Origin of the sequence: Amycolatopsis sp. NPDC051373 (genome assembly GCF_040689465.1) — a bacterium.
Lineage (GTDB): Bacteria > Actinomycetota > Actinomycetes > Mycobacteriales > Pseudonocardiaceae > Amycolatopsis.
On record NZ_JBFBAE010000015.1, the window covers coordinates 55180 to 110467 of the forward strand.

Genomic DNA, 55288 nt, shown 5'->3' on the forward strand with positions numbered 1-55288 from the left:
CTCGACTACCTGCGTCGCGGCGACACACCGAGGCGCGGCCCGGCCACGCCGGCGTTCGCGGTGGGCGACGAGGTCGTGGTGCGCAACCCGCCGGCCACGGAGCACACGCGGCTGCCCGGGTACCTGCGCGGGCACCGCGGCCGGGTGGAGCGCGTGTTCGAGGGCAACTACTCGTACTTCGTCTCGACCGGCGGCGACGGGCTCGGGGAGCCGATGTCGGTGTACATCGTGCGGTTCGAGCCCGAGGAGTTGTGGGGCGAGGAAACCGAACGCGCGGCCGGCCCGCTGTACGCCGAGCTGTACGAGACCTACTTGTCCGCCGGATCGACGAGGGACGGAAACCGATGAGCGAGCTGTTCGCCTACCCCGACGACCGCGAGGAGGCGAGCGCCGCGCAAGTCAAGGCGCTCGAGGCGCTCCTGATCGAGAAGGGCGTGATCACCGGGTCCACTGTGGACAAGGTGCTCGGCTACTTCGAGTCGGAGATGACGCCGCTCAACGGCAAGAAGATCGTGGCCCGCGCGTGGGTCGACCCGGAGTTCGCGCGGCTGCTGGCCACGGACACCCCGAAGGCGATCGCGCAGCTGGATCTGCCCGAGGGCATGGCCGGCGCCGAGGGCGAGCACATCGCGGCCGTGGTCAACGAGCCCGGCGTGCACAACCTGGTGATCTGCTCGCTGTGCTCGTGCTTCCCGTGGCCGGTGCTGGGGCTGCCGCCGTACTGGTACAAGGACCCGGTGTTCCGTTCCCGCGCGGCGCGCGAGCCGCGGGTGGTGCTGGCCGAGCTGGGTGTGGAGCTCGACGACGACACCGAGGTGCGCGTGTGGGATTCGAGCGGGCACTCGCGGTGGTTCGTGGTGCCCGCGCGCCCCTCGGGCACGGAGGGCTGGAGCGAGGAACAGCTCGCCGAGCTCGTGACGACGGAGTCGATGATCGGCGTGGCCCTCGCGGGCCCGGCGGCGTGAGGAGGCGGGCGTGGCGATCGACATCAGCACGCTGAACTACGACGAGACCGGGCACGTGAAGTTCCACTCGTCCTGCTCCACGGACCTCGAGCAGCCCGTGTTCGACGCGGAGTGGCAGCGGCGCGCGTTCGGCCTGGCGGTGGCGTTGTCGGAGTTCGGCCACTACGCGTGGGAGGACTTCCAGCGCGAGCTGATCGCGGCCATCGGCTCGTGGCAGTCCGCACCCGATGACGAAAAGGGCCGCTGGGAGTACTACCAGCACTGGGTGACGGCGCTCGACACCGTCGTCCGGCGCCACGGCCTGCTCGAAGAGGGGTACGTCAACCCCGAGGACCGCGACTGAGGGTGAGCGCGTTCACCTAGACTTCCTCCTCACCGGGCGAGCGGCTCGCCGGGGCGACGCGGAGGAGGCGGCAGGGTTGGTCAGCCGGGCCGAGAAGAACGAATCGAACCCCGACCTGGGCGTCCTCGCCGGGCGGCTGCTGTTCGCCGTGCAGCACGAGCTCTTCACGTCGCTCGCCGCCCAGGGCTTCTCCGACCTCCACCCGCGCCACGGCGCCGTGCTCGCCTACCTGGACACCGAGGGTGTCCGGGCAACCGAGCTTTCGCGTCTTTCGGGGCAGCACAAACAGGTGATCGGGACGATGATCGACGAGCTGGAGGCCCTTGGGTACGTCGAGCGCCGCCCGGACCCCGCCGACCGCCGCGCGAAGTTGGTCTGCCCGACGGAGCGCGGGCTGGCCGAGATGCGCGCGGCGGGCCGGATCATGACGGCTTTGCAAGAGCGGCATGCGCGCCGGTTGGGGCGTGAGGTCTATACGCAGTTCAAGGCGGTGCTGCTCGATGTGGTGGAGCATCAGCGAAAACGCACGGTGTGACGCGGTCAGAGCGCCAGCGGAAGTCGTAGGTGTATTCGCCCACATTTTCGTTGGCTTCTCTGAAGGCGTCGGTCATCAACCGGGTGAGGAGCTGCTCGGGTTTTCGTGGGGGTGCGTTTCCCGGCACCGCGCGATGCGGGCCTCGGGGTCGGGGAAGCGTCGTCGGGCACCTTTGCGGAGGCTCGCTTCGGTGGTGTCGAACGCGAAGGGAATCGAGTAGAGGTTGGCTTCTTCGGCGGTTGGTGCCGGCGAGGAGGCCGACGTCGCCGCGGATGCCGTCGGCGGGTTGGCGCGTCAGGAATCGCCGTCGAGGACGGGTTTGAAGGGGCTGCTGCTGAGCGAGGGGTCGAGGAAGTCGTGCTCCGGCTCGAGGTGCTCGGTCAGATCGAGGATGCGCTCGTCACTGAGGTCCGCCGGCGCGGCGGCCGTGGCGGGCCGGCCGAGGGCTTCCCTGAAGGCTCGCGTCGTGACCGCGGCGCGTTCGGGCGGGTAGCAGCACAGGGCGTGACCGCTCTGGCTGATGCCGCGACGGCACAGGTCCGTCAGCGTGGTCATCAGCGCCAGCACGAGCATGGCGCCGGCGGACTGCCCGCCGACGGTGACGTTCCCCGAATCCCCGCCGAAGTTCGCGATGTTCTCGTTGATCCACCCGAGAGCGGCCAGCACGTCGAGCAGCCCGCGATTGGCGGGCGCGTCGGGCAGATCGAGCCAGCCGATCGCGCCGAGCCGGTAGTTCACGGTCACCAGCACGATCCCGTCGCGGGGAAAGGCCGCACCGGCGTACACGGGCGCGTGGCCGGTCCCGGTGGCGAAGCCCCCGCCGTGCAGGAAAACGAGCACGGGCAGGTTCCTCGTACCGTGATCCGGCGTGGAGACGGTGAGGTTGAGGTAGTCGCCTCGTGCCGTGGTCTTCCCGAGAACCGGCGACAGATCAGCCCGCCCGAACGGCCGCATCCGCTGCGGCGCGGTGGCCCTCGCCGCACCCCTGACGCCGTCCCACCTGGGCAGCGGCCCCGGCGCGGCAAACCGCCGCGCCCCGACCGGCGTCGGCGCGTACGGAATCCCGGCGAACGTGACCCCGTGCGCGCCCCGGCGGCCGAGCACCTTGCCCGAACTGGTGCGCACGCTGGTCACCGGATCCACCGGGTGGCCTCAGCGCAGCGCGTCCTGCAGGGCCGCCAAGCCCACCGGTCCCACCGCGAGCGCGTCGTGGTGCCATTGCCGTAGCGAGAAGTCCGGGCGGGAACCCGCCTCCGAGCGCGCCGCGAGCCAAGAGCGTTCCCCCAGCTTGTACGCGATCGCCTGGCCCGGCCAGCCGAGGTAACGCACCACCTCGGGGTGGACGCGGTGCTCGGACGCCAGCCCGCGTTCGTGGAGCACGCGGCAGGCCGTGTCGAAGTCCCAGCGCGAACCGTCGGGCAGCGGCAGATCCAGGTGCGCGCCGATGTCGATGACGACGCGGGCGGCGCGCATGGCGGAGCCCGCGAGCATGCCGAGGCGGGTGCCGGGCTGGGTGTACCAGCCGAGTTCGTCGGCGAGGCGCTCGGCGTAGAGGGCCCAGCCCTCGGCGTGACCGCTGACGGAGTGCACGCGCGCGAAGCGGCTGACGCGGTCGGCGGCGAGCTTCGCGGTGCCGATCTGCAGGTGGTGGCCCGGCACGCCCTCGTGGAACACCGTGGTCAGCTCCGACCACACGGCGAAGCGCGAACGTCCGCCGAGCGGCCACCACGTGCGGCCCGGGCGGGAGCCGTCTTCGCTGGGGCCGGTGTAGTACGGCGCGCCCGACGCCGAACCGTGAGCGAGGGTCACGTCGATCGCGCGCAGCGGTTCCGGGATGTCGAAGTGGGCGGCGGCACCGGCCATCGCGCGGTCGTGGGCGGCGCGCAGCCAGTCCACATAGGCCGGTTCACCGTCCACAAAGTACTGCTCGTCGAGCAGGGCCAAGGCCTGGGCGACCGAAGCGCCCGGACGCACCTGGGCCGCCTCTGCCGCCAGTTCCTGCTCGATGCGCTCCAGCTCGGCCCAGCCCCACTCGTACGCCTCGGCCAGGTCGATGTCGGCGCCCAGGCTCAGGCGCGCGCCGGCCGCGTAGCGTTCGGCGCCGACGCCCTCGACCGAGGTCGCGCGCGGTGCGTAGTCCTCGCGCAGGAAGCGGGCCAGCTCGGCGTAGCCGCGGTGGGCGGCGTCGGCGGCGGAGCGCAGGTCGGTGCCGAGCGGGCCGTCGCCGTACGCCTCGACCAGGGATTCGTGCACGCCGGCGAACCGGTCGGCCTGCGACGCCGTCTCCAGTGCTTGCCGGCGCGCGGCGACGAGGCCGCGGTCGAGCCCCGCACGCAGGGATGTCTGCCAGGCCGCCAGCATCGTCTCCACGCCGGCGAGGCGCACGCCGATCACGTGCCAGTCGTCGTCTCCGGTGCGCGGGAGCATGTCCACGGTGTCGCGCAAGGAAGTCAGCACGCCGAACTGTGCCTTCACCGTCCGCAGCGGCTCGCCGAGGTCGTGCCACGCGAGCTGAGCCTCGAGCCGTTCCTTCAGGTGCGCGCCCGCGATGCGGTCCTCGCCCGACTCGGGCGTGAGCGTGGCCAGGGTCGCGAGCGTGCGGCGAGCTTGGTCGGCGCGAGCTTCGAAACCGTCGGGCGAGAAGTCGGTGAGCGTAGCGGGGTCGGGGGTGGTGATCCCGCGCATCGTCGCGGCCACGGGGTCCAGGGCGGCTTCTGCGGTCACGTGCTCGTCGGAGAGCTGGAAGATCGGCGTCACGCGGCTCACGCTATACCCGCTCCGCGAAGCCGGCGTGCACTTCGGGAAGTCACACTGCTTGGCGAGAACACCGGTGACCACTAGGATCCCGCCATGCGCTCCGTGGTGATCCTCGCCTTGGAAAGGGTCGTGCCGTTCGACCTGGCCACGCCCATCGAGGTGTTCACTCGCACGCGCCTGCCCGACGGCCGGGCCGCCTACCAGGTGCGCGTGTGCGGTCCGGCCGAGGAAATCGACGCCGGTGCCTTCACGATCCGGCCGCGGCACGGCCTCGAAGCGCTCGCCGAAGCGGACACGATCATCGTCCCCGGCCGCGACGAGCTCGAAGAGGTGCCTGCCGACGTCGTCGATGCCCTGCGTGCAGCCGCGGCGAAGGGCACGCGCATCGCGTCCATCTGCTCCGGCGCGTTCATCCTCGCCGCCACCGGCTTGCTCGACGGGCAGCGCGCCACCACGCACTGGGTCGCCGCGCCGCAGCTCGCCGCCCGCTATCCGGCGATCGAGGTCGACGCGGACGTGCTCTACGTCGACAACGGCACCATCCTCACCTCGGCCGGCGCCGCCGCGGGCCTCGACCTCTGCCTGCACCTCATCCGCCGCGACCACGGCTCCGCGGTCGCCGCCGACGCCGCCCGCCTGTCCGTGATGCCGCTCGAACGCGAGGGCGGCCAGGCGCAGTTCATCGTCCACGACCAGCCGCCCACCCCACGCGGCTCGGTGCTCGAACCGGTGCTGCGCTGGCTCGACGAGAACTGCGCGAAAGACCTCACGCTCGACGACATCGCCGCCCACGCCGGCATGAGCAGCCGCACGCTCAACCGCCGCTTCCGCGAACAGACCGGCACCAGCCCGCTGCAGTGGCTGCTGCGCGCCCGCATCCGCCAGGCGCAGCACCTGCTGGAAGCCACCGACCACGGCGTCGACCGCATTGCCGGTCAGGTCGGCTTCGGCTCGCCGACGTCGTTCCGCGACCGCTTCAAACGCATCGTGGGCACCAGCCCGCAGGCCTACCGCGGCAGTTTCCAGCGGCGCTGAGCGCCGCCCTTGAACACGGGAAACCGGCCGGACGCGACGGCAACCGCCGCGCCCGGCCGGGGGATCAGTGCAGCAGCCCGGTCAGCTCGGAGAGGTCACCGAGGGCCGCCAGGCCGTAGGTCAGCTCCGTGATCCGGTCGGCCGACTCCGCGGAGACCACGCGCGTGGCGTTCAGGCGGAACTTCGTGGCCAGCTCCTCGGCGGACAGCGGGTTGTCCGGCCCGCCGCGGTTGACGTCCACCCGCTCTTCCACCTCGGTCCCGTCGGTGAGACGCGCGCGCAACACCGCGGGGAACTGGTGCGGGAAGATCTCGTCGCACCGTGAGTCCGGCACGCACGTCACCTTCGCCGCCAATGCGAGCCGCTCGGGGTCCGCCGCCGCGGAGTCGGTGAAGTCCTCGTGGAACACGCCCAGCCCGCCGCCGCCGAGGAAGCCCGCCGCGACCGTGTACGGGCCCGAGAACGCCGCGTGGTAACCCGACTTCGGGTGGATCTTGTCCTCGCGGGGCTCGCCGATGGTGCGCAGCACGGCCGTCGGCGCGCCGAGTTCGAGACTGGCAATCGAGGCCGGATCCACGCCGCGAGCCCGCAGGCGGCGCGCGGCGTCGATGCCCGCGTGCGTGAAGTGGTTGCAGGGATACGGTTTGAAGAAGATCCCCGGCAGCTCCCAGTCGGTGCCGAGCCCGTTGACGATCTCGTCGACGTGGGCCTGGTCCCCGCAGAACGCCTGCAGGAAGCCGAACCGGCCCTCCAACACCGTCGGCGGACCCGTGATTCCGTGGCGCGCCATGCCGGCCGCGGTCACCGCCGCGTGCGCGGCCCAGCCGCAGTGCACGCGCTTCACCGTGCCGCCGGTGCGGTTGGCCTCGAGCAGGCCGGAGCCCATGCTGGCCGCGATGCCGATGGCGTCGGCGATCCCGGCTTCGTCCACATCGGACAGCATCGCCGCGGCCGCCGCCGCGCCGAGGGCGCCGCAGATCGCCGTGGCGTGCAGGCCGTGCTCGAAGAACACGGAGTTGCCGAGCTCCTCGTCGTACCCCGCCATGCCGAGCCGTACCGTGATCTCGACGCCCACACCGATCGCGTCGAGCAGCTGCGCGCCCGTGGCACCGCGGGATTCCGCGACGGCGAGCGCTGCCGGCACGACCGAAGCCGACGGGTGCAGCACCGAAGGCAGGTGCGTGTCGTCGAAGTCGAGCGAGTGCGCGAGGGTGCCGTTGAGCAGGGCCGCGCTCGGGTCGGGCAGCTTCTCGCCGAGCCCGATGGCCGTGGCCCGGCCGGACCCACCCCACTCCCGCACCAGCGCGCCGACCGCCTGAGCCGGCCGCTCGCCCGTAGCCGCCAGGCTGTTGCCCAGCACATCGAGCACCCGCCGGGCGGCGTCGTCCCGCAGCTCCGACGGCAACCCCTTGGCGCGCACCGAAGCCGCGAACTCCGCGACGTGCTGCACGACGGTTTTCGTGATGGTCTGGGTCATGCCGTCACCGCCGCGAGCGGGCGCACGGGGGAGCCGGTGCCGCCGACGATCCGCAGCGGCGCCAGCACGAACACGAACTCCGACAGGCCTTCCTCGGCCACCGCTTCGAGGTTCAGGTGCTCCATGATGAAGATCCCGGACTGCACCAGGAGAATCCGGTGCACCGGCAGCACCGCGTGCCCGGCGCCGGCCGGGATCTGCTCGTACGCCGTGGTGTCCGAGCCAGTCGCGGCGATCTGGCGCTCGGCCAGCCACTGGGCGGCTGACGTCGCGGCGCCCGGAACGCCGGTCTCCTTGCCCATGTATGCGGTCGCGTCGCCGAAGTTGCGGGCCCACCCGGTGCGGATCAGCGCGACGTCACCGGGACCGGGCTCGGTGCCCGCGCGCTTCGCGGCGGCTTGGAGGTCCTCGGCGGTGACGCCGTAACCCGGCTCCAGCGTGGGAACGCCGTGCACCGCGGCGACGTCGAGCAGGACCGCGCGGCGCAGCAGGCCGGGCAGGTTCTCGGCGCCGTGCGTGCGGAACACCCCGCCCTGCTGAGCTTCGGCCGCGTCGACGCCGCCGTGCAGCTCACCGTCGTGGCTGACGTGCGAGAGCGCGTCGATGTGGGTGCCGACGTGACCGCCGGTCACGATGATCTCGTTGGCGGCCGATCCGCCGTCCGGGCGGCGCATGTCGCCGTGGCGGCGGATCAGGGTCATCCGGAACCCGGGATGGTTCGGCGAGCAGGGCATGCCGGTGAAGAACGGCTGACCGAGCTCGATCAGCCGGACCCCGCCGGAAACCGCCGCCAGCAACGGATCCTGGGTACGTGTCATGAGTGCGTGCCTTCCTCACTGTGCCGTTCGTTACCAATCCGACCACAGTCACGGCCGAATGCCTTACTTAGCAACGGTTACGTCGTTCTCCGGGGTCGGCCTGCTTTTGGCCGGATCAGTAACATGCTTTTCTCCCGACTCCGCATTCGTGGCCAGCGTGAGCACCCACTGGGCGCGGGCCACGATCGCGGCGTCGACGAACTGTCCGTGGTGGTCGATCCAGGCGGCTTCGCCCGACTCGGCGAGCCGGCCGACGAGCTCACGAGCCCACGCCGTTTCCGCCGGATCGGGAGCGCACACCTCGTGCACCACGGGAATCTGGGACGGGTGGATCACCGACCGGCCGAAGAATCCGGCGCGGCGCCCCGCTTCGGTGCTCGTGCGCAACCCGTCGAGGTCGCGCACGGCGGTCCACACGCTCTGCACCGGGCTCGGCAGCCCGGCCGCGCGCGCGGCCACGACAACCCTCGACCTCGGCCACACCAGCGCGTCTCCACCGGCCACGCGCAGGTCGGCGGCGAGATCCGCTTCACCGAGGGAAATTCCGGCGACGAGCGGGTGCGCGGTGGCTAGCGCGAGCGCGTTTTCCACGCCCAGCGCCGATTCGAGGATCGGGTACAACGCCACCCCGAGCGTGTCGGCGACGCGGCGCAGCTCGTCCGGGTCCTCGGCCTTGGGCACGCGCACCCCGGCCGGTTTGACGTCCGAAGCCGCCAGCGCGGCCAGGTCCGCCTCGCCCGCGGAAGACGCGGGAGCGTTGATCCGCACGAAAACCCGGGCGCCTTCGGCCAGCGTCTTCACCACAGTGCGGCGTGCCTCGTCCTTGGCGGCCACCGCGACGGCGTCCTCTAGGTCCACGACGACGGCGTCGGCCGGGCCCGCGAGGGCCTTGGCGATCCGGTCGGGCCGGTCGCCGGGCACGTAGAGCCAGCTACGCACCACTGTCACTTGATCACGCCTTTTTCGCGCAAGGAAGCCAGCTCCGGCTCGCCGAAGCCGTAGCGGCCGAGGATCTCGGCGGTGTGCGCGCTGAGCGGCGCGCCCGCCGAGGTGATCCCGCCGGGCGTCTCCGACAGCCGGAACAGCACGTTCTGCATCTTCACCGGGCCGAGCTCGACGTCGTCGACGGTCGTGATGCTGCCGAGCGCCGCGAACTGCGGGTCGGTCATCACGTCGGCGGCGGTGTAGATCGGCGCGACGGCGGCCTGCGCCTCTTCGAACGCCTTCACCACGTCGTCGCGGTCGCGCTCGGAGATCCACGACCCCACGGCGTCGTCGAGCTCGTCGGCGTGCTTCGCGCGTTCCGCACCGCTGGCGAACCACGGCTCGTCGATGAGCTCCGGGCGCCCGACCAGGCGCATCACGCGTTCGGCGATCGACTGGGCGCTCGTGGAGATGGCGACCCAGCTGCCGTCGCGGGTGCGGTAGGTGTTGCGCGGCGCGTTGTTCGTGGAGCGGTTGCCGGTGCGCGGCTGCAGCGTGCCGAGCTGGTCGTAGGCGATGATCTGCGGCCCGAGCAGCGTCAGGATCGGCTCGATGATCGCCAGGTCCACGACCTGGCCGCGCCCGGTCTGCTCGCGTGCCCGCAGCGCCGTCATCACGGCGAACGCGGTGGTCAGCGCGGCGATGCCGTCGGCGAGGCCGAACGGCGGCAGCGTGGGCGGGCCGTCGGGCTCGCCGGTGATGGCGGCGAACCCGCTCATCGCCTCGGCGAGCGTGCCGAAGCCGGGGCGCTTCGCGTACGGTCCGATCTGCCCGAAACCGGTCACGCGCGTGAGAACCAGGCCGGGGTTGATCTCGCGCAGCTCGTCGTAGCCGAGGCCCCAGCGCTCCAGCGTCCCCGGGCGGAAGTTCTCCACGACCACGTCGGCGTCGGCCACGAGCTTGCGGAATATCTCCTGGCCCTCGGGGGAGCCGAGGTAGAGCGTGATGGCCTTCTTGCCGCGGCCGAGCATCTTCCACCACAGGCCGACCCCGTCGCGCTGCGCGCCGTGGCTGCGGACCGGGTCGCCGTTCGGGTGCTCGATCTTGATCACCTCGGCGCCGTAGTCGCCCAGCAGCGTCGCGGCCAGCGGACCGGCGAACAGGGTCGCGGTGTCGAGTACCCGGATCCCGGACAAAGCGCCCGTCATGGGGCCTACCTGCCTTTCTCGTCCGGCGACCCGAGGCTCGTGCTCATCGTTTCGCCGGGAGGAACAACTGTGAACGCGATGTTTCCTGCCCTTGTCTCGGGCTGGTCACCAAATTCGCACTGATCACGGCGTTCCGTCAAGTTATGCGCAGATATTGACCTGACGTGGAGGCCGGTGTCACGATATCCGGCAACAATCCCGGCGTTTCTTCCAGCGGAACGCCGATGCTGCCATCGGGAAGAGGCTTCCATTGGGAAGAGGTGACATGTCCGCGCGAAAGCTCACCGCCGTGCTCAGCGCGTGCGCCCTGTTCGCGGCGGCCGGGTGCGGAGGTTCGGCCCCGGCCGGGGCCGGTGGCGCGGCCGCGGGCCGGGACGAGGGCCCGGTGAAGATCGGGGCGTTGCACCCGGTCAGCGGATCCAACGCCGTTGACGGGCTCCAGATGCGCCGAGGCGCGCAGATGGCGGTCGACGCGATCAATGCGGCCGGCGGCATCAAGTCGCTCGGCGGCCGCAAGGTCGAACTGATCACGGGAGACACGCAGGGCAAGGCCGACATCGGCCAGAGCGAGGCCCAGCGGCTGATCTCCGCCGGCGCCGTGAGCCTCATCGGCACCTACCAGAGCGCGGTGAGCACCAACGTCGCCGTGGTCGCGGAACGCAACCGGGTCCCGTTCGTGATGGACGTGACCGCCTCGGACGCGATCTTCAGCCACGGCTACCGGTACTCGTTCCGCGTGCAGCCCGGCAGCAAGGCGATCGCCACCGCTGCCGCCCAATACCTCAAGGAGGTTTCGGAGCAGGCCGGGAAACCGGTCCACAAGGTGGCGTTCCTGCACGAGCAGAGCGATTTCGGCAGCGGCGCGGCCGACGCGTTCAACGCCGCGGCGAAGCAACTCGGTCTGGCCATCGGCCCGAACATCAGCTACGACGCCACCACCGTCAGCGACCTCACGGCGCAGATCACGCAGGTCAAAGCATCGGGCGCAGACGTGCTGGCCATCGCGGGCTACTACCGCGACAGCCTGCTCGCGGCGAAGGCCATCGACTCGGTGAAGCCGGCGCTCAACGCTGTGTGGGGCGTGTCCGACGGCGCCTTCGACCAGCCGAAGTTCGTGACCGACGCCGGCAAGCTCGGCGCGCTCTACTTCAGCGCCAACTACCACTACGACGCCACCAACGCGAAGACCGTCGCGTTGCGCGAGCAGTACCAGCGCCAGTTCGGAGACCCGATGCGCACCGGCGCCGTGCTGTCCTACGACGCGATCGACGTGATCGCGCAAGCGGTCGAGAAGGCCGCGAGCACCGATCCCGAGAAGGTCCGCGACGCGATCGCCGCGTCGACCGTCGCTCCCCTGACCGTGGGCCACGGGCCGATCTCCTTCGCCGCCAACGGCGACAACCGCAATGCGTTCCCCGTCCTCATGCAGGTTCGCGACGGTCAGGTCAAGCAGGTTTTCCCCCCGGACAAAGCCGAATCCCGGCCCGACTACACGGTGAACTGGCGGCCATGAGCGAACTCTCCCCCGGGGCGACACTCGCCCCCGAATTCTCCCCTCCGGACGACACCAAAGCCCGGCAGCGCAAGGCATTCCTGAGCCGTGCCGGCGTGGTCGCCGTCGTGCTCGTGGTCGCGATCGTCGTCGCGCTCCTGCAGTCGGGCAGCGGCCTGGTGGTGTGGCAGTCGGTGGTCACCGGCATCCTCACCGGCGGGCTCTACGGCCTGATCGCGATGGGGCTGACGCTGATCTTCGGCGTGCTCGACATCGTCAACTTCGCCCACGGCGCACTGCTGGCCGTCGCGATGTTCATCTCCTTCGGCATGGTGGCCGGCACCGGCATGCACCCCTACCTCACGCTCATCGTCGCGGTCCCGGCGTTGTTCCTCATCGGCGCCGCCGTGCACCGCGGGCTGTTGTCGGGTTCCGCGGGCAAGACGCTGGAGAACCAGCTGCTCATCACCCTCGGGCTTTCACTGCTGCTGGAGAACCTGCTGCTGATGTTCTTCGGCGCCGAGCCCAAGAGCATCTCGCTGCCGGGCGATTTCCAGTTCTCGATGCTGGGCGCGATCGTCGCGGGATCGCGGCTGTACGCGTTCCTCGGCGCGATCCTGCTCGGCGCGGTGCTGTTCTGGCTGCTGCGCCGCACCCGGCTCGGCACGGCGATCCGCGCGGTCGCCGCCCACGGCCCGGGCGCGGAGCTCGTCGGCATCAACGTGAAGCGGATCCACACCGTCACCTTCGCGATCGGCACGGCCTGCGCCGGTGCCGCCGCGGCACTGGCGGGACCGCTCGTCACGGTGACGCCCACGCTCGGCGAGCAGTTCAACATCACCGCGTTCGTGGTGGTGGTGCTCGGCGGGATGGGCAACGTCGTCGGCGCGCTCGTCGGCGGCCTGCTGATCGGGCTGGTCGAGCAGCTCACCACGATCTACCTCGGCGGCCAGAGCTCCCTGCTCGGCGTGTTCGTGGTCTTCGTGCTGGTGCTGTTCCTCCGTCCGCAGGGCCTGTTCGGGAGGCGAGCATGAGCACCATCACCATCGCGCCGCCGGCGTCGACCGACAAGGTCAAAGCGCCGGCGCTGCGTCCGCAGAACCGGCAGTACGCGATCCTCGCGCTGCTCGTGCTCATCGCGATCCCGCTGCCACTGATCCTGCCGGCAGCTCAGGGCGCGGTCGCCGTGCGCATCCTGATCTTCCTGCTCATGGCCGTGGGCTGGAACATCATGAGCGGCTTCGGCGGGATGTTCAGCTTCGGCCACGCCGCATACTTCGGCCTCGGCGCCTACACCAGCGCATACCTGCTGGTGAAGCAGAACGTGTCGCCGTGGATCGGGATGCTGGCCGGGATGGCGGTGGCCGCCGCGGTCGCCGTGCTCATCGGGTACTTCTCGTTCCGCTACAAGCTCCAAGGCGCGTACTTCGCGCTGGCGACCTTCGCGTTCGCGGAAATGCTGCGGCTGATCGTGACCAGCAGCGCGTTCGCCAACAAGTCGGTGGGCTTCAGCGTGCCGCTGATCCAGGGCTCGTCGCTGTGGAAGATCCAGTTCCCGGCCGACTCACCCGCGTACTTCTGGGTGGCGCTCGTGCTGGCCGGGGCCGCGGTCGCCGTGAGCATCGGATACCTGCACTCGCGCGCCGGCCGCTACGTCACCGCGATCCGCGACGACGAGCTGGCGGCTTCGTCGCTCGGCGCGCCCGTGATGCGGCACAAGCTGATGACGGTGGCGCTCTCGGCGGCGATCACGGCCGTGGCCGGTGCCTTCTACACGCAGTACTACCTGTTCGTGAACCCCGATCTCGGGTTCGGTTCCGCGATCTCGATCCAGGCGATCGTGCCCGTGGTGATCGGCGGCATCGGCACGATCTGGGGCCCGGTGGTGGGCGCGATCATCGTCGGCTCGCTCACCGACGTCACGGCGACATTGCTGCGCACCCCGCCCGGGTTCCTCGGGTTCCTGCAGGGTCGCAGCGGGCTCGACGTGGTGCTCTACGCCGTACTGCTGATCCTCATCGTGCGGTTGCTGCCGAAGGGCATCGTCGGAACGCTGGTAACGAGGTGGCGGCGATGAACCTGGTTCAGGTCAAGGGCGTCGGCAAGTCCTTCCGAGGGCTGCACGCGCTGTCCGATGTGGACTTCGAGGTGGCCGAGGGCGAGATCCTCGGCATCATCGGGCCCAACGGCGCGGGCAAGACCACGCTGTTCAACGTGGTGTCGGGCGCGCTGAGGCCCGACACCGGCCGCGTGCACCTCGCGGGCGCCGACGTGACGGGCCGTTCGCCGGACCGGATCGCGCGCGCCGGCATGGTGCGCACGTTCCAGCTGATGCGGCCGTTCTCCAGTATGACCGTGCTGGAGAACGTGAGCCTGGCCGCGCAGCACCACCGCTTCGCGGCGAAAGACCTGCGGAAACACTCGCTCGACGTCGTCGAACGCGTGGGGCTGGGGCCGTGGGCACACCGCGCGGCACCGGACCTGCCGACGGCGGGGCTCAAGCGCCTGGAGCTGGCCCGCACGCTCGCGATGCGGCCCAAGGTGCTGCTGCTCGACGAGGTGCTGGCCGGGCTCGTGCCCGCCGAGCGTGAACCCGTGCTCGACCTGCTCGCGACGCTGCGCGAGCAGGAAGGCGTGACGCTGGTGTTCATCGAGCACATCATGGCCGCGGTGATGCGGCTGGCCGACCGCGTGCTCGTGCTCGACCAGGGCCGCGTGCTCGCCGTCGGGTCGCCCGAAGAGGTCACCAGCGACCCGCGGGTGATCGACGCCTACCTTGGGGAGGAGCCGACCGGTGTTGAAGCTTGACAAGGTCTGCGCCGGTTACGGGCGCATGCGCATCCTGCACGACGTGGACCTGGAGCTGCGCGCCGGCGAGCTCGTGGCCCTCGTCGGGGCCAACGGCGCCGGCAAGACCACGACGCTGCGCAGCATCTGCGGCCAGCTGAAGCCGATGTCGGGCACCATCACGCTCGACGGCGAGCCGACCGCGGGCCGCCGGCCCGACCAGCTCGTGCGCGAGGGTCTCGTGCACGTGCCGGAGGACCGTGCGCTGTTCGGCACGCTCACCGTGGAGGAGAACCTCCGCATGGGCGCGTGGACGCGCACGGCGGCGCAAGCCACGAAGTCGCTGAAGGAGGTCTACGACCTGTTCCCGGTGCTCGCCGAGCGCCGGAGCACGGTCGCGCAGACGTTCAGCGGCGGGCAGCAGCAGATGCTCGCGATCGCGCGGGCGCTGATGGCCGGGCCTCGGCTGCTGATGCTCGACGAGCCCTCGACCGGGCTTTCACCGAAGCTGACGTGGACGATGCTGGAAGCGGTGCAGCGGATCCGCGACACCGGTGTGGCGGTGCTGCTGGTGGAGCAGAACGCCAAGCAGGCGCTGGCGATTGCCGACCGGGCGTACGTTCTGGAGAGCGGGTCGACCGTGCTGGCGGGCACGGGCGCCGAACTCGCGGACGACAGCCGGGTCAGGAAGGCGTACTTGGGACTGTGAAAACGGAACAGGCCACGGAGGCGGCCAAGTCGACCACCGCGCTCGGCGCGTGGGTGTCCGAAGTGGACGTAACGGCCATGCCGGCCGCTGTGCTGGACCGGCTCGCCCTGGTGCTGCTCGACGTCGTCGGTGTGACGGCGGTCGGGGCAACGCTGCCGGAACAGCGAGCCCTGGTTGCCGCATGGCGAGCGCCGGACGGTCCTTCGCCGTTGATCGGGGCCGGGCGGCGGGTGTCCACGGACGCTGCCGCCTGGCTCAACGCGATGGCGCTCGTGTCGCTCGAGCTCGACGAGGGCAACAAGTACGCCAAGGGGCACCCCGCGGCCCACGGTTTCCCCGCGGTGCTGGCGCTGGCGGCAGAGCTGGACAGCACCGGCGCCGACACGGCGGCGGCGCTGCTGGCCGCGTACGAGGTGGCGTCGCGCTTCGGCCGCGCCACCTCGCTGCGGGCGGGCGCGCACCCGCACGGCAGCTGGGGCGTGCCCGGCGCCGCGGCCGGGTGCGCGCGCCTGCTGGGCCTCGCGCCCGGCGCGGCCGCGGCGGCGATCGACACCGCGGCCGGGATGGCCATCGCCGGGCACTTCGACTCGGCGACGCAGGGCAACCCGGTGCGCAACGCGTGGCTGGGCGCCTCGGCGATGTCCGGGCTCGCCGCCGTGCGGATGGCAGTAGCGGGCATGGCGCGCACGACGGGCACGGCCGCGCTCTCGCTGGGCACGGTGCTCGGCTCGTTCGACGCGGCCGAGCTCACCAGCGACCTCGGCTCACGGTGGGACATCACGCGCGGCTACTTCAAGCGGCACGCGTCCTGTTCCTTCACACACCCGGCGGCCGACGCCGTGCTGGAGCTGCGTGCTGATGCGCGGTTCCGAACGGAAGGCATCACGAAGATCGTGGTGGAGAGCCACGTGCTGGGCGCCGGACTGTCCGGAGTGGACTGGTCGAACCGGCTCTCGGCGATGTTCTCCACGCCGTTCGTGGTGGCCACGGCCGCGCTCACCGGCGAGGTCGGGCCGGGCTCGGCCGTCGACGACGCGGGTGTGCGTTCGCTGGCGCGGCGCGTGCGGCTCGTCGAGGCGGCCGACCTGACCGCGCGCCTGCCCGACGAGCGCGCAACCCGCGTACAGGTGTGCTTCGACGACGGCGCCACGCTCACGAGCGAGGTGCCCAACCCGGTCGGTGACGCCGACCACCACCCGCTGACCGAGCCGGACGTGCTCGGCCTGCTGAAGACGTGGCTGCCTCGGCAGCCCGAACTCGTGGACCGGGCCGCCGCCCTGGGCCACGACCTGCCCGGCCTGCCCCGCGTCGGCGCGGCGCTGCGCGAGCTGGCCGGGACCGACGAGAAGGAGCTGAACTGATGCGTGCCCTCGCGGTGACGCCCATCCACCTGCCCGACGATGAGGTCGCCCGGCGCCAGGCCCGCTACGACCGCCTCGCGCCGCCGGGCGTGGAGATCGAGCTGCGCAACGTGGGCCCGACCGCACCGGCCACTTTGGACACCGCCGCGTCGATGCGGGACTCGGAGCGGGAAGTCGCCGCGCTGCTGAAAGACGCGGGAGAGGGCTTCGACCTGGCGTTCCCGGACTGCGTGCTCGACCCGTCGGTGCCCGACGCCGTCACCGAGCCGGCGCTGCCGGTGCACGGCATCCTCAAGCTGTCGGCGACGCACCTGGCCGGCAAGGGCGTGCGGTTCGGCGCCGTGGTGCGCAACGAGGCCATCAAGGACGAGTTCGCCAAGCGGATCTCCGCGTACGGGCTCGACGAGTACCTCGCCGGCATCCGCGTGCTCGACCTGCCGTTCTCCGCGATCGCCGAGACCGAGGTGTGGAACGCGGCGCTGGGTTCGGCCGTGCGCGAGCTGGCCGAGCTGGGCGCGACGGCGGTGATCAACGGCTGCTCGGCGGTCGATGTCGAGCCGGCCGACCTGCCGACGCGGATCGTCGACCCGACGGAGCTGGCGATGCGGCTGCTGGCCGTCGAGGGGGAGCGGTGAGCGACGGACCGGACCTCGTCGTCGCCGGCGCCGGTGGCGGGCTCGCGGGCGCGCTGCGGGCGGCCGAGCTGGGGCTGAGTGTGCTCGTCGTCGAGGCGAGCGAGCACTTCCGGCGGGGCAACAACACCTCGATGTCCACGGCCATGTTCCCCGGCGCGGGTTCGCGCTGGCAGGCGGCCGCGGGGGTCGAGGACTCGCCGGAGCAGTTCGTCGCCGACATCATGGCCAAGACGAAGGGGCAGGCCGACCCGCGGCTGGCCCGGACGCTGGCTTCGGTGAGCGCGCCGCTCGTCGAGTGGCTCGCCGATTCGGCGGGGTTGCCGCTCGACCTGGTGACGGACTTCAACTACCCCGGCCACGCCGTCACGCGCTGCCACTCGATCCCCGGCCGCCACGGTTCGGGCGTGATCGACCACCTGGCGCGGCGCGTCACCGAGCACGAGAACATCGAGGTGCTGGTGCCGGGCAAACTGATCGACGTGCTGACCGATTCCGACGGCGTGCGCGCGGTCGTGGTGCGTTACCCGGACGGGATCGAGGAAGAGATCCCGACGCGCGCGGTGCTGCTGGCCACCAACGGGTTCGGCGCCGACAAGGACCTCGTGGCCCGGCACCTGCCGGAGATCTCGGGCGCGCTGTACCAGGGCAGTGACCAGTCGCTGGGCGACGCGCTGCGCATCGGCGAGAAGCTGGGCGCCGCAACGGGGTTCCTCGACGCGTATCAGGGCCACGGCGCGGTCACGGCCAACGCCGGCACGCTCGTGGGCTGGGCGACGATCATCCACGGCGCGTTCCTCGTCGATCTCGGCGGCCGCCGCTTCGGCGACGAGACGCGAGGCTATTCGGAGTACGCCGCGGAGCTGGCCGCACGTCCGAAATCCACCGGCTGGATCGTGCTGGACGAGACGATTTTCGAGCAGTGCCAGCCGTTCCAGGACTTCCGGGACACCGTCGCCTCGGGCGCGCTGGTGTGGGCCGACGACGCGGTCGGCCTGGCTGCCGCGACGGGGCTTCCGGCGGACGCGCTGGCCGACGAGCTTTCTGGTGTGGCCGCGATCGCGCGAGGCGAGCGGACCGACGAGTTCGGCCGCACCAACTGGGAACGCCCGCTTTCCGGCCCCTACGCCGCGGTCCGCGTGGTGCCCGCGTTGTTCCACACCCAGGGCGGCCTGATGGTCGACGAGAACGCTGCGGTGCTCGACGCGCAGGGCAATCCGATCCGAGGCCTCTACGCCGCCGGCGGCGCGGCGGCGAGCATCTCCGGCCACGGCGCCGCGGGGTACCTACCGGGCAACGGGCTGCTGCCCGCGTTCGGCCTCGCCTACCTGGCCGCGGGCGATGTCGCCCGCCACCACCACTGATTTGTTGCATAGCGGAGGAGAAGAATGGCTACCACGGAACTGCTCGTGAAGAACGTCCGGGTCGTCCGGCCCGACGACCCCGACGGGTCGCAGCCGGAACTGCTGGACATCGCCGTGAACGACGGCAAGATCACGCGGGTCGCGCCGAACCTGCCCGAGGACGACGCCGCCCGGGTGGTCGACGGCCGCGGCCTGCTGGCTTTCCCCGGCGTGGTCGACGCGCACCAGCACTGGGGCATTTACAACGAGCTCGCCACCGACACCCGCACCGAGAGCCGCGCGAGCGCGCAGGGCGGCGTCACCACGTCGCTGACGTACATGCGCACGGGCCAGTACTACCTGAACAAGGGCGGCAGCTACCGCGACTTCTTCCCCGAGGTTCTCTCGGCGTCGCAGGGCAATGCGTACGTGGACTACGCATTCCACCTCGCGCCGATGAGCTCCGAGCACATCTCGGAGATCCCGTACCTCGTCGAGGAACACGGCGTCACGTCGTTCAAGATCTTCATGTTCTACGGCAGCCACGGGCTGCACGGCCGCTCGACCAGCCAGAGCGACTTCCTGATGATCCCGCCCGACGAGCGTTACGACATCGCGCACTTCGAGTTCGTGATGCGCGGAGTGCAGAACGCGCGCGAGATCCTCACCGAGTACGCGCCGCACCTGTCGCTCTCGCTGCACTGCGAGACGGCCGAGATCATGACCGCGTACACGAAGCTGGTGGAGCAGGAGGGAACGCTCTCGGGCCTGCGCGCGTACAGCGCTTCGCGGCCGCCGCACTCCGAGGGCCTCGCGGTGACCATCGCGTCGTACCTGGCGCACGAGACGGGCCTGCCGAACATCAACCTGCTGCACCTGTCGTCGGAGAAGGCTCTTTCGGCCGCCCTGACCATGGGCAAAGCGTTCCCGCACATCGACTTCCGGCGCGAGGTGACCATCGGCCACCTGCTGGCCGACGTCGACACCGCCTCCGGCATCGGCGGCAAGGTCAACCCGCCCTTGCGCGAACGTGAGGACGTCGAGGCCCTCTGGCGCCACGTCCTGGCCGGCGACGTCGACTGGGTCGTCAGCGACCACGCCTGCTGCCGCGACGAACTCAAGTTCGGCGCCGACCGCGACGACGTCTTCCTGGCGAAGTCCGGCTTCGGCGGCGCCGAGTACCTGCTGCCCGGCCTCGTCGGCGAGGGCACCAAGCGCGGCCTTTCGCTGCAGCGCATCGCCCAGTTGACCTCGACGAACCCCGCCCGCCGCTACGGCTTGCTGAACAAGGGCACCATCGCCGAGGGCTACGACGCCGACTTCGCCCTGGTCGACCGGGACGTCCGCTGGACCGTCCACGCGGCCGACTCGGAGTCCACCCAGGAATACACCCCGTTCGAGGGCTTCGACATGACCGCCAAGGTCACCGACACCTTCGTCCGCGGCCACCACGTTTACGCCGACGGCAAAATCACCGGCGACCCGATCGGCCACTACCTCAAGCGCGGCCGCTGACCCAACCCGCTCGTGGGCCCTTCGTGCTTCGGCACGGAGGGCCCATTTCTTTTACTGCCTGGCCAAACCGCCGTCCGAAATCAGCGGCCGCCGGCGTCGCCCGAATCGCGGAGCCAAGCCCAGCTATGCCGTATCTCCTCCGCAGCATCACGCACCAGCACCCGATACCTCCCCACCGCCTCCGGCGTGAACCGATACTGCGGCCCGCAAATACTGATCGACCCGTGAATCTCCCCATCCGGCCCGAACAGTGGCGCCGCCACCGACCCCGCCCCGGGCTGCCTCTCCCCAAGCGAAACCGCAACCCCTTCACGAGCAGTGTCGGCCAACACCGCCCGCAAATCATCCGCCGTCGTGATCGTCTTCTCCGTCAACGCCGGCAACTCCCGCCCCAGCACCGCCGCCTGCCGCTCCTCCGGCAGAAAGGCCAGAATCACCTTCCCCGAAGACCCGGCGTGCAACGGAAACCGCCGTCCGATATCGACAGTCATCTTGATCTCACGAGGACTCTCGAACTGATCGAGATACACCCGCTCATCGCCGACCAACCCGGACAACGTCGTGGTCTCACTCGTCTCATCCCGCAATCGACGCAACACCGGCGTGGCGACGGTCCGCGCATCGAACCTCCGCAACGCACTCGCCCCCAACGCCACCGCCGCCGGACCGAGCCGGTAGCCGGCCACACCAGGGTCGGTGGCGAGCATCTCCCGCGAGACGAGCGACTGCAGGATCCGGTGCACCACGGCCTTGGCCAGCCCGAGCTCCCGGCTGATCGCGCTCACCCCCAGGTACCGGGGCCCGCCCGTGAAGAGCAGCAGCACGTCGGCGACGCGCGCGGCCGCTTCCGTGCCGGCGTTGTCGGGCGAAGCTGCGGGCTTGCGCCCGGCGGTACTCTGGGTGCTCAAACCGGTGATCCTCGGAATTCTGGTTGTGTTCCGCTGGTGGGAACGTGAGTGAACTGCGCGCTGGCGCCCACTTTACCGTTTCCGGGACATTTTCGGGACCACCCTGTTCCGGTCAGCGATACGGCAGCACCCGTGCCAGTGCCTCGGCGGCCGTCGTGGGGCCCGGCCCCGCGGGGATGAACACGACGTGGCCCGCGCCGGCGGCTTCGAGTTCGGTCAGCCGGGCCCGGACGCCGGTCGGCGTGCCGACCACCGCCAGCTGGTCCACCCACTCGTCGGGCAGTACCGCCGCGAACTCCTCCCGTGACCCGGCAGCCTTGCGCAGCGCCGCGAACTCGTCGGCGAACGGCAACGGCGCGAGGTGCGGCGCCCAGTCCGGCTCGCCGATCGCCGTGAGCGCCTGCCGAGCCAGCGCCCGCGCGCGGTCGGGGGAGTCGTCGACAGCCGCGACGTTGTAGGCGACGAGCTCGTGCTCCGCCCCGACGATCTCGCGCACGGCCCGCAGGTACTCCGGCGTGACGGGCTCCGCGAGGATCGTCCCGTCCGCCACCTCGGCCGCGAGGGCAAGCGACTTCGGCCCGCGCACCCCGGCGTACAACGGCGGCACGACCTTCGGCGGGCTCTGCAGCCGGACGTCGCGCAGCTGTATTCCGGCGCCGTCGAAGCTGACGTGCTCGCCGTCGAGGATCGCCCGGACGGTGGTGAAATACTCGCGCAGCAGCGTCAACGGACTCCCCGGCCACACCCCGGCCTGCCGCAGCCACGCCGGCATCCCGTGCCCGATCCCGGCGAGCAGCCGGCCCGGGAACATCCCGGCGAGCGTCGCCAGCTCCATCGCCGCGAACGCGACGTTCCGCGCTCCTGCCGGCAAAATCCCGATACCGACCTGGATCCGCTCGGTCTTCGCGAGCGCCACCGCCGCCTGCGCGACGCCGCCGCGGAAGAAGCAGTCCTCGACCACCCACAGCTCGTCGAACCCCAGCCGCTCGGCCCGCTGCGCGTACCCGGCGAACTGGGTGGCGTCGAGATCCGGCGGCGCGACGAGACCGATCTTCACGGCGGGTTCCTCCCCGTATGTTCTCCTTGCCTGGCAACGAGAACGTACCGCTCGCCGGTTCCCGCGTCAGGAGGGTTCGTCCGCCGGCGTCTCCTCCGGCCAGTCGAGACCGGCTTCCGTGATCAGTGTGTCGAAGATCGGCGTGTCGGGCTGGGTCATGTCGGGGCCACCACGTCGATGATCGCGTCGGCGCGGACCCATTCGTCGGCGTCGTGGGTGCCGTCCGCTTGGACGGGGACCCAGGTGACGTCCGTGTCAGTGTCGAGCACGGGCGGGCCGGTCACGATGCCGCGCCGGCACAGGCGTTGCGGGCCGGGCTTGCGCTTGCCCGGCAGGTAGGTGACGCGGTGACCGCGCACCAGTGGTTCCTCGTCCATGGTTCCCCTCCTGATGATGTTCCCCTGCGTTTCCCGCTCAGGTCGGAAGTTCGTCGTTGACCTCCGCGAGCCCCGCGGTCACGACCCGGCACGGCGCGCAGCTCGCGACGTGCCCGCCGATCACCGTCGAACGCCGCCGCGACAGCCCGCCGCGCACCCACGCGCCCAGGTTGCGGCGCGCCTCCGCGCAATTTGGGTCTTCCGCGTGCGGCACCTGGACCTGCAGGTACGCCTGGCGCAGGCCCTCGCGTGCCCGCCCGGCGAGCACGGCGGCACCGTTCGGCGAGACGCCCAGCAGCAGCGCGGCCTCCGCGGTCGAGCCCCCCTCCGCGGCGGTGCGCCACAGGACCGTTCGCCACCGGCCCGGCAACGTGCAGTAAGCCGACCAGACGAGTTCGACGTCGGACCGTCGCAGCGCTTCTTCCTCGGCCACCGCCCGCGCGCCGGCGGGCTCGGGGACGGTCTCGCACAAGTCGACGCGGTTGTGGTGCCGGCTCCAGCTCGCGGCGAGATTCCGCATCGTGACGATCAGGTACGGCCGCGCGTCGTCACGCGGGCCACCGCCTGCGCGCACGGTGGTGATCACGCGCGTGAACGCCTCGGCGACCAGGTCCTCGCACTCCGCCGGCTGGTGGCGCCAGCGCGCGGCCGTGCGGCGCATCGGCTCGACGTGGCGGCGGTAGAGCGCCCCGCTCGCGTGAAGGTCGCCGGCACGAACGGCCGCGAGCAGCACCGGGTCCGGCGGCTCGTCGTCCACGCAACTCCCCACGCGGTTCTCCAGGTTCGTATGGACACTCTCCGTAAGAATACTGACTGTGTTCAATAAGCACCTAAAGTAACAGGTACAGAAGTGTACCCGATATCGCGGGGAGCGCTACACTTCCCGCCGATGACGTCCCCGGGCACCCCCTACAAGGCTGACGGCCGGGCGGCGCGCTGGGCGGGCCAGCGAGAACGCCGCCGTCGCGAGTTCGTCGAGGCCGGGTTGCGCGCCATCGCTCGGCACGGACCGGACGTGTCCACCGAGCAGATCGCCGAGGAAGCGGGTGTCGCGCGCACGCGGTTGTACAAGCACTTCGCCGACGCCACCGACCTGCAGTGCGCCATCGCCGACCGCGCGGGCGAGCTGATCACCGCCGAGTTCGCGCCCCTGTGGAACCCGCCCGGCACCCCCATGCAGATGATCCGCGGCGCGATCGGCGCCCACACACGCTGGCTCGCCGACCACGCCCATCTCTACCGCTACCTGACGCAGGTGTCGGGCCGCCCCGGCACGCGCGACGTGGTGGCCGACGTGAAGACCGCGATCGCGCGTCAGCTGACCGTGCTGTTCGAGCGCTACCTCGCCGCGTACGCCATGGACACGCGCGTCGCCGACACGATCGCCTTCGCCCTCGTCGGCCTCGTCGAGTCCAGCACCGCGCGCTGGCTGGAAAACCCCCGCGGCCTCGACCAGGCCGACCTGGCCACTCTCCTGGCCCGCTGGACCTGGCACATCCTCGACGACGCCCTCCGCACAGGCGGCATCACGCTCGACCCGGATGTGCCGTTGCCGGAAAGCGTTGCGGGGCCGGAGGATTCTTGAGTCTCTTGTGGACTGTGTCAGCCGAGTCGCTGGAGGATCCGGGTGAACTGGCCGTTGTCGAGTAGTCCTTCGCGCACGCTGACGATGGCGCGGCCGCTGGGGCCACACACGATCAGGCCGTCGGAGACCCAGGAGTAGCGGCCGCTGAGGGCTTCGCCGGATTCGGTCCAGCTCCGCATCAGCTTCTCGACCTCGGCGATTGCGGCGCTCCAGTGAGATTCGTCGGGCCGAGTCTGGCGGGCAGATCCGCCTGCCTCGAGTGATTTTCGCGTGTTCAGCGGGTGATGAGGGATGCGAAGGCAGCGCGCACGTCGGCGTCCGAGGCGTCGACCGGCATGTCGGACGGCGGGCCGAGGTCGGTGTAGCCGTAGGAGGTGTAGGAGACCGACGGCGGACAGCTCGTGCCGCCGATCTCCACTTTGGTGTCGGCGACGAGCTTGCCGGTGCGGAGTTCGTAGGCCTTGAGGGGGATGGCGATCTTGTGGAACGTCACGTCGTCGGGGAGGTCGGGGAACGTGTGGTTCTCGTACTGGCACGTGCGCACGGCGGTGCCGTTGGTGTCGTCGCCGGCGCAGACGATCAGGACGGCCTTCGTCGGGTCGGTCACGCGCCAGTCGGCGGGGAGGCGGTTGGTGAAGTCGTCGTTGCCGGAGAAGATCGCGTGGTTCGTGCCCTTGCCGTAGGGCGGGGCGGCGCTGTACGGGGGCGGCTTGGTGCAGTATTCGGGCGCGGTGGTGTTCGACAGGAGGCGGCGGACGTTCGCCAGTTCGCCCGCCACCTTGGCCTTCTGGACGCCGTCGGTGGCCCTCGCGGCGACAGCGCTGCGCGGGTACTGGTCGAGCACCTGCTGGTACCGCGTGCCGGCGTTCTGCCAATCGCCGGCGGCCAGCCGGGTGTCGCCGCACGCGACGAGGGCGCCGGGCCGGGTGCGGTCGACGACGGCCGCGGCCTCGTGACGGCTCCGGAGCCAGTCGGTGTCCACAGCGAGGTCGCACGGGTTCTGCGCCGGCAGCTCGGCCAGGAACCCGTCGAGCACGACGTCGGCCATCCGCTCGTGGCCCGGCAGGTCGGTGCGCACCCCGGCCAAAGTGTCGAAGCCCGTCTTCAGCTGACCAGTGTTCCCGCGCAGCCCGCCGGCGAGAGCCTCGGCCGCGGTGCGGAGCCTGCCGCACGCCTCCGCCGTCGCGTCCCCGGCGGCGGCCAGCGGCGCGTCGGCGAGGCGGTGGCCGAACCACACGCGGTCGAGCGCCTTCTCGGCCTTGGCGCAGTCACCGCTGTCGCGCGCGTCGGCCACGTCGCGGCCGATCGAGACGGCGTCGAACCGCAGCAGCGCGGCCACCACGAGCACCGGCACCGCGACGGCCGGCGCCACCACCCAGTCCCGCCACCGGCTCCGCGCCGGTGGGCCCGCGAGGAACCACCCGTGCACGATCCCGGCCGCCCACCACACCAGCACCACGATCTCGAACCACGCCGTCGGGAACGCCGTCACCAGCAGCACGGCCAGCACGACCGTGCCCACCGAGTTCAGGACCGCCAGACCTCGCCGCCCCAGCAGCAGGTACCCGACCCCCAGGAACGACGCGTTCCCGACCGCCACCGCGGCCGGACTGGCCCGCCGCACCGGCACCCACGGCGGCTCGTACATCGCACCCCTTCCCAGACCACGCGACGACCGCCGCCGATTGTGGCCACGCACCCCGGGAGGGGTCCCGATGTCTTCCTCAGGAGTTCGCGGTGCGGGCGATCGTTGTCCGGCGTGATTGTCGCCTTGCAGTCGCATCGCCGTCCGGTGGTGGGAACTTCCGGTCGGGAGTTGCCGCGGTGCTTGGTTGCCGAGGGCGGTTTGCGGTGTGGGTGAGCGTTGCGTGGCGTGAGCTTGCCGGCCGGGCGTGGGAACTTCCGGTCGGGAGTTGCCGCGGTGCTTTGTCGCGGAGGGCGGGTTGCGGTGCGGGCGAGTGTTGTGCGGCGTGATTGTCGCCTTGCAGTCGCATCGCCGTCCGGTGGTGGGAACTTCCGGTCGGGAGTTGCCGCGGTGCTTTGTCGCGGAGGGCGAGTTGCGGTGCGGGCGAGCGTTGTCCGGTGTGATTGTCGGGACGGGGTCAGCTCCGCTGTCCGGACGTGGCGACTTCCGGCCAGGAGCCGCCGTGCTTGGCCGCCGGGCGTGGGTCGCGGTGCGGGCGAGTGTTGTCCAGCGTGATTGTCGGGACGGGGTCAGCTCCGCCGTCCGGACGTGGCAACTTCCGGCAAGGAGCCGCCATGCTTGGCCGCCGCGGAGGTCGAGTTTCGACGTAGTCCGCGGCTGGATGCCACAGACCCACCCCTCGCGAGAGACAGGCGAGTGGCGCGGCGCGACGGCAGCCGAAGACGGGCGGCACGAACCTTCCGTGCCCGGGCGTCTCAGCGCCCCACCCTCGGATTCAGGCCCCGGGCCCGACCTCGTCCCAAGGCAGCAAGCGGTTCGCACGCCGCGGATCCGTTCCCCGGCACACCCGCGAGTCCGATGTGGTCACCAGCCCCTGAACCTCAGCCCAGCCGCTTCCTCCACTCCAGATCCACCCGGATCCGCTCCTCCGGCGACCCGTCCCACGTCACCGGCAGCTCCTGCGCCCGCAGTGCCGCGGCCACCATCTGCCCCACCTGCGCCGTGTCGGCCGGGGAGTCCGCAAGCCGGCCGTACGACAGCAGCAGTTCGCCGCCCTCGACCGAGTGGGCCGTGTCCTGCTCGTGGAAGAACACGAAACCCCGGTCGCCCGGGGCGGCTTCCGCGCCGATCTCCGTCAGGCCGCAGTTCTGGCAGCACGCGAAGTCCGCCCGGGCCACCACGCCCGAGGAGGCCAAAGCCGCGAACGCCGACAGCACCCGATCCGGGTCGGTCACCGGAGGCCACGTGCGTTGTTCCGCGACCCGCGCCTGCCAGAGCCGGTCGACCACTGCGCGCGCCTGCGGCAATGACACCGAGGGCTCCAGATGCTCCGTGGTCGCGACCGCGACGTCGTCGGGCGCGCTGAAGCCGCCGTGCACGAGCGGCCGCGCGAACTCCACGGCCTCGGCCGCCGTGTCGGCGGGCAGGTCCTTCTCCTTGCGTCCCCACATGCCCGCCATGGTGTCACCCACCCCCGACAGAAACGGCGGTTATCCTGGAACGACCGTGCGGCGAGGAGCGAAACGATGGTTGTGGAGAAGGCGACCCGGACCTACCGGATGAGCCGGCGGGCCGACGCCATGGAGGACACGCGCCGCCGGATCACGGAGGCGATCGTGGAGCTGCACGGGTCGATCGGGCCGGCGCGCACGACGATCGCGGGCATCGCCGAGACCGCGGGCGTGCAGCGCCACACCGTCTACCGCTACTTCCCGACGGAGGAAGACCAGCTTGCCGCCTGCTCCGCGCACTTCTGGGGGCAGCACCCACGCCCGGATCTCGAAGACTGGCAGGCGATCGGCGAGCCGGCCGAGCGCATCACGTACGCGCTGAAGCAGCTCTACGCCTTTTACTCCGAAGTGGAGCCAATGCTCGTCAACGCCCTGCGCGACGCCGTCGAAATGCCCGCCGTCGAGCGCGCGCTCGAGTCGATGTCGGCGTTTCTCGAAGACGCCACGAGCCTGCTCTCCGCGGGTTGGTCGCCGCCCCGCGGGCGCAAGCGGTTCGTGGTCGCGGCGGTGCGCCACGCGCTCGCCTTCGACACCTGGCGCTCACTCGTGCGCGAAGCCGGCCTGAGCACCAACGACGCCGCGAAGCTCATGGCCACCATGGTCGCCGCCGCGAAAACCACGCCCTGACAACGGAAACGGCACGGCGGAAACCCGTGCCGCCCCGGCCGGACTCAAGCAGCCCGGCCATTCACCAGATCCCGCGTGACGTTCGCGATCCGCGACCCGGCATACCGAGCCGACGCCTTGGTCTCATCGCTGATCGGGATGGTGCCCTGACCGTCGGCGTGCGAAGGCCCATACGGCGTGCCCGTCGCGAACTGCACGGGGTCCGTGTAGCCCGGCGTCACCAGAATGCCGCCGAAGTGGTGCACCGTGTTGTACAGCGCGAGCAGCGTCGACTCGCGGCCGCCGTGCGCCGTCGCGGTCGAGACGAAGCCGGAGTACACCTTGTCGGCCAGCAGGCCCTGTGCCCACTGCCCGCCCAGCGTGTCGAGGAATTGCTTGAGCTGCGAGGCCACGTTGCCGAACCGGGTCGGCGTGCCGAACACCACGGCGTCGGCCCACAGCACGTCCTCGGCGGTCGCCACGGGCTCGTCGCGCACGGCGTCGGAGTGCGCCTGCCAAGCGGGGTTCGACGCGATCGCCTCGGGCGGCGCGAGTTCGGCCACGCGCCGCACGCGCACCTCGGCGCCCGCGCCCTCCGCGCCGGCCGCGTATTCCTGCGCCAGCGAGTGGACGGTGCCCGTCGAGCTGTAGTAGATGATGGCGACCTTGGGCGCAGTCACGATCGGCTTCCCTCATTTCAGAGTACATACTTGTGCTTTGAAAGTGAGGGTAGGCAGGGCACCACGAAGCTGTCAAACATTCGAGTGCACACAGATGGTTGATGAAAACTAGAGCACGCTGTGCGTACGCCGGTAGCCGGTCGGCGTGGTGCCCACCTCACGGCGGAAGATGGTCCGGAAGTTGGCCGCCGTGCCGAACCCGGTGGCCGCCGCGATGCGCTCGACCGGCCAGTCGGAGGTCTCCAGCAGCCGGCGCGCGCTGAGGATGCGGTGGTTCACGACCCAGCGCATCGGCGACATGCCCGTCTCGAGCTCGAAGTGCCGGATGAACGTGCGGCGCGGCAGGTTGCTGCGCTCGGCCATGCGCTGAACGGTGATCGGGTCGCCGATGTGCTCCATGACCCAGCTGCGCGTGGCCGAAAGATCCGTGCGCGCGGCGGTGAGCACGTCGACGTACTGCGGCTGCGCCCCACCGCGGGCGGGAGAGGCCACGACCTCCTTGCCGGCCTCGTGGGCGGCCGCCGCGCCGAAGTCGGCGCGGATGAGGTGCAGGCACGCGTCGATGCCGGCACCCGCACCCGCCGACGTGAGGATTTTTCCGTCTTCCACGAACAGCTGGTTCTCCAGCACGCGCACCGCCGGATACTGCTCGCGCAGCGCGGTGAGGTAGCGCCAGTGCGTGGTCGCCTCGCGGCCGTCGAGCACGCCGCTCTCCGCGAGCGCGAACGCGCCGGTGCAGATCGCCACCACGCGGGCACCGTGGTCGGCGGCGAGGCGGATCACGTCGAGGTACTCCTCGGGCAGCGGTACCTCGGGTTCCTCGTACCCGGGCACGATCACGATGTCGGCCTCCGGCGCGTCGGCCAGCGAATGCGTCGGCGTGATGCCCAGCGGCGAACCCGTGGTCTCCTTGCCGCACACGAGCACGTGGTAACCCTCTTGCCGGCCGAGGATGTGTGCGGGGATGCTGAAGTCGAGCCCCATGACCCGGGGCACGGCCAGCAACGCCACGACCAGCTGCGTGCGGGGCAACGGATGTCTCCTCGGATCGCACCGGAACCAACTGTCGCCAGGCTACTCGCACTGGCACGATCCTTGCCCATTCTGGCATCGAAACGGCTGGTGAGAGCGGTCCGCCGGCTCGTAGTGTTCGGACTCGTCCACGCGGCAGGAAGGCTGAAACCCATGAGCAAGCCGATCGAGAGGACCACGGAGAACCTCGGCGTCCCGTGGGAAGGCATCTACGGCTACGTCCAGGCCGTGAAACACGGCGACACCATCTATGTCTCCGGTCAGCTGTCCCACGACGGCGACCAGCTCGTGGCGCCCGCGCCGGTGGACGAGAACGGCGCCGTCACCGACTTTTCCGCCATGGAAGAGCAGATGCGCCGCTCGTATGTGAACGCCGCCGAGCTGCTCAAGCGCTTCGGCGCGACGCTGGCCGACGTCGTCGAAGAGGTGCTCTACGTCCTCGACATCGACGCGGCCTTCGCCGTGGCGGGTCCCGTGCGCAAGGCGGCCTACGGACGGGAGGACCCGCAGGTCGCCAGCACGCTGGTCGGCACGACGCGGCTCGCCTTCCCCGAGCAGCTCGTGGAGATCAAGCTCATCGCGCGGGTCTGACCCGTCCGCGGAGCGCCCTCGCCCGACGAGACCGGCGAGGGCGCTCAGGCGTCGTGCGCGGAGTCACGGCCGGAGTCCACGAAGAACGCCGCGAACACCCCGCCGATCGCGCACAGGATCCCGATCACCACGAACGCGGTGTTGTAGCCGTCGACCTGATTGCCGGCGCCGTCGATCAGCGCGCCCGTCGCCCACGGCGCGATGATTCCCGACGTGCTCTGCAAGGCGATGAACAGGCTCAGCACGCTGGTGCGCTGCGAAGGCGCGGCTGCCGTGCCGATCGCCGCGTAGACGATCGGCTGTGCCACGAGCGTGAGGCAATAGCCGGCGACGAGGATGACGTAGGCGAGGTAACGCGCGCTGCCCGCCAACGGCAGCACGGCCAGCAGCACCCCGCCGGCGGCGAGCGAGAGCGTCGGCACGAGGCCGTGCGCGATGCGCGCGGACACACCCCGCGCGAGCAGCCGGTCGGTCAGCCAGCCGGAACCGAGCATGAACACCATGCCGATGATGCTCGGCAGTCCGAAGAGGACACCCGAGGTGAGCGTGGAAAACCCCAGCCCGGCTTCGAGGTAGGACGGGAACCAGCTGAACACCACGGAGATCAGCGCGTACATCGGATACGTGGCCAGCAGGAGCACGATGAACGTGCGGCTTCGCGCCACCTTGAGGAACGTGCGCCGCCGCGCGGCTCGGTCCACTTTGCCCGGTGCCTCGGGCGTGACCGCGAACGGCCCGGTGCGCCCCGCGAACAGCCACACCGCGCACCAGACGAGGCCGGCGAGACCCAGCGCGAAGAACGCAGACCGCCACCCGGAGTGCACGATGAGCAGCGTCAGCAACGGCGCCGCGACGATCTTCGCGAGCGACGCGCCGGACGTGAGGATCGCGGTCGGCAGTCCGCGGCGGTGCTTCGGGAACCAGCTGTACGCGGTGGAGTTGGCCACCGCCGTCGCCGGGCCTTCCGCCGCGCCCAGGCCGATGCGGGTCGCGAGCAGTACGCCGCCGCCCGCGAAGAAGAACACCGGCAGCTGCGTGGCCGCCCACAGCAGCGACATCACGAACAGCAGCCACTTCAACGGCACGTGCCGCGTGGCGAGGAACCCGATGCCGACGGCGCTGAGGCTGTAGAGGAAGTAGAACGAGCTGCTGATCAACCCGAACTGCGACGCCGACAAGTGCAGTTCTTTCATGAGCGGCTGGGCGGCGAGCGCGAGCGAGATGCGGTCGGCGAAGTTGAGGATCATGAAGACGGCGAGCAGGAGCAGCACCGTCCACGCCATCGCCGGCCGGTAGCGCGGCTCGGGTCCGGTGCCGGTGAGGAGCGGGATCTCCGGGGTTCTCGAGGTGGTCACGGGGTTCCCTTCGCTGGTGCGACGGCGTTGTCGCTTGTCACGGTGGTGGGATTCTCCGAAGGAAGCAGAAGTGTCCGAAGTGGCCAGTCGAGCGGCGCACGCGGCGTCCTGGCGATCGGTGTGAGGGACAGTATGTCGGAGTTGCGTTACAGTCAACACTTGCAACGTAATTGCCCCGCACGTCCGGTGTCCGGCTTGCCGACGCGGAAGTCCCATCGCGCCAACGAAGGCGGGGCTTCAGACGAGCTGCGGCTGCAGCTCTTCCGCGGTTTCCCGCAGCACGGGCAGCACGCGTTCCCGCATGTCCGCCTCGGAGATCCGCTCCACGCTCGTCCCGATGTTCAGCGCGGCGATCGGCGTGCCGTCCCAGCGGCGCAGCGGCACGGCGGCGGAGTGGAACCCGGCCTCGACCTCGTGAGCGACGTAGGCACACCCGGCCTCCGCCACCTCGATGACCTTCTTCTCCAGCGCGGCCACGCCGGCGTCATCGAGACCGGCGAGGCTGGCCAGGTGGCGGTGCCGGCGCTCGTCGTCGAGGCCGCTGAGCAGCACGAGACCCAGCGCGGACTGCGCGGCGGGCACCTGGAACCCGATGCCCTCGCCGATCGGCAGGGTGTGGCGCGGCAGCGCTCGCGCGATCATCACGGCCGCCGGTCCGTCGAGGACCGCGGCGGTGCAGGAGGCCTGGAAGACCTCGGCCAGACGGTCGCACTGCGGCTGCAGCACCTGGCTCACCGGGTTGGTCGTGAGGTAGGCCGACGCGAGCGTGAGCACCTTCGGGGCCAGGCGGTAGGCCTTGTCGTCGGCGACGACGTAACCCAGGTGCGCCAAGGTGAGCAGGGCGCGGCGCACGGTCGCGCGGGGGAGTTCGAGCTTGCGGGCCAGCTGCGCCTGCGTGAGCCGCTCGGCTGTGTGGTCGAATGCGGTGAGCACGAGCAGGCCGCGTTCGAGGGCTTCGGAGTAGTCCGAGCGGCTGGTGCCGTCCACTTCGCGGGCCGCACGGCGGGCCTCGTCCCGCGCGTTGAGCTTCGACACTCCACCAGCTCCGTTCGATTAACGCACACCTTGTCACGAAATGTAGCACGAACGCCCCCGAAGACCTTGCGGCGACCAGGTGCGGCTGCCTACAGTGCTCACATCAGAACCAAGCGTTCGTTAATTGAACATACTGAACGGACTGCCGGCCCCCACCACGCTGGACGACGAAGTCGCGAGGAGAACGCTGCCATGCGCGCGGACGACAACCGGAAGATCACCGAGACCGGCCCCGGCACTCCGGGCGGCGACTGGATGCGGCTGTACTGGCAGCCCGTGGCGCTGACCGAGGAGCTCGACACCGAACGTCCGGTGGTTCCGCTGCGGGTGCTCGGTGAGGACCTCGTGCTGTTCCGCAACGCCGACGGCTCGCTGGGTCTCATCGACCGCCGCTGCGCCCACCGCGGCGCCGACCTTTCCCTGGGGCGCCTGGAAGACGGCGGCCTGCGCTGCTACTTCCACGGCTGGCTCTTCAACGGCAACGGGTCCTGTATGGACACTCCGGCCGAACCCGAGGACAGCAAGCTCAAGGCCAAGGTGAAGATCCGCTCGTACCCGGTGCGGGAGTGCAACGGGATCGTGTGGGGCTACCTCGGCGACGGCGAGCCGCCGAACCTGCCCGCACTCGACTGCTTCGTGGCGCCGCCGGAGTACACGTTCGCGTTCAAGGGTTACCTCGACTGCAACTGGCTGCAGGCGCTGGAGGTCGGGATCGACCCCGCGCACGCCTCCTACCTGCACCGGTTCGCCGAGGATGAGGACACGAGTGACAGCTACGGCAAGCAGTTCCGGGGCGCGTCACTCGGCACGAACCTGCCGATGACGAAGATCCTGCGCGAGTACGGCCGGCCCGAGATCCTCAACGCCCGCACCGAATACGGCCAGCGCATCGTCGCCCTGCGCACGCTCGACAAGGACGGTCTCGACGGCTCGTCCACCCACGTGCGCATCACGCACCAGGTGTTCCCGCACGGAATCACGATCCCGCTGAGCTCCACCATGGCGATCACGCAGTGGCACGTGCCGATCGACGACGTCTCCTGCTACTGGTACGCGATGTTCACCAGCCTCGACGAGCCAGTGGACGCCGAGACCATGCGCGCACAACGTCTCGACGGCATCACGCTCCCGGACTACAAGCCGGTGCGCAACCGCGCGAACAACTACCGCTTCGACTTCCAGGAGCAGCGCACGCAGACCTACACCGGGCTGGGGCGCGACATCAACGTCCACGACCAGATGGCGGTCGAGGGTCAGGGCTTCATCTATGACCGCAGCCGCGAGAACCTCAGCCGCTCGGACCGCGCGATCGTCACCTACCGGCGGATGGCGCTGCAGGCCATCGACACCGTCGCCGAGGGCGGCAGCCCCGACCTGCTGCTCAAGGACTCCGCCGACGTCGAGAGCCGCGGCCCCATCCCGCTCGACGGCATCGGCCCCACCGGCGAGTGGGAGGACTACTGGGCGGGCTCGATCGCCGACCTGCGCAAGGCGAGCCCGTGGGCATCGCGGCTGCAGGCGGCGCTCGCGACGGGGCCGGCGGGCGTGCCGGGCTCGGCGGTCGAGCCGGATCGTTCATCGTCACCCGACGCCTACGATCGCGCGCGGGACTGAGGCCGGCCATGGGGTTCATCGAGAAGTTCGGGCTGTGGACCGAGGAGCAGCAGGAAGCGGCGAGAGCCGTCCTGGCGCAGGTCGGCGCCGAGGGACTGCGGACGGTTCGCGTGTCCTTTGTGGATCAGCACGGGGTCCTGCACGGCAAGACGATCCCTGCGAGCGGGCTGGCCGCCACGTTCCGCAGTGGGTTGAGTTGTGTGTCGACGCTGCTGTCGAAGGACACGTCCGGCACCACGGTTTTCTCGGCCTTCAACGCCGACGGCGGGCTCGGCGTTGCCGAGATGGCCGGTGCGGCCGATGTGGTGATGGTGCCGGACCCCATGACGTTCCACCTGGTGCCGTGGGCCGAGGACACCGCGCGGATCCTGTGCGACTTGCGGTTCCAGAACGGTGAGCAGGTGCCGTTCTGCAGCCGTGGTGTGTTCCGCACGGCGCTGGACCGCGCGAGCGTCGCCGGGTTCACGTATGTGACGGGGCTGGAGATCGAGTTCCACCTCTACCGGCGGGCGTCGCACTTCCCCAATGACGACGGGATCGGCCGCTGCACCACGCCGACCCCGGTCGAGCCGATCAACCAGGGCAACCAGTTGCTGAGCGAGAACCTGGGCGACGAGGTCGAGCCGGCCACGCGGCGAATCCGCGAGGTGCTGGAGCGGATGGGGATCGAGCTGCGCAGCATCGAGGTGGAGCTGGGGGCGAACCAGCTGGAGGTCACGCTCGACCCGGCCGCCGGTCTCGCTTCGGCGGACGCGATGGTGCTGTTGCGCAGCACGGTCAAGCAGGTGGCGCGGCGCAACGGTTACCACGCGACGTTCATGTGCCGGCCGCAGATCGCGGACAGCAAGTCGAGCGGCTGGCACCTGCACCAGAGCCTGGTCTCGCCGGACGGTGGGCGCAATGCCTTCGTCCCGGCAGATGGCGAGGGCGCCATTTCGTTGGTGGGCAAGCAGTTCATCGCGGGTCAGCTCGCGCACGCGAGCGCGGCGTGTGTGTTCGCGAACCCGACGATCAACGGGTACAAGCGGTTCCAGCCGTATTCGATGGCTCCCGACCGGATCGCGTGGGCGCGGGACAACCGGGGCGCGATGATCCGGCTCGTCGGCTCGGCCGAGGACGGCTCGACGCACATCGAGAACCGGGTGGGGGAGTCGGCGGCCAACCCGTACCTGTACATGGCTTCGCAGCTGCATTCGGGCCTGAACGGGGTCGAGGCCGAGTTGTCCTTGCCGCCCTCGGCCGACGATCCTTACACGACCGACGCCGGGCGGCTGCCCGCCAACCTGTCCGCGGCCGTCGACGCGTTGGAGGTCGATGCCGGGCTGCGACGGGTGATGGGCGAGCAGTTCGTCTCGTACTACGCCGCGATCAAGCGGGCCGAGGTCGCGCGGTTCGAGCGGACGGTCACCGATTGGGAGCATCGTGAGTACTTCGACCTCTACTGACCTGTCGTTGCGGGTCACGCGCGTGACTTGGGAAGCCGTGGGGGTGGTGGGCCTTCGGCTCTCCAGCGGTTCTCCCTTGCCGGCGTGGGAGCCGGGTGCGCATCTCGACCTGAAGCTGCCGTCGGGGTTGGGCCGGCAGTACTCGCTGTGCGGGGATCCGGCCGACCGGCTGCATTACGACATCGCGGTGCGGCTGGAGGACGCCGGCCGCGGTGGGTCGGCCGAGGTCCACGGCACGGCGCTGGTCGGGCGTGAGCTGGTGGTCGAGCGGGTGCGCAACCACTTCCTGTTGACGGATGCCGAGTCGTACTTGCTGATCGCCGGGGGAATCGGTGTGACGCCGCTGTTGCCGATGGTGCGGGCTCTGGCCGAGCGTGGGGTCGACTTTTCGGTGGTCTACTGCGGACACGGTGCCGCCACTATGGCCTTCCGCGCGGAGCTGGCCGCGATCTGTGGAGCCCGGGTGTCCTTCGTGGACACTGCGGTCGAGCCACGGCCGGACTTGAAGGAGCTGATCGGCGGGCTGGCCCCGGGCGCGGCCGTGTACTGCTGTGGCCCGGCCGGTTTGCTCGACAGCGTCACCGAAGCCTGCGAGGCCGCCGGCGTGCGGTGCGAGACCGAACACTTCGCCGCGGCCGCACCTTCTCCTGACGAGGCCGCGGACGACGCGGTGGAACTCGAACTCCGCCAGTCCGGCCTGACCGTCGTGGCCGACGCGGACACCACCCTGCTGCAGGCCATCCGCGATGCCGGGGTCGACCTCGAGTCCGACTGCGAAGAGGGCTACTGCGGCACCTGCGAAACCCGGGTGTTGGAGGGCACCCCCGATCACCGCGACGTCGTGCTGTCCAAGGCGGAACGCGCGGCGGGGAAGACCTTCTTCCCTTGCGTGAGCCGGGCTTGCGGCCGCAAACTCGTGCTGGACCTGTAAGCGCACTACGAGGAGGAAAACCAGGTGGGCGAGGAAAACCGGACGAAGGTCGCCGTGGTGCAACCGGGGGACGAGTCGGACCAGGTGGCGCTGCCCGGGTTCGGCGCGGTGTTCAAGCTGACGCACCAGAACAACGGTGGCGAGGTCGCGATCCTCGAACACCCGTTCGCGGTCGGCTCCATCACCGCGCCCCACCGCCACACCCGCGAGGACGAGCACTCCATCGTGCTGGCCGGCGAGATTGGCTTCCGCTCCGACGACGCCGAAGTGGTCCTCGGCCCGGGCGGCTTCATCACCAAGCCCCGCGGCGAGATGCACGCCATGTGGAACGCCGGCAAAACCCCGGGCCGCATCGTCGAGGTCATCACCCCCGGCGGCTTCGAAACCTACTTCCGCGAACTGAGCGACCTCCTCCTCGCCCACGCCGAGGGCACCCTGGGCGACGCGAAGAACCTCCACGAAACCGACGAGTTCGCCCGCCTGGCCACCAAGTACGGCCTGACCTACGGCACCCCCGACTGGCTGGACGACGTCGTGCGGCGTTACGACCTCGACGCGCCCAGCCACTGAGGCGGTCTGTCCGACCCGGTCAGTTCGACGCGTCCGCCGTGTCGTCGTCGCCGTTGTCGAAGACGGACAGGGCGCGGCGCTGCTGGAGGAGGCGGAAGACCGCGTCCAGTTCGGACTCGAGTTCGGTCAGGCGCGCCTGTTCGTCGGGGGAGAGGCCGCCGCCGTGGTGCATGGCGCGGGTGCGGAGGTCGTGTTCCTCGTCGAGAAGCGCCGCGAGGCGATCGGTGATCGCGTGTGAAGTCGTGCCCATGTCACCCACCCGTTCGAGCCGGCCCCGCGCCGGGTCGGGGTGACCCGGCCGGGATGACGTGAATTGCGAAAACCTTGTCGTCCCGGCCGGGCGTGGTCATCGGGCCACCTTGGCCAGCGTTGCCCGGGCGGCGGCCACCACGGCCTCGGGCGTGAACCCGAACTCGCGGAACAGCGTCGCGTAGTCGGCGGAAGCGCCGTAGTGCTCGATCGAAACGATCTCGCCGGAATCACCCACGAACGGGTACCACGGCAACGCGATCCCGGCCTCCACCGCGACTCGCGCCTTCACCGACGGCGGCAGCACCGAATCACGGTAAGCCTGGTCCTGCGCAGCGAACCACTCGAAGCACGGCAGCGAAACCACGCGCGTCGGCACACCCTCGGCCTCCAGCCGCTCCCGCGCCGAAACGGCGAGCTGCAGCTCCGAGCCGGTCCCGATCAGCACCAGCTCAGGCGCACCGTTCGACGCCTCCGCCAGCACGTAGCCACCGCGAGCGACGCCGTCGGCCGAGGTACCCGGCAGAACCGGCACCGGCTGCCGGGTCAACGCGAGCGCGGTCGGGTGATCGACGTCCTCGATCGCGGCCTGCCACGCCGCGACGGCCTCGTTCGCGTCGCCCGGACGCACCACGTTCAGGCCCGGAATCGCCCGCAGCGCCGAGAGGTGCTCGATCGGCTGGTGCGTGGGCCCGTCGCCGCCGACTCCGATGGAGTCGTGCGTCCACACGTACACCACCGGCAGCCGCATCAGGGCCGCCAGCCGCACCGCTGGGCGCATGTAGTCGCTGAACGCGAGGTATGTCGCACCGTACGGCCGGGTGCCGCCGTGCAGCGCGATGCCGTTGAGGATGGCGCCCATCGCGTGCTCGCGGATGCCGAAGTGCAGCGTCCGCCCGTACGGTTCGGCGGCCCACATCTTCGTCGCAGCCGCGACCGGGCCGAACGAGTCGGCGCCCGTCATCGTGGAATTGTTGCTCTCCGCGAGGTCGGCCGAACCGCCCCACAGCTCGGGCAGCACGTCGGCCACCGCGTCGAGGAACGCCCCCGACCCCTTGCGCGTCGCCATCGAAGCGCCGGCCTCGAACGACGGCAGCTCCGAGGCCCAGCCCTCCGGCAGCGCACGCGTGGAGAGGCGCTGCCGCAGCGCGTGCCGCGAGGGGTTCGCCGAGGCCCACTTGTCGTACTCGCCCTGCCACTCCGCACGCCAGGCCTGACCACGCGCGACGGCCTCGCGCGTCAACGCCAGCACGTCGTCCTCGACCACGAAGTGCCGCTCCGGGTCGAAGCCCAGCACGCGCTTCACCGCCGCGACCTCGTCGGCGCCGAGCGCGGAGCCGTGGATCTTGCCGGTGTTCATCTTGGTCGGCGCGGGGTAGCCGATCACCGTGCGGAGCCGGATGTACGACGGGCGCGGGTCGGCCTTCGCCGCCGCGATGGCGTCCTGGATCGCGGCGACGTCCTCGCCGTCCTCCACCACCTGCACGTGCCAGCCGTACGCGCGGTAGCGCTCGTCCGTGTCCTCGGACAGCGCGATGTCGGTGTGGTCTTCGATGGAGATGTCGTTGTCGTCGTAGAACACGATCAGGTTCGCCAGCTGCTGGCGGCCCGCGATCGACGACGCCTCGGAGGTGATGCCCTCCTGGATGTCGCCGTCGGAAGCGATCACGTACACGAAGTGGTCGAAGAGGCTTTGCCCCGGCGAGGGTTCGGGATCGAACAACCCGCGTTCGCGGCGCGACGCCATGGCCATGCCGACCGCGTTGGCCAGGCCCTGCCCGAGTGGACCGGTCGTGACCTCGACGCCCTGGGTGTGGCGGTACTCCGGGTGCCCCGGGGTGAGTGAACCCCACGTGCGCAGCTGCTGGAGGTCCTCCAGTTCGAGGCCGTAACCGGCGAGGAACAGCTGGATGTACAGCGTGAGGCTGGTGTGCCCGGCGGACAGGACGAACCGGTCTCGCGCCGGCCACAGCGGGTCGGCCGGGTCATGGCGCATTTCGCGCTGGAACAGCGTGTACGCCAGCGGCGCGAGGCTCATCGCCGTGCCGGGGTGGCCGCTGCCGGCCTTCTCGACGGCGTCGGCGGCGAGCACGCGGACGGTGTCCACGGCGCGGGTGTCGGTGTCGGTCCAGCCTTGCGGGCGGCGGCGGGTGGTGACGGTGTCGGGCACTGTGCTCAGACTTCCCCTGCGTAGTCGGGATTTCCGCCCGTGGTGCACACGCGCCGAGCCGGTTCCGCGTCGTCCGGCGGGCTTCCGGGCGGCGCGGTCGGTCACCGGGCTCGACTGTAATGAGCTGACGCGAACCCCGGCAACTCACCGTGGGGCCGCTCTCAGCGGGACGACTCAGGTGTGTGAGTTTTCGGACCAGAGAGGTTCGGGAACGGACACGCCGAACGCGCCGCCCCACCGATTGCGGCTGCTCACCTCGTGCACCGGGCGGCGGTTCGCGGCGATGCCCCACTTGCCGCGCGGGTACCCCATCGCGAGCATGGCCGTGAGCTCCCAGCCCTCGTCCTCGGGCACGTCGAGCAGCTCCATGACCCGGTCGGACTCCAGGCGCAGCATGGTGGTGAGCATCCCGCCGACCCCTTCCGAACGCGCGGCGAGCAGCGCGCTCCAGATGGCGGGGTAGATGTTGGCGCCGCCGTGGTCGTCGATGGAGAAGACGAACAGCAGCAGCGGGATCTCGGTGAAGTGGTCGGTCAGGAAGTCCCCGGACTTCTTGATCCGCTTCATCGTCTCGCGGTGGTTCCCGGGGTCGTGGATCGGTTGCGCGAACGTGCCGGCCGCGATGTCCTCGTACTCCTTTTCCCGGCACCGCCGCCAGATCGGGGCGAGTTCGGCCTTGATGCCCGGATCGTCCACGGCCAGGAAGTGCCAGCGCTGGGTGTTGCCGCCGTTCGGTGCCCGGATCGCGGCGTCGAGGATGCGCGCCTGCACGTCCAGGGGAATCGCGTCCGGATGCATGCGCCGCATCATCCGCGTGGTGTAAAGGGCTTCGTGGACGTCCATCGAGGGCACAGGCGGCATGGAGCCGATTATGCCTCGATTTACGTTACAGTCAATGATCGGAACGGGTGCGTGTCACCGTTTGCCCGAAGTGGACGCCCGCCGCCGCGGCGCGGGCTTCTTCTCCAGCGCCGGCCAGAGCACGGCGACGACCGCCTCGGGGATCTCCGTTTTGGCTTCCCCTCGGTAGAACGCCGCGAAGTAGCTGCCGAAGCACATCGTCGCGATGGTGTGCTTGTCGATCTCGTCCCGTATGGCGCCTCGATCCTGTAGCTGTGTCAGCACACTTTCGACGAGCTCCACGCGGGGCTCGACGGCGTGCTTGCGCAGGATGTCGAGCAGCTCCGGCGTGCGGATCGCCTCGCCCGCGAAGTTGCCCATGAGCACCATGGCGTCCGGGTTGAAGTACGCGGGGTCGAGCCGGCGGACGGCCTCGGTGAGCGCCTCGCGCGGCTCGAGTCCGCTGAGGTCGAACGCGTACATGTCGCGCTGCTTGCGGAAACCGTAGTCGAGCGCGTCGACGACGAGCTCGAACTTCGTGGCCCAGCGCCGGTAGAGCGTGGGGCGGCTGACCTTCGCGTCGGTGGCGATGTCGCCGATCGTCATGCGGGAGTAGCCGTCGAGGACGAGCCGCCGGCGCGTGGCGAGGATGATCGCCTCGTCGAGCGCGGCATCCCGGGGGCGCCCGCCCGGCCGGGGTCCGTCTTCGGTGCCGACCTGCTCGTCCGCCGTCGCTTCGCGTGTCCGCGCCATGGCTCCACCTCGCCGAGAAAAGACCGATCCGCGAAGCATATCCGATCCGTTACACGACGGTGTTGTTATGCGGCAAGTTTAGTTACAGTACTTGACCGTAATCAAATGTGGACGTACGGTTCGGGAACGCCGAACCACAGCGGACCGAACGGAGTCGACGATGACCACGCCCCAGGAGCTGATCGACCGCAGTATCCCGTTCCTCAACGAGGTGAAGAACCGCACCGCGGGCGGGGAGCTCGAGTCCTGGCTCAACACCCGCTACGGGCCGGACAGTGAGCTCTACCAGGACCTGGCGCGCATGATCACCGAGGGCGTCGAGGCAGGCTGGGCCGCCAACATCGAGATCGAGGGCAAGAAGTACCGCCGCAGCCGCATCGCCGACCCGCAGGACGTGCTCAACTACTTCAGCATCACGGCCGTGTACATGGACAGCGTCGAGCCGTTCCGCGGTCAGTACCACCAGCACCCGTACGGCGAGCTCAACCTCGTGGTGCCGCTCGACCCCGACGCGAAGCTGATGGGCCCGAACGGCTGGAGCGGCCCCGGCTGGACCGCGCCCGGCCCCGGCAGCCACCACTACCCGGAGGTCAAGGACGGCGCGCTGATCGCGTTGTTCTACCTGCCCGCCGGCCGGATCTCCTACGACATCCAGCCGCCCGCGGCCTGAACCCGGGGAGCCCAGCGCCATGAACCCGGCGTCCACGATCGAGGAAGCGATGGCGACGCGGCGCAGCTGCCGGGCGTTCCTGTCGACGCCCGTGCCGCGCGCGGAGGTCGAACGGCTGCTCGCGCTGGCGTCGTCCTCGGCCAGCAATTCCAACAGCCAGCCGTGGCAGGTCCACGTGCTCACAGGCGCCGCCAAGCGCGCGTTGACGGCCGACCTGCTGCGCGCCTACGACGAGGGCCGCCGCGCCGCCGGCGAGTTCGCCTACCAGCCGGCGGCGGACTCGTGGCCCGAGCCGTTCCGCTCGCGCCGCCGTCGCTTCGGTGAAGGCCTGTACTCCCAAACGCTCGGCATCGCGGCCGGCGACACCGCCGGCCGCAACGGCCACCACCGGCGCAACTACGACTTCTTCGGCGCACCGGTGGGGCTGGTTCTCACGGTGAGCCGGGCACCACTGCAAGGTGCGCTGGTGGACGCCGGTCTGTTCCTCCAGGGACTGATGTTGTCCGCGCGCGGAGCCGGGCTGCACACTTGCGCACAGGCTTCGTTCATCGATTACCACCCGGTGTTGCGCCGCCACCTCGTCATTCCGGACGACCACATCGTCGTGTGCGGAATCGCGCTCGGGTATTCCGACGACGACCACCGCCTTGGTGGATATCGCACAACGCGGGAGCCGGTGGAATCCTTCGTCACCTTCTACGAGTCCGCCGCCGTGACCCACCAGGTGGAGCCGGCATGACGGTCGACCGTGATCTCGTCTACGCGACGGTCGGTGGCACCCGGCTGATGGTGGATATCCACCACGCTCCCACCACGGGGGCGCCCGTCGTGCTCTACCTGCACGGCGGCGGCTGGACCCGCGGCGACCGGCGCGGCGAGGCCGCACGGCGGCAGGCGCCCTTGGCGGAGCACGGTGTGACCGTGGTGTCCGTCGATTACCACCTGGCCCCAGGTGCGGTGTTCCCGCAGCAGGTGCACGACGTCAAGGGCGCCGTGCGCTGGCTGCGGGCGAACGGCGCGCGCCTCGGCCTCGAGACCGGGCGGCTCGGGGTCTGGGGCGCGTCCGCCGGCGCGTACCTGGGTTCGCTGCTGGCTTTGTCGCCGGGTGACGAGGAGCTGGAGGGGACGGTCGGCGGCAACGTCGACGAGTCGAGTGCTGTGCAGGCCGTGGTGCACTGGTTCGGACAAGCCGACCTGGCGGCCACGGCGGCGCGCAGCGGGCTGGAGGCGAAGCTGCTGCCGTTCCACTTCGAGGCCGACTTCCTCGGCGGAGCCGACCCGGCGGGGCATTCGCTGCTGACGCGGGTTTCGGCGTCGGCGCCACCGTTCCTGATCGCGCACGGCGACCGCGACCGCATCGTGCCGCCGGAGGAGGGCCGCGCGCTGCACGACGCGCTCGTGCGGGCCGGGGCGAGGAGCAGTTTCGTGCTGCTCGGCGGGGCCGGACACGAGGACGCCGCGTTCGACGGCCCGGTGAACCTCGCGACCACCGCGGCGTGGCTGCGCGCCGTTCTCGCCTGACAGCGCACGCGATTGCCGGACGCGGCACCCGTGAGCACCAGGGACTAAGGAGCCCGGTTATTTCGTTACAGATCATGAACGTATCGAAACAAACCGAAGGAGCCCGCGATGTCCACGACCCCGACCGTGGAGCACTGGTTCGATTTCCTCTGCCCCTTCTGCTACATCGCCCAGGACCGCAACCGGGTGCTCCGCGAACACGGCGTGGTGGTGAACGAACACCCGCTTCAGATCCACCCCGAGATCGGCCCCGGTGGCAGCCTGGCCGGTCCTCGCGTCGGCCCGACCTACGAGTTCCTCGCCCGTGAGGCCGAAGCCGCGGGCCTGCCCCTCGCGTGGACGGACCGGATCGCCTACTCGCTGCCGGCATTGGGCGCGTACGCCACGCTCGACGACCCCGAAGTCGCCGACCGCTTCGCCACGTCCGTGTTCAACGCGTACTTCGGCGAAGGCCAGGACCTCGAATCGCGCGACCTGCTGCTCAAGCTGACCGAGCAAGCCGGCGGTGACCCCGAGATCGTCCGCGCCGCCTGGGAATCGGGCGAAGCGGACCGGGCCGTGGGCCGCTCGGCGATCCTGGCGTACGAGAACGGCGTCGAGGGCACTCCCGCCTGGGTGGCGGGCGGCCGGAGCTTCAGCGGGTTGCGGCCCCGTGAATGGTTCGCGACGTGGGCTGGGTCTCTCGGCTGAACTCGGCCCGGGCCACGATCCGTGTCACAGAAGTCTTCGCAGGTCAGTGCGGGTGATACTTTGGCACAAAGATCACCCGCCCGGCCGATCGGTCCAGTCAGAAAGCCGCTCCACGATGGTTTTGTTCGGCACGGGTGATTCGTTCGCCTTCGCCTTCGACGAGTCCCGCCGGCTGCGCATCTCGGCGCCGGCCGACCGGCTGCCGTTGGCCGCCTTCCTCTACACCGACGCGCAAGCCGACGCCCACACCGTCGGGCAGCTCACCGGCCTGCTCCGCCGAGCCCAGCGCGAAGCCAAGACCTGGCTCGGCAACGGCACTTCCGTCGCGTTCACCGGCGACAGCGTGGTGCTCGAAAGCCTCTACGGCACCTGGCCACGCGCCGTCGTGCCGCAGCAGGTGTTCTTCGCCGCACTCGAGTCCCTGCACCGCTTCCTGCTCGCGTCCGGCGTGATCCCGGCCGAAACGGGCATCACGCGCAGGGCCTCCGAATACCGCAACCTGAAGAACGGCCGCTTCTCCTTCGTCGACCACACCTACTTCCCGCCGGACTGGACGCCCGAGGCCGTGTCCGCGGCCGGCACCGCCGCGTGGTCCTCGCCCGACGTCCTGCGCGACCCCGCCACGGGCGCCTGGTCCGGCACGTTCGCCGACCTGGAGATCGCCGGCTACCACGACCCGGCGACGGGCGAGGTGCTCACCTATTTCCCTGTGCAGCACTGATCCCCGTCCCTAGGCTCACGGCCATGGCAGGCTGGGAGTGGGACGAATCGCTGTACTCGGGCAGCGCGGCTTACTACGCGAGGGGCCGCGTCGCGTATCCGCCGGAGCTCGCCGACGAACTCGCCGACGCGCTGCGGCTCGACGGTTCCGGCCGCCTCCTCGACGTCGGCTGCGGCCCGGGCTCCCTCACGCTGCTGCTCGCCACCCACTTCGAAGACACCGTCGGCCTCGACGCCGACCCCGACATGCTCGCCGAAGCCGCCCGGCTGGCCGCGGCGAAAGGAATCACCACCACCCGCTGGGCCCACGGAAGGGCCGAGGACCTGCCGCCCGGGCTCGGCGCGTTCCGGCTCGTCACGTTCGCCCAGTCCTTCCACTGGCTCGACCGTCCCCGCGTCGCCGCGGCGGTACGCGGAATGCTCGAGCCCGGCGGTGCCTGCGTCCACGTGCACGCCACCACCCACCGCGGCGGCGCGACCGAATCGACGCCACCCCACGAGCGGATCGCCGAGCTCGTGCGCGAATACCTCGGCGAAACCCGACGCGCGGGCCGCGGCACCCTCCCCGAAGGCACGGCCGCAGGGGAGACGGAGATCTACCGCGCCGCCGGGTTCACCGGCCCCGAGAGGATCGAGGTGCCCGGCTCCGCCGTCGTCCGGGATATCGACGACGTCGTCGCCACGGTGTTCTCGTTGTCGAGTTCCGCACCGCACCTCTTCGGCGATCGCGTGGGCGCTTTCGAGTCCGAATTGCGGGGTCTTCTCACTGCCGCGAGTCCATCCGGAAAGTTCCGTGAGCAGATGCGCGAGTTCGTCGTCGATGTCTGGCGGCCGTGAAATCGGGCCTGGTTGTCACACCAACGGGTGGTTTCTTCGACGATCACTCCGAGGAGTACCGCGTGTCTCCGAACGAGCGGCCAGGATCCCCGCCCCACAGGCGAAGCGGGCGAAATCGTCCGCACCTCGCTGACCACGGCCGATCGCCGCGCAGGGGCGAATTTCCCTAGTCCCCCTAATGGGGTGGGGCCCGAAATCCCTAATGTCGATGCGCCGAACCCCCGGGGTGGCCCCCGATGGCCGCCGAACGGCCGCGCCCTATCTTCGTCCCGAACCCCTTCGACTTCGCGGCATGCCCACGACGGCCGAATCAATCAGTGCACAGGAGACAACAAACTATGGACGCGGTGCAGAACCTGCACGAATTCGCCATGACCCTGCTGAGCGACCCGCAGGCCGCGGCCGCCTACGCCGCCAACCCGCAGGGCCTGCTCGACACTGCCGGCCTGGCTGACGTTTCGCCGGCCGACGTGCAGGACATCATGCCGCTGCTGGCCGACACGGCCCCGCTGGCCGCCGCCCCGAGCCTGCCGGTCTTCGGCAACGTGCTTTCGCACGCGGCCGGCGAGCGCGCCGACCTGCCGAACGTGACCGGCCTGGCGAGCGGCCTGCCGAACCTGAGCGGCGTGTTCGAGACCGTCAGCGACGTCGCGGACCAGACCGGCCTCAACACCCTCACCCACTCCACCCTCGGCACCGTGTCGAACGTCGTCGACCACGTGGCCGGTGCGGTCAACGGTGTCCCGATCGCCGGCCCGGTCGTGGCCGCCGGTGCGATCGACCTCGAGCACACCGTCGACGCGGTGGGCGAGCACGTCTTCGACGGCAAGCTCGTGGGCGCCGCGGTCGACGCCACCACCAACCACCTGGGCGACGCCCTCATGCCGCGGGCCGCTGTGGCCGCGATCGCGGGTGTCCCGGCGATCGGCGGCCCGGTGTCGGGTCTCGTCGAGGACGTCCGTGTCACCGGCGCCGGCCTGCTCGGCCACGTCAACGACGCCATCGGCTCCACCCCGGTCGGCATCCACGGTGACGAGCGTGCCGACTTCGGTGCCGCGGGCGACCTGTCGCACACGCTGGACCACGTCGTCCCGGCCGCGGCCGCCGTTCCGGCGCTGCCGGCCCTCCCGGCGGTTCCGGGTGTTCCGGCCGTCCCGGCGCTGCCGGCCGTCCCGAACGTCGCCGGCACCGTCGGCTCCGTGACCCACACCCTGTCGGCCGCCGCGCCGCAGGCCCCGGTCGTGGGCGACACCGTGCACCACGTGCTCGACACCGTCGGCCAGGCCGACACCGCGGGCATCCAGCACACCCCGATCGCCGACGTCGCGGACGCGACCCACACCGGCTCGCCGCTGGGTGGCGTCGAGACCCACGCGCAGGACCTGGCGCACGGTCTCGACCTGCACACCGCGACCGACGCGCTCGGCCACCTGCCGCTGCTCGGTCACTGAGTTCTGCCGCTCCAACCAAAGACAGGCCCGGACCGTTTGGTCCGGGCCTGTTTTTTTGTGTCCGGGGAAAACACTGTGATCTAGGAAGACAATGTGTCCCTAGAAAGACGCTGCGCTCACGAAGGCGAAGGCGCGTGCGTCCGCCGGTAGTGGCGCGCGACCCTGGCGCGGTTGCCGCAGATGTTGCCCGTGCACCACTGCCGCCGCTTGGTCTCCGCGACGAACAGCATCGAGCACGCGGGGTTGGCGCAGCGGCGAAGTTTCTCCAGCTGCGCCGGGGAAGACAGGAGTTCGATCGCCTCGGTGGCGATCGCCGCCAGCGCCGCGTTGCCGCCGTGCTCGGTGTGCCAGCGCGTGGCCGCGGTCAGCACGCCGTCGGCGCCCGCGGCCAGCCGCAGGCTGCGCGGCACGGCCGAGGCGAACGCGTTGAGGTCCTCGATCGAAACGGCCTGGGGCGCCCGGGTTTCCAGGTGCGACTCCAGCAGGTCGCGGATCGCCGCGCGCAGCCTCCGCGTCGCCGCCGCGGCGGGGACGCTCGCCTCGGGCAGCCGGGGCAGCTGCAGCCGCCACCAGGTCTCGTAACCGTCCGTCGGTTCGATCAGGTCGACGGCGGGGTCCGCCGCCGTCATGAGGGTGTCGGCGAGGTCGAGGGCCACGAGCGGCTCGCCGCCCATGGGGAACCCGGCTGCCTGCACGTCCTCGAGGGTCGGTCCGGCGGTCATGGCTCCACGATATCCGTCACATCGTCGCGGGGTGGTCAGGGCGCCGTTAGTAACTCATACTGAGGTTACTAATGGACTGGAGGAGCCATGAGCCCGTGGGCGAGGGTCGGCGCGGCGGTGCTCGCGGTTGGGTGGGGAGCCAACCAGTTCTCGCCGCTGCTGATCGTCTACCGCGACCAGGAACACCTCTCGCCGACGATCGTCACGGCGATCTTCGGCGCCTATGTGGTCGGGCTGATTCCGGCACTGCTGCTGGGCGCGCGGTTCTCCGACCGGCTCGGCCGGCGCCGCGTGATGCGCCCGGTGCTGGTGCTTTCGGCGCTGGCTTCGGTGATCCTGCTGTTCGGCGCCGGGTCGACGTGGATGCTGGCGCTCGGCCGGCTCGTCGCGGGGGTCGCTTCGGGTGCCGCGTTCGGGCCGGGCAGCGCGTGGATCAAGGAGCTGTCCACGGACGCCGGTCCGGGTGCGGGGGCGCGCCGGGCCGCGATTTCGCTGTCAGTCGGGTTCGGCAGCGGGCCGCTGGTCGCCGGGGTCCTCGCGCAGTGGCTGCCGGCGCCGGCCGTGGTGACCTACCTGGTGCACATCGCGGTGACGGTGGTGGTCGGCGTGCTGGTGTGGAACGTCCCGGAAACCGTGACGGGCGCGGCTTCTTCCGGAGACCGGCGTCGCGAGCTCAAGCACGCACTGACCAGTCCCGAGTTCCTCCGCCGGATCGTGCCGAGCGCGCCGCTGGTGTTCGGCGTGGCGACGACCAGTTTCGCGGTCCTGCCGACGCTGTTGCCCGCGCCGGTCGCGCCCGTGGCGAGCAGCGGTGTGATCGCGGGGCTGACACTGGGCAGCGGGTTGCTCGTCCAGCCCCTGGCCCGCGCGCTGGAACGACGGCGCAGCCCGCTCGTGCTGACCTGCGGCCTCGGCCTGACCGTGGCGGGTTTCCTGCTCGCCGCGCTGTCGACGGAGCTGGGGCGGGCTCTCTTGACGCTCCCCGCCGCCGTCGTCCTGGGTGCGGCTTACGGCATGCTGCTGGTCGGTGGGCTCAGCCGCGTCGAAGCGCTCGCGGAGGCAGCCGATCTCGCCGGCGTGACGGCGGTGTTCTACTGCCTGGCGTACCTCGGTTTCGCGGCGCCGTACCTGTTCGCGGCGGTCGTCGTCGTCGTCCCGGCGCCCGTGGCCTTCGTGGTCGCCGCAGGAGTGAGCGTGGTGCTGGTCGTCGTCACCGCGCCCTTCCCCGCTCGCGTGGCGCGGTGATCGCGGTGACCCAGCCCCGCGTCCGCGTGACCGCCCAGCTCAAGGAACTCCGCTTCGACGCCGGTTCCCGCGCCCTCGACCTCGTCGCCACCCTCGGCCGTCGCCCGACCGCGGCCATCGAGCGTCTCGGGAACACCGCCCGCCTCGACGCGTGGGCCACCGGCGTGGGCCTGCCGCTGCTCCCGGGCGAAGCGACCGAGGCCGCGCTTTCCGACTCGCAACGCTTGCGGGAGGCCGTTTTCCGCGTAGTCACGGACGTCATGGCCGACGCCCCGGTCGACCCCACCGCGGCCGCGACGGTCGAGGCCTACGCCGTCTTCACCGCGGAACCTTCGCGTCTGGAGCTGGCCGCCGACGGCCGCGTGGCTTCAGGCCCCCGCCTCCGCACGTCCGCCCAGGTGCTGGCCACCGTCGCCCGTGATGCCATCGACGTCGTGACCGACCCGGCCCGCCGAACGCGCCTCCGCGCCTGCGACTCGCCGTTGTGCCGCATGCTCTTTCTCGACACGCCAGGCGGCCGCCGGCGCCGCTGGTGCTCCATGCGGCGCTGTGGCAACAGCAGCAAAGCGGCGGCCTTCCGGGAACGCACCACGCACCAGGCGTGACCACGTCCGTCCAGGCCGGCAAATGAGCGCACAACTGCACGAAGAGTCAGTGCTGGTGCGTTGTTTGATCATTTTCCGGCACAGTCGTCATTGTGCGACGTAACTTTCGCGGTGATCTGGCCGGCGCGCGGAAGGGCAACCCATGGCTGTTACGGAGGCACTGCGGCCGGGAGAGTCCGGACCCCTAAGCCGTCACTCGCGGATTGTGCGGCGACGGCACCACGCCCGACGCGTGCAGCGGCACGCCCGTACGCGATACCACCCGCGTCGGGTGGAAGCGGACGCGGCGGCCCGTGGCGTCGTCCTCGCCGGCGGTGCCCGGGGTGACCCATTCGAGCGCGGCGGTGCCGGTCATCTGGAGCGTGGTGCCGGTGGTGAAGTCGAGGAACAGCAGCGACGCTTCGGGGTCGGTGGTGATGTTGCCGAGGCTGTTGAACAGGTTGTTGCCCGCGTAGTCGGGCCACCACACGTCGTCGCCGTCGAGGCGGACGAAGCCGGGCTCGCCACCCTTGTGGGACGAGTCGGCGCCGCGCGTCGGGTGGATCGTGCCGAGGAAGAACGTGTCCGCACGGCGGATGAGGGCGCGGTGGGCGTCGGTCAGGGCGTCCGATCGTTCGACGGCGGCCGGCGCCGGTTCGGAGTCGATCTCCAGCCGGCGCTGCTGGATGTAGGAGGGGCAGTTGCCGTACGCCTGCTCCACGTCGAGGAGGAACCCGCCCTCGGCCGCGGCCACGACGGTGCCGTTGACCCGCAGCCGGCGCCGGGTCGCGAACTCGACGGCGATCAGGCCGACCGGCTCGCCCGTGGGCAGCTCGTGCAGAGGGTCGCCGGCGCCGGGGCGCGTGTGCACGACCAGCGTCGTGTCGAAACCCTCCAGGAAACCGGCGGGCCCGAGCAGGGGAGACGTCCACAGTGTCCCGTCGGCGTCGCGCGCCGTGACGGCCGCGAACTCGCGCTGCGCGAGGAAACCCTCGCCCCCGCGGCTCAGGTGCGCGGGCGCGAGCATGCCTTCGAGCCGCGCCGCTTCGAACTCGAGCCCGGCCTGCCGTTGCACGCTCAGCTCACCGCTGTGGAACCCGGTGGTGATCGGTTGCGTGGTCATGTGTGCCCTCTCATCCGGCTTGCTGGTCGTGGGTCCGGCGGTAGTGGCGGGCGACCCGCACGCGGTTCCCGCAGACGTTGCCCGCGCACCACTGGCGACGCCGGTTCGTGGCGAGGAACAACATCGTGCAGTCGGGGTTCGCGCAGCGGCGCAGCCTGGCGAGGCGCGCGGGGTCGGCGAACAGCTCGATCGTTTCGCGCGCGATGGCCGCCAGCGCGACGTTGCCGCCGTGCTCGCTGTGCCAGCGTGTGTGCGTCTCCCAGGCCTCGTGCGCTTCGAGCCGCGGGCTCGTCGGCACGGCCGCCGCGACCGCGTTGACCTCCTCGAGCGACGCCGGCGCGGGCCCGCGGCCGTCGAGGTGCGCTTCGAGCAGGTCCCGGATCGCGGACCGCAGCCGGCGCGTGGGCACGAGGCCTGGTGCCGCCGACCCCGGCAGCCGCGGCAGCTCCAGCCGCCACCAGGCGGCGCTGCGCTCGGGTGAGGCGAGGAGGTCGCCGTCGCCCGACTCCGTCGCGGCCGCGAGCGTGTCGGCGAGATCCAGCGCGACCAGCGGCTCGCCGCCCATCGGGAAGCCCGCCCGTTGCATGTCCTCCAGGCTGACGCTACTGCTCATGACACGAGTGTACGCATTAGTCATCGCTGTCGACAAGTTTTTGAAGGGGCCTTGCGTTCGTTATGCTAACGGATATACAGTCCGCAAATCCGTTAGCGAAAAGGAAGGCGAAAGTCATGGGACTGGCATGGCAGCAGGGACCGCTTTCGACCAGGTCGGTCGGGAGGTTCCTCACCCCGGAGCCGTTGCCCGAGCGGTTGCTCTTCGTGGAGCCACTGCGCAGGCGGATGCGGGTCCGGTTCGGTGGTGCGTGGATCGTCGACAGTGAAGACGTGCTGCTCCTGCACGAACCGGGCCACTACCCGGTGGCGTTCTTCCCGAAGACCGCCGTCTCCGACGGCGTGCTGGAGTCGAGCGGCCGCGTGACGAAGCACCGCGAGCTGGGTGACACCACGTGGTACACGGTCGCCGCCGGCGAAGGCCGCGCCGAGCGTGCGGCGTGGGAGTACACCGGGTTGCCGGAGTACGCCGACGTGCTGAAGGACCGCGTCGCCTTCGCGTGGCGCGCCATGGAGGCCTTCTACGAGGAAGACGACCGGATCGTCGGCCACGCCGCGGACCTCTACCACCGCAACGACATCCGCAGCACGTCACGGCACCTCGTGGTCCGCGACGGTGACCGCGTCATCGCCGACACGCACAACCCGGTGGTGCTGTACGAGTCCGGCTTCGCGCCGCGCTGGTACGTGCCGCGCGAGGACATCGTGGATGGCGCGCTGACCCCGATCGAGGGACAGACGTTCTGCCCGTACAAGGGACTCGCGAGCTACTACGACATCGGCTCGCACGCCGGCGCCGCCTGGTCGTACGAGCAGGCCTGGACCGAGGTCGAGCGCGTCTCCGGCCTGGTGTCCTTCGAACCGGACAAGATCGAGGTCTACCTCGACGGCGCGCGGCAGTCGCTGGAGCCCGGCCAGACCGTGATCGCGCACGGTGTCGACCGCGGCCTCGACACCGACGAGATCGAGAAGCGCACCGCTTGAGGTGCCGGCCTTACCGAATCCGAACGAGCCGGGGAAACCGGTGGTAACCGTGTCACAGTGGTACGTCGTCGCGGCGCAGGAGGTGCTGGCATGACCGCAAAAGTGCTGTCGGTGAACGTGGGCCTGCCGAAAAACGTGTCCTGGCAGGGCAAGACCGTCTACACGGGAGTGTGGAAGCACTCCGTCGACGGCCCGGCCATGGTTCGCCGCCTCAACATCGACGGCGACGGCCAGGGAGACAAAGGCGGTCACGGCGGCGAGCAGCGAGCCGTGTTCGTCTACCAGATCGGCTCGTACCGCCACTGGGAGCAGCACTTCGGCCGCGACGGCCTGGAGTACGGCTCGTTCGGCGAGAACCTCACCGTCGACGGCCTGCCCGACGATGAGGTGTGCATCGGCGATCGCTACCGCATCGGCGAGGCCGAGTTCGAGGTCACACAGCCGCGGGTCACGTGTTACCGCGTCGGCATGCGGCTCGGCGAGCCGGAGCTGCCCGCGCTGCTCGTGGCCCACCACCGGCCGGGGTTCTACTTCCGCGTCATCCGCGAGGGCCACGTCGCGGCCGGCGACCCGATCGTGAAGACGCGCACCGGGCCGGGCGCGCTGAGCGTGGCCGACACCGATGCGTTGCTGTACCTGCCTGAGAAGAACGGCGAGAAACTGCGCGTCGCCGCGGGGATCCCCGCGCTGAGCCCGGGGTGGCGGCAGTCGTTCGAGGAGCTGCTGGGCATCGGGACCGTCGCTCAGGGACCCGCGTGGGAGGGCTTCCGCCCGCTGCGCGTCACGGCGGTGCGGCCCGAGAGCACCTCGGTGACGTCGGTGTATTTCGAGGCCGAGGACGGCAGCGCGCTGCCCGCCGCCCGGCCCGGGCAGTACTTGACGCTGCGAGTCCCGGGCGCCGCCACGCCGGCCCCGGTGCGCAGCTACTCGATTTCCTCCGCGCCGGGCTCCGACGGCTACCGCATCAGCGTGAAGCGCGAGGGGGCGGCCAGCACCTTCCTGACCACGCAGTTGGCGGCAGGCGCGGTGCTGGACGTGGCCGCGCCGCGAGGCGACTTCGTGCTCGGCGACGGTTCTTCGCCGGTGCTGCTCGTGTCCGCCGGGATCGGGGTGACACCGGTGCTGGCGATGCTCCACCAGCTGGCCGCGCAGGGCAGCACCCGCGCGGTGTGGTGGATCCACGGTGCGCGCGGGCCGGCGGAGCACCCGCTGGCCGCCGAGGCCCGGGAGTTGCTCGCCGCGTTGCCCGGCGGCCGCGCGGACATCTTCTACAGCGCCGCGACGGCGGAGGAACGTACCTCGGCCGGAGCCCATTCCGGGCGGCTCACCAAGGACGCGCTGGTGGAGCTGGGTGTGCCCGCCGACGCGTCGGCGTACCTGTGCGGCCCGGCGGCGTTCATGACGGACATGACCGCTGCCCTCACCTCGGCGGGTCTGGCCGCGTCCCACATCCACAGCGAGCTGTTCGGCGCGCTGGACGCCATCAACCCCGGCCTTGTCGGCCAGGCCCCGCGCCCGCCGCACGCGCCGGAGGGGCCGCCCGGAACCGGGCCGACCGTCACGTTCGCGCGCAGCGGCATCTCGGCCCGGTCCCCCGGTGGCAGCCTGCTGGAACTCGCCGAGGCGTGTGACGTGCCTGCGCGCTGGAGCTGCCGCAGCGGCGTCTGCCACACGTGCGTGACGCCCGTGCTCTCCGGTTCCGTCGACTACTCGCCTTCGCCACTGGAGCCGCCGGATCCGGGCCAGGCGCTGGTGTGCTGCTCCACCCCGCACACCGATCTCGTCCTGGACATGTAACCCCGTGCTCGAAAGGAACACCACGATGAACTGGGCTCTCGAGGTCCTCACCCTGGCTGTCAGTGACGTCGACAAATCGCTGAAGTTCTACACCGACCAGGTCGGGTTCTCCCTCGACGTCGACTACCACCCGCAGGACGGCTACCGCGTCGTCCAGCTCACCCCGCCCGGCTCCGCCTGCTCCATCCAGCTCGGCACCGGCCTCACCGACGCCGCCCCGGGCTCGGCGCGCACCACCTACCTCGTCGTCACCGACCTCGAAGCCGCCCGCGGCGAGCTCGCCGGGCGCGGCGTCCCCGTCGGCGACTTCCGCCACAAGGCAGGCCTCGCCGACTGGCAGGGCGACTGGGCGCCCGGCCTCGACGCCGACCGCCGCGACTACGCGAGCGCCTTCGACTTCGCGGACCCGGATGGGAACACGTGGGTGGTGCAGGAGATCGGGTACCGCGCCTGACGGGTCGGCGGATGTGCCGAAACTGCCGTTGCTTGTGCGGGAAGTGTCGGAAGATGTTCGGGAAGTTACTGTGCGGGTGAGGAGGTTCCCATCCCGTGTCCGAATGTTGTCCGCCTTCGCGCTCTTCGCACCATTCCCTGGCCGCTGAGGTTCCGGCCGGGCCCGCGACCAACGCGGACGGTTTGCTCACCTTGCCCGGCGGCAGCTTCCGGATGGGGACCGACGACGCCGACGGGTTCCCCGACGATCGGGAAGGCCCGGTGCGGGAAGTCACGGTGGCGCCGTTCGCCATCGACGCCTACGCGGTGACCAACGCACGCTTCGCCGAGTTCGTCGAGGCCACCGGGCACCGGACGGAGGCCGAGGATTTCGGTTGGACGTACGTGTTCGCGAAGTTCGTGCCCGGTGCGCTGCGCAAGATCTCGCCGCGGCCGGAGCAGACCCCGTGGTGGTGCGGCGTCGCGGGCGCGTATTGGCAGGCGCCGGAAGGACCGCACAGCAGCGTCGAGGACCGGTGGGACCACCCCGTTGTCCACGTGTCCTGGAACGACGCCCTGGCCTACTGCGCGTGGGCCGGGCGTCGGCTCCCGACCGAGGCCGAGTGGGAGTACGCGGCGCGCGGTGGGCTCGACCAGGCGCGGTTTCCGTGGGGTGACGAACTCACCCCCGGCGGCGAGCACCGGTGCAACATCTGGCAGGGCCGGTTCCCCGTGCACAACACGGAAGAAGACGGTCACGTCGGCACCGCGCCCGTGAATGCGTTCTGGCCCAACGGTTTCGGCCTGTACAACGTGTCCGGCAACGTCTGGGAGTGGTGCGCCGATCGGTTCGACCCCGAAAACCGGTCCATGCGCGGTGGGTCGTACCTGTGCCACGAGTCCTACTGCAACCGCTACCGCGTCGCCGCCCGGACGGGCAACACACCCGATTCTTCCAGCGGCAACACGGGTTTCCGTACCGCCGCCGACATCTGAGTCAGGACTCGAGGTAGGCCAGCACGTCGGCGGGTTCGGCGGCGAAGTG

At 70.6% G+C, this 55288-nt stretch carries 59 protein-coding genes (2 of these 59 running past the window's edge); 34 read left to right on the forward strand and 25 right to left on the reverse strand.

Annotated elements, in window-relative coordinates:
* The 4 genes from nthB to AB0383_RS27345 all read left to right on the forward strand — a co-directional run.
* Window positions 1-348, forward strand: partial view of a nitrile hydratase subunit beta gene (nthB, locus tag AB0383_RS27330; RefSeq protein WP_364181124.1) — the 3' portion only. It extends 417 nt beyond the left edge of the window; 348 of the gene's 765 nt are visible here — the last part of the coding sequence; its start codon lies off the left edge, out of view; it ends in the stop codon at window positions 346-348.
* A complete protein-coding gene (gene nthA, locus AB0383_RS27335) occupies window positions 345-965 on the forward strand; it encodes a nitrile hydratase subunit alpha (RefSeq protein ID WP_220243428.1) in 621 nt (206 codons plus the stop codon). The genes nthB and nthA overlap by 4 nt, the downstream gene beginning before the upstream one ends.
* Before the next feature lie 10 nt (window positions 966-975).
* The gene (locus tag AB0383_RS27340) at window positions 976-1308 is read left to right on the forward strand and encodes a nitrile hydratase accessory protein (RefSeq protein ID WP_364181121.1); all 333 of its coding nucleotides are present in this window, start codon (window positions 976-978) and stop codon (window positions 1306-1308) included.
* A gap of 76 nt (window positions 1309-1384) precedes the next feature.
* Window positions 1385-1843: a helix-turn-helix domain-containing protein gene (locus AB0383_RS27345; protein ID WP_364181119.1), complete on the forward strand. Its 459-nt coding sequence runs from the start codon at window positions 1385-1387 to the stop codon at window positions 1841-1843.
* 294 nt (window positions 1844-2137) lie between these two features.
* Here AB0383_RS27345 and AB0383_RS27350 read toward each other — a convergent pair whose 3' ends face one another.
* Complete coding sequence (locus AB0383_RS27350) at window positions 2138-2977, reverse strand: carboxylesterase family protein (RefSeq protein WP_366188883.1); 840 nt, start codon at window positions 2975-2977, stop codon at window positions 2138-2140.
* Between the two features lie 18 nt (window positions 2978-2995).
* Window positions 2996-4600, reverse strand: a complete 1605-nt coding sequence (locus tag AB0383_RS27355) for a DUF885 domain-containing protein (protein WP_364181113.1) — start codon at window positions 4598-4600, stop codon at window positions 2996-2998.
* A gap of 93 nt (window positions 4601-4693) precedes the next feature.
* Between AB0383_RS27355 and AB0383_RS27360 the strand changes: the two genes are divergently transcribed.
* Window positions 4694-5635, forward strand: a complete 942-nt coding sequence (locus AB0383_RS27360) for a helix-turn-helix domain-containing protein (RefSeq protein WP_366188884.1) — start codon at window positions 4694-4696, stop codon at window positions 5633-5635.
* A 64-nt stretch (window positions 5636-5699) separates the two neighbouring features.
* Here AB0383_RS27360 and AB0383_RS27365 read toward each other — a convergent pair whose 3' ends face one another.
* From AB0383_RS27365 to AB0383_RS27380, 4 genes are all read right to left on the reverse strand, one after another.
* Window positions 5700-7112, reverse strand: a complete 1413-nt coding sequence (locus AB0383_RS27365) for an MmgE/PrpD family protein (protein WP_366188885.1) — start codon at window positions 7110-7112, stop codon at window positions 5700-5702.
* On the reverse strand, window positions 7109-7930 hold the full coding sequence (locus AB0383_RS27370; protein WP_366188886.1) for a cyclase family protein: 822 nt from the start codon (window positions 7928-7930) through the stop codon (window positions 7109-7111). The genes AB0383_RS27365 and AB0383_RS27370 overlap by 4 nt, the downstream gene beginning before the upstream one ends.
* Window positions 7931-7993: 63 nt before the next feature.
* Window positions 7994-8878 carry a CoA ester lyase gene (locus tag AB0383_RS27375; RefSeq protein ID WP_366188887.1) on the reverse strand — a complete coding sequence of 295 codons (885 nt, stop codon included), beginning with the start codon at window positions 8876-8878 and terminating at the stop codon, window positions 7994-7996.
* Window positions 8875-10062, reverse strand: a complete 1188-nt coding sequence (locus tag AB0383_RS27380) for a CoA transferase (RefSeq protein WP_366188888.1) — start codon at window positions 10060-10062, stop codon at window positions 8875-8877. Before AB0383_RS27380 ends, AB0383_RS27375 begins: the two co-directional genes overlap by 4 nt.
* Before the next feature lie 265 nt (window positions 10063-10327).
* Between AB0383_RS27380 and AB0383_RS27385 the strand changes: the two genes are divergently transcribed.
* The 9 genes from AB0383_RS27385 to AB0383_RS27425 are packed head-to-tail and all read left to right on the forward strand — an operon-like array spanning window position 10328 to window position 19901.
* Window positions 10328-11575 (forward strand): ABC transporter substrate-binding protein, encoded by a 1248-nt coding sequence (locus AB0383_RS27385; RefSeq protein ID WP_364181096.1) that lies wholly within the window; start codon window positions 10328-10330, stop codon window positions 11573-11575.
* The gene (locus tag AB0383_RS27390; RefSeq protein ID WP_366188889.1) at window positions 11572-12588 is read left to right on the forward strand and encodes a branched-chain amino acid ABC transporter permease; all 1017 of its coding nucleotides are present in this window, start codon (window positions 11572-11574) and stop codon (window positions 12586-12588) included. The genes AB0383_RS27385 and AB0383_RS27390 overlap by 4 nt, the downstream gene beginning before the upstream one ends.
* Window positions 12585-13631 carry a branched-chain amino acid ABC transporter permease gene (locus AB0383_RS27395; protein WP_364181090.1) on the forward strand — a complete coding sequence of 349 codons (1047 nt, stop codon included), beginning with the start codon at window positions 12585-12587 and terminating at the stop codon, window positions 13629-13631. The genes AB0383_RS27390 and AB0383_RS27395 overlap by 4 nt, the downstream gene beginning before the upstream one ends.
* Window positions 13628-14362 (forward strand): ABC transporter ATP-binding protein, encoded by a 735-nt coding sequence (locus AB0383_RS27400; protein ID WP_364181087.1) that lies wholly within the window; start codon window positions 13628-13630, stop codon window positions 14360-14362. The genes AB0383_RS27395 and AB0383_RS27400 overlap by 4 nt, the downstream gene beginning before the upstream one ends.
* On the forward strand, window positions 14349-15050 hold the full coding sequence (locus AB0383_RS27405) for an ABC transporter ATP-binding protein (protein WP_364181084.1): 702 nt from the start codon (window positions 14349-14351) through the stop codon (window positions 15048-15050). The genes AB0383_RS27400 and AB0383_RS27405 overlap by 14 nt, the downstream gene beginning before the upstream one ends.
* A complete protein-coding gene (locus AB0383_RS27410; RefSeq protein WP_364181082.1) occupies window positions 15047-16411 on the forward strand; it encodes an MmgE/PrpD family protein in 1365 nt (454 codons plus the stop codon). Before AB0383_RS27405 ends, AB0383_RS27410 begins: the two co-directional genes overlap by 4 nt.
* Window positions 16411-17046, forward strand: a complete 636-nt coding sequence (locus tag AB0383_RS27415; RefSeq protein ID WP_364181079.1) for an aspartate/glutamate racemase family protein — start codon at window positions 16411-16413, stop codon at window positions 17044-17046. The genes AB0383_RS27410 and AB0383_RS27415 overlap by 1 nt, the downstream gene beginning before the upstream one ends.
* A complete protein-coding gene (locus tag AB0383_RS27420) occupies window positions 17043-18407 on the forward strand; it encodes an FAD-binding protein (protein ID WP_364181076.1) in 1365 nt (454 codons plus the stop codon). The genes AB0383_RS27415 and AB0383_RS27420 overlap by 4 nt, the downstream gene beginning before the upstream one ends.
* 24 nt (window positions 18408-18431) lie before the next feature.
* Window positions 18432-19901 (forward strand): dihydroorotase family protein, encoded by a 1470-nt coding sequence (locus AB0383_RS27425; protein ID WP_366188890.1) that lies wholly within the window; start codon window positions 18432-18434, stop codon window positions 19899-19901.
* 80 nt (window positions 19902-19981) lie between these two features.
* Here the strand turns inward: AB0383_RS27425 and AB0383_RS27430 are convergent, their stop codons facing one another.
* The 4 genes from AB0383_RS27430 to AB0383_RS27445 all read right to left on the reverse strand — a co-directional run bounded on the left by AB0383_RS27430 (window position 19982) and on the right by AB0383_RS27445 (window position 23000).
* Complete coding sequence (locus AB0383_RS27430; protein WP_364181071.1) at window positions 19982-20809, reverse strand: IclR family transcriptional regulator; 828 nt, start codon at window positions 20807-20809, stop codon at window positions 19982-19984.
* A 112-nt stretch (window positions 20810-20921) separates the two neighbouring features.
* Window positions 20922-21866, reverse strand: a complete 945-nt coding sequence (locus AB0383_RS27435) for an LLM class flavin-dependent oxidoreductase (protein WP_366188891.1) — start codon at window positions 21864-21866, stop codon at window positions 20922-20924.
* Window positions 21867-22021: 155 nt separating this feature from the next.
* A complete protein-coding gene (locus tag AB0383_RS27440; RefSeq protein ID WP_364181065.1) occupies window positions 22022-22243 on the reverse strand; it encodes a hypothetical protein in 222 nt (73 codons plus the stop codon).
* A 37-nt stretch (window positions 22244-22280) separates the two neighbouring features.
* Window positions 22281-23000 (reverse strand): sigma-70 family RNA polymerase sigma factor, encoded by a 720-nt coding sequence (locus tag AB0383_RS27445; protein ID WP_364181062.1) that lies wholly within the window; start codon window positions 22998-23000, stop codon window positions 22281-22283.
* Between the two features lie 132 nt (window positions 23001-23132).
* Between AB0383_RS27445 and AB0383_RS27450 the strand changes: the two genes are divergently transcribed.
* Window positions 23133-23828: a TetR/AcrR family transcriptional regulator gene (locus AB0383_RS27450; RefSeq protein ID WP_364181059.1), complete on the forward strand. Its 696-nt coding sequence runs from the start codon at window positions 23133-23135 to the stop codon at window positions 23826-23828.
* Window positions 23829-23845: 17 nt separating this feature from the next.
* On the opposite strand, the gene AB0383_RS27455 is transcribed toward AB0383_RS27450, so the two are convergent.
* The 3 genes from AB0383_RS27455 to AB0383_RS27465 form a co-directional block, all read right to left on the reverse strand.
* Window positions 23846-24007, reverse strand: coding sequence for a hypothetical protein (locus AB0383_RS27455; RefSeq protein ID WP_364181057.1), 162 nt, complete (start codon window positions 24005-24007; stop codon window positions 23846-23848).
* 95 nt (window positions 24008-24102) lie between these two features.
* Window positions 24103-25476, reverse strand: coding sequence for a hypothetical protein (locus AB0383_RS27460; RefSeq protein WP_366188892.1), 1374 nt, complete (start codon window positions 25474-25476; stop codon window positions 24103-24105).
* Between the two features lie 878 nt (window positions 25477-26354).
* On the reverse strand, window positions 26355-26924 hold the full coding sequence (locus AB0383_RS27465) for a hypothetical protein (RefSeq protein ID WP_364181051.1): 570 nt from the start codon (window positions 26922-26924) through the stop codon (window positions 26355-26357).
* 75 nt (window positions 26925-26999) lie between these two features.
* Between AB0383_RS27465 and AB0383_RS27470 the strand changes: the two genes are divergently transcribed.
* Window positions 27000-27611 carry a helix-turn-helix domain-containing protein gene (locus tag AB0383_RS27470; RefSeq protein WP_364181048.1) on the forward strand — a complete coding sequence of 204 codons (612 nt, stop codon included), beginning with the start codon at window positions 27000-27002 and terminating at the stop codon, window positions 27609-27611.
* Between the two features lie 44 nt (window positions 27612-27655).
* Here AB0383_RS27470 and wrbA read toward each other — a convergent pair whose 3' ends face one another.
* Complete coding sequence (wrbA, locus tag AB0383_RS27475; protein ID WP_366188893.1) at window positions 27656-28270, reverse strand: NAD(P)H:quinone oxidoreductase; 615 nt, start codon at window positions 28268-28270, stop codon at window positions 27656-27658.
* 108 nt (window positions 28271-28378) lie between these two features.
* Complete coding sequence (locus AB0383_RS27480; protein ID WP_366188894.1) at window positions 28379-29302, reverse strand: helix-turn-helix domain-containing protein; 924 nt, start codon at window positions 29300-29302, stop codon at window positions 28379-28381.
* 153 nt (window positions 29303-29455) lie between these two features.
* Here AB0383_RS27480 and AB0383_RS27485 point away from each other — a divergent pair, with 153 nt between their 5' ends.
* Window positions 29456-29893 carry a Rid family hydrolase gene (locus AB0383_RS27485; RefSeq protein WP_364181040.1) on the forward strand — a complete coding sequence of 146 codons (438 nt, stop codon included), beginning with the start codon at window positions 29456-29458 and terminating at the stop codon, window positions 29891-29893.
* 44 nt (window positions 29894-29937) lie between these two features.
* On the opposite strand, the gene AB0383_RS27490 is transcribed toward AB0383_RS27485, so the two are convergent.
* Window positions 29938-31248: an MFS transporter gene (locus tag AB0383_RS27490; RefSeq protein ID WP_366188895.1), complete on the reverse strand. Its 1311-nt coding sequence runs from the start codon at window positions 31246-31248 to the stop codon at window positions 29938-29940.
* Window positions 31249-31485: 237 nt separating this feature from the next.
* Window positions 31486-32283 carry a helix-turn-helix domain-containing protein gene (locus AB0383_RS27495; RefSeq protein ID WP_366188896.1) on the reverse strand — a complete coding sequence of 266 codons (798 nt, stop codon included), beginning with the start codon at window positions 32281-32283 and terminating at the stop codon, window positions 31486-31488.
* Window positions 32284-32475: 192 nt separating this feature from the next.
* Between AB0383_RS27495 and AB0383_RS27500 the strand changes: the two genes are divergently transcribed.
* From AB0383_RS27500 to AB0383_RS27515, 4 genes are read left to right on the forward strand one after another with little or no spacing between them, the layout of a single operon-like run.
* Window positions 32476-33897, forward strand: coding sequence for an aromatic ring-hydroxylating dioxygenase subunit alpha (locus AB0383_RS27500; protein ID WP_364181032.1), 1422 nt, complete (start codon window positions 32476-32478; stop codon window positions 33895-33897).
* An 8-nt stretch (window positions 33898-33905) separates the two neighbouring features.
* Window positions 33906-35342 carry a glutamine synthetase family protein gene (locus AB0383_RS27505; RefSeq protein WP_366188897.1) on the forward strand — a complete coding sequence of 479 codons (1437 nt, stop codon included), beginning with the start codon at window positions 33906-33908 and terminating at the stop codon, window positions 35340-35342.
* The gene (locus tag AB0383_RS27510) at window positions 35320-36273 is read left to right on the forward strand and encodes a PDR/VanB family oxidoreductase (protein WP_364181027.1); all 954 of its coding nucleotides are present in this window, start codon (window positions 35320-35322) and stop codon (window positions 36271-36273) included. Before AB0383_RS27505 ends, AB0383_RS27510 begins: the two co-directional genes overlap by 23 nt.
* Before the next feature lie 24 nt (window positions 36274-36297).
* Window positions 36298-36843 (forward strand): cupin domain-containing protein, encoded by a 546-nt coding sequence (locus AB0383_RS27515; protein ID WP_364181024.1) that lies wholly within the window; start codon window positions 36298-36300, stop codon window positions 36841-36843.
* Between the two features lie 19 nt (window positions 36844-36862).
* Here AB0383_RS27515 and AB0383_RS27520 read toward each other — a convergent pair whose 3' ends face one another.
* The 4 genes from AB0383_RS27520 to AB0383_RS27535 all read right to left on the reverse strand — a co-directional run bounded on the left by AB0383_RS27520 (window position 36863) and on the right by AB0383_RS27535 (window position 40855).
* Window positions 36863-37093: a DUF2630 family protein gene (locus tag AB0383_RS27520; protein WP_364181021.1), complete on the reverse strand. Its 231-nt coding sequence runs from the start codon at window positions 37091-37093 to the stop codon at window positions 36863-36865.
* A gap of 96 nt (window positions 37094-37189) precedes the next feature.
* The gene (gene tkt, locus AB0383_RS27525; protein WP_366188898.1) at window positions 37190-39262 is read right to left on the reverse strand and encodes a transketolase; all 2073 of its coding nucleotides are present in this window, start codon (window positions 39260-39262) and stop codon (window positions 37190-37192) included.
* Window positions 39263-39436: 174 nt separating this feature from the next.
* Window positions 39437-40123, reverse strand: coding sequence for a nitroreductase family protein (locus AB0383_RS27530; RefSeq protein WP_364181015.1), 687 nt, complete (start codon window positions 40121-40123; stop codon window positions 39437-39439).
* Between the two features lie 54 nt (window positions 40124-40177).
* Entirely contained in the window at window positions 40178-40855 is a 678-nt protein-coding gene (locus AB0383_RS27535) for a TetR/AcrR family transcriptional regulator (RefSeq protein ID WP_364181012.1), read from the reverse strand.
* Window positions 40856-41015: 160 nt separating this feature from the next.
* On the opposite strand from AB0383_RS27535, the gene AB0383_RS27540 reads away from it, so the two are divergent.
* The 7 genes from AB0383_RS27540 (at window position 41016) to AB0383_RS27570 (ending at window position 46744) form a co-directional block, all read left to right on the forward strand.
* A complete protein-coding gene (locus AB0383_RS27540) occupies window positions 41016-41525 on the forward strand; it encodes a DUF4863 family protein (protein ID WP_364181009.1) in 510 nt (169 codons plus the stop codon).
* A gap of 19 nt (window positions 41526-41544) precedes the next feature.
* Window positions 41545-42264 (forward strand): nitroreductase, encoded by a 720-nt coding sequence (locus tag AB0383_RS27545; protein ID WP_366188899.1) that lies wholly within the window; start codon window positions 41545-41547, stop codon window positions 42262-42264.
* The gene (locus AB0383_RS27550; protein ID WP_364181004.1) at window positions 42261-43046 is read left to right on the forward strand and encodes an alpha/beta hydrolase; all 786 of its coding nucleotides are present in this window, start codon (window positions 42261-42263) and stop codon (window positions 43044-43046) included. The genes AB0383_RS27545 and AB0383_RS27550 overlap by 4 nt, the downstream gene beginning before the upstream one ends.
* A gap of 108 nt (window positions 43047-43154) precedes the next feature.
* Window positions 43155-43736, forward strand: a complete 582-nt coding sequence (locus AB0383_RS27555; RefSeq protein WP_364181002.1) for a DsbA family protein — start codon at window positions 43155-43157, stop codon at window positions 43734-43736.
* A gap of 115 nt (window positions 43737-43851) precedes the next feature.
* Window positions 43852-44457 carry a hypothetical protein gene (locus tag AB0383_RS27560; protein WP_364180999.1) on the forward strand — a complete coding sequence of 202 codons (606 nt, stop codon included), beginning with the start codon at window positions 43852-43854 and terminating at the stop codon, window positions 44455-44457.
* 23 nt (window positions 44458-44480) lie between these two features.
* Complete coding sequence (locus tag AB0383_RS27565; protein WP_364180997.1) at window positions 44481-45293, forward strand: methyltransferase domain-containing protein; 813 nt, start codon at window positions 44481-44483, stop codon at window positions 45291-45293.
* Between the two features lie 338 nt (window positions 45294-45631).
* Complete coding sequence (locus AB0383_RS27570; protein ID WP_364180995.1) at window positions 45632-46744, forward strand: IniB N-terminal domain-containing protein; 1113 nt, start codon at window positions 45632-45634, stop codon at window positions 46742-46744.
* A gap of 116 nt (window positions 46745-46860) precedes the next feature.
* Here AB0383_RS27570 and AB0383_RS27575 read toward each other — a convergent pair whose 3' ends face one another.
* Entirely contained in the window at window positions 46861-47466 is a 606-nt protein-coding gene (locus AB0383_RS27575) for a CGNR zinc finger domain-containing protein (protein ID WP_364180992.1), read from the reverse strand.
* An 87-nt stretch (window positions 47467-47553) separates the two neighbouring features.
* On the opposite strand from AB0383_RS27575, the gene AB0383_RS27580 reads away from it, so the two are divergent.
* Together AB0383_RS27580 and AB0383_RS27585 are read left to right on the forward strand one after the other, a co-directional pair.
* Entirely contained in the window at window positions 47554-48711 is a 1158-nt protein-coding gene (locus AB0383_RS27580) for an MFS transporter (RefSeq protein ID WP_364180990.1), read from the forward strand.
* A 5-nt stretch (window positions 48712-48716) separates the two neighbouring features.
* Complete coding sequence (locus tag AB0383_RS27585) at window positions 48717-49316, forward strand: CGNR zinc finger domain-containing protein (RefSeq protein WP_364180988.1); 600 nt, start codon at window positions 48717-48719, stop codon at window positions 49314-49316.
* A gap of 184 nt (window positions 49317-49500) precedes the next feature.
* On the opposite strand, the gene AB0383_RS27590 is transcribed toward AB0383_RS27585, so the two are convergent.
* A complete protein-coding gene (locus AB0383_RS27590; RefSeq protein WP_364180985.1) occupies window positions 49501-50418 on the reverse strand; it encodes a pyridoxamine 5'-phosphate oxidase family protein in 918 nt (305 codons plus the stop codon).
* A gap of 10 nt (window positions 50419-50428) precedes the next feature.
* Complete coding sequence (locus tag AB0383_RS27595; RefSeq protein WP_364180982.1) at window positions 50429-51031, reverse strand: ABATE domain-containing protein; 603 nt, start codon at window positions 51029-51031, stop codon at window positions 50429-50431.
* Between the two features lie 116 nt (window positions 51032-51147).
* Here AB0383_RS27595 and AB0383_RS27600 point away from each other — a divergent pair, with 116 nt between their 5' ends.
* The 4 genes from AB0383_RS27600 to AB0383_RS27615 all read left to right on the forward strand — a co-directional run bounded on the left by AB0383_RS27600 (window position 51148) and on the right by AB0383_RS27615 (window position 55239).
* On the forward strand, window positions 51148-52014 hold the full coding sequence (locus AB0383_RS27600) for a DUF427 domain-containing protein (RefSeq protein ID WP_364180979.1): 867 nt from the start codon (window positions 51148-51150) through the stop codon (window positions 52012-52014).
* A gap of 90 nt (window positions 52015-52104) precedes the next feature.
* On the forward strand, window positions 52105-53811 hold the full coding sequence (locus tag AB0383_RS27605) for an MOSC and FAD-binding oxidoreductase domain-containing protein (RefSeq protein WP_366188900.1): 1707 nt from the start codon (window positions 52105-52107) through the stop codon (window positions 53809-53811).
* 25 nt (window positions 53812-53836) lie between these two features.
* Window positions 53837-54265 carry a VOC family protein gene (locus AB0383_RS27610; protein WP_366188901.1) on the forward strand — a complete coding sequence of 143 codons (429 nt, stop codon included), beginning with the start codon at window positions 53837-53839 and terminating at the stop codon, window positions 54263-54265.
* Window positions 54266-54477: 212 nt separating this feature from the next.
* Window positions 54478-55239, forward strand: a complete 762-nt coding sequence (locus AB0383_RS27615; protein WP_366188902.1) for a formylglycine-generating enzyme family protein — start codon at window positions 54478-54480, stop codon at window positions 55237-55239.
* A gap of 1 nt (window position 55240) precedes the next feature.
* Here the strand turns inward: AB0383_RS27615 and AB0383_RS27620 are convergent, their stop codons facing one another.
* On the reverse strand, window positions 55241-55288 hold the end of the coding sequence (locus tag AB0383_RS27620; protein WP_366188903.1) for a TIGR00730 family Rossman fold protein. 477 nt of this gene lie beyond the right edge of the window; only the last 48 of its 525 coding nucleotides appear in the window; its start codon lies off the right edge, out of view — the gene reads right to left on this strand; the stop codon is at window positions 55241-55243.

Bases quoted from the DNA above. Each gene is read 5' to 3' on its own strand.
- nthA (WP_220243428.1), top strand. From the start codon at position 345: ATGAGCGAGCTGTTCGCCTACCCCGACGACCGCGAGGAGGCGAGCGCC.
- AB0383_RS27360 (WP_366188884.1), top strand. From the start codon at position 4,694: ATGCGCTCCGTGGTGATCCTCGCCTTGGAAAGGGTCGTGCCGTTCGAC.
- AB0383_RS27365 (WP_366188885.1), bottom strand. From the start codon at position 7,112: ATGACCCAGACCATCACGAAAACCGTCGTGCAGCACGTCGCGGAGTTC.
- AB0383_RS27370 (WP_366188886.1), bottom strand. From the start codon at position 7,930: ATGACACGTACCCAGGATCCGTTGCTGGCGGCGGTTTCCGGCGGGGTC.
- AB0383_RS27380 (WP_366188888.1), bottom strand. From the start codon at position 10,062: ATGACGGGCGCTTTGTCCGGGATCCGGGTACTCGACACCGCGACCCTG.
- AB0383_RS27385 (WP_364181096.1), top strand. From the start codon at position 10,328: ATGTCCGCGCGAAAGCTCACCGCCGTGCTCAGCGCGTGCGCCCTGTTC.
- AB0383_RS27390 (WP_366188889.1), top strand. From the start codon at position 11,572: ATGAGCGAACTCTCCCCCGGGGCGACACTCGCCCCCGAATTCTCCCCT.
- AB0383_RS27395 (WP_364181090.1), top strand. From the start codon at position 12,585: ATGAGCACCATCACCATCGCGCCGCCGGCGTCGACCGACAAGGTCAAA.
- AB0383_RS27400 (WP_364181087.1), top strand. From the start codon at position 13,628: ATGAACCTGGTTCAGGTCAAGGGCGTCGGCAAGTCCTTCCGAGGGCTG.
- AB0383_RS27415 (WP_364181079.1), top strand. From the start codon at position 16,411: ATGCGTGCCCTCGCGGTGACGCCCATCCACCTGCCCGACGATGAGGTC.
- AB0383_RS27425 (WP_366188890.1), top strand. From the start codon at position 18,432: ATGGCTACCACGGAACTGCTCGTGAAGAACGTCCGGGTCGTCCGGCCC.
- AB0383_RS27440 (WP_364181065.1), bottom strand. From the start codon at position 22,243: ATGGACGAGGAACCACTGGTGCGCGGTCACCGCGTCACCTACCTGCCG.
- AB0383_RS27450 (WP_364181059.1), top strand. From the start codon at position 23,133: ATGACGTCCCCGGGCACCCCCTACAAGGCTGACGGCCGGGCGGCGCGC.
- AB0383_RS27455 (WP_364181057.1), bottom strand. From the start codon at position 24,007: ATGCGGAGCTGGACCGAATCCGGCGAAGCCCTCAGCGGCCGCTACTCC.
- AB0383_RS27460 (WP_366188892.1), bottom strand. From the start codon at position 25,476: ATGTACGAGCCGCCGTGGGTGCCGGTGCGGCGGGCCAGTCCGGCCGCG.
- AB0383_RS27465 (WP_364181051.1), bottom strand. From the start codon at position 26,924: ATGTGGGGACGCAAGGAGAAGGACCTGCCCGCCGACACGGCGGCCGAG.
- AB0383_RS27470 (WP_364181048.1), top strand. From the start codon at position 27,000: ATGGTTGTGGAGAAGGCGACCCGGACCTACCGGATGAGCCGGCGGGCC.
- AB0383_RS27485 (WP_364181040.1), top strand. From the start codon at position 29,456: ATGAGCAAGCCGATCGAGAGGACCACGGAGAACCTCGGCGTCCCGTGG.
- AB0383_RS27500 (WP_364181032.1), top strand. From the start codon at position 32,476: ATGCGCGCGGACGACAACCGGAAGATCACCGAGACCGGCCCCGGCACT.
- AB0383_RS27505 (WP_366188897.1), top strand. From the start codon at position 33,906: ATGGGGTTCATCGAGAAGTTCGGGCTGTGGACCGAGGAGCAGCAGGAA.
- AB0383_RS27520 (WP_364181021.1), bottom strand. From the start codon at position 37,093: ATGGGCACGACTTCACACGCGATCACCGATCGCCTCGCGGCGCTTCTC.
- AB0383_RS27530 (WP_364181015.1), bottom strand. From the start codon at position 40,123: ATGCCGCCTGTGCCCTCGATGGACGTCCACGAAGCCCTTTACACCACG.
- AB0383_RS27535 (WP_364181012.1), bottom strand. From the start codon at position 40,855: ATGGCGCGGACACGCGAAGCGACGGCGGACGAGCAGGTCGGCACCGAA.
- AB0383_RS27540 (WP_364181009.1), top strand. From the start codon at position 41,016: ATGACCACGCCCCAGGAGCTGATCGACCGCAGTATCCCGTTCCTCAAC.
- AB0383_RS27545 (WP_366188899.1), top strand. From the start codon at position 41,545: ATGAACCCGGCGTCCACGATCGAGGAAGCGATGGCGACGCGGCGCAGC.
- AB0383_RS27550 (WP_364181004.1), top strand. From the start codon at position 42,261: ATGACGGTCGACCGTGATCTCGTCTACGCGACGGTCGGTGGCACCCGG.
- AB0383_RS27555 (WP_364181002.1), top strand. From the start codon at position 43,155: ATGTCCACGACCCCGACCGTGGAGCACTGGTTCGATTTCCTCTGCCCC.
- AB0383_RS27560 (WP_364180999.1), top strand. From the start codon at position 43,852: ATGGTTTTGTTCGGCACGGGTGATTCGTTCGCCTTCGCCTTCGACGAG.
- AB0383_RS27565 (WP_364180997.1), top strand. From the start codon at position 44,481: ATGGCAGGCTGGGAGTGGGACGAATCGCTGTACTCGGGCAGCGCGGCT.
- AB0383_RS27570 (WP_364180995.1), top strand. From the start codon at position 45,632: ATGGACGCGGTGCAGAACCTGCACGAATTCGCCATGACCCTGCTGAGC.
- AB0383_RS27575 (WP_364180992.1), bottom strand. From the start codon at position 47,466: ATGACCGCCGGACCGACCCTCGAGGACGTGCAGGCAGCCGGGTTCCCC.
- AB0383_RS27580 (WP_364180990.1), top strand. From the start codon at position 47,554: ATGAGCCCGTGGGCGAGGGTCGGCGCGGCGGTGCTCGCGGTTGGGTGG.
- AB0383_RS27590 (WP_364180985.1), bottom strand. From the start codon at position 50,418: ATGACCACGCAACCGATCACCACCGGGTTCCACAGCGGTGAGCTGAGC.
- AB0383_RS27595 (WP_364180982.1), bottom strand. From the start codon at position 51,031: ATGAGCAGTAGCGTCAGCCTGGAGGACATGCAACGGGCGGGCTTCCCG.
- AB0383_RS27600 (WP_364180979.1), top strand. From the start codon at position 51,148: ATGGGACTGGCATGGCAGCAGGGACCGCTTTCGACCAGGTCGGTCGGG.
- AB0383_RS27605 (WP_366188900.1), top strand. From the start codon at position 52,105: ATGACCGCAAAAGTGCTGTCGGTGAACGTGGGCCTGCCGAAAAACGTG.
- AB0383_RS27610 (WP_366188901.1), top strand. From the start codon at position 53,837: ATGAACTGGGCTCTCGAGGTCCTCACCCTGGCTGTCAGTGACGTCGAC.
- AB0383_RS27615 (WP_366188902.1), top strand. From the start codon at position 54,478: ATGGGGACCGACGACGCCGACGGGTTCCCCGACGATCGGGAAGGCCCG.